At 63.0% G+C, this 57671-nt stretch carries 54 protein-coding genes (2 of these 54 cut by a window edge); 25 read left to right on the plus strand and 29 right to left on the minus strand.

The annotated features are described in order from the left end of the window. The 4 genes from NKJ15_RS06910 to mtnK all read right to left on the minus strand — a co-directional run. Positions 1–447 carry the 5' portion of a 2Fe-2S iron-sulfur cluster-binding protein gene (locus NKJ15_RS06910; protein WP_352681006.1) on the minus strand. 213 nt of this gene lie to the left of the window's left edge, so 447 of the gene's 660 nt are visible here — the first part of the coding sequence; it begins with the start codon at positions 445–447; its stop codon lies beyond the left edge, outside the window. Between the two features lie 130 nt (positions 448–577). After that, the gene (locus NKJ15_RS06915; protein WP_031211585.1) at positions 578–1462 is read right to left on the minus strand and encodes a helix-turn-helix domain-containing protein; all 885 of its coding nucleotides are present in this window, start codon (positions 1460–1462) and stop codon (positions 578–580) included. Positions 1463–1642: 180 nt separating this feature from the next. Beyond that, positions 1643–2737 (minus strand): S-methyl-5-thioribose-1-phosphate isomerase, encoded by a 1095-nt coding sequence (gene mtnA, locus NKJ15_RS06920; RefSeq protein ID WP_352542227.1) that lies wholly within the window; start codon positions 2735–2737, stop codon positions 1643–1645. After that, a complete protein-coding gene (mtnK, locus tag NKJ15_RS06925; protein WP_352814666.1) occupies positions 2734–4005 on the minus strand; it encodes an S-methyl-5-thioribose kinase in 1272 nt (423 codons plus the stop codon). The genes mtnA and mtnK overlap by 4 nt, the downstream gene beginning before the upstream one ends. A 135-nt stretch (positions 4006–4140) precedes the next feature. Here mtnK and NKJ15_RS06930 point away from each other — a divergent pair, with 135 nt between their 5' ends. The 6 genes from NKJ15_RS06930 (at position 4141) to NKJ15_RS06955 (ending at position 8952) form a co-directional block, all read left to right on the plus strand. Next, entirely contained in the window at positions 4141–5652 is a 1512-nt protein-coding gene (locus tag NKJ15_RS06930) for a sugar ABC transporter ATP-binding protein (RefSeq protein WP_352768535.1), read from the plus strand. Between the two features lie 83 nt (positions 5653–5735). Next, a complete protein-coding gene (locus NKJ15_RS06935) occupies positions 5736–6731 on the plus strand; it encodes an ABC transporter permease (RefSeq protein ID WP_352472281.1) in 996 nt (331 codons plus the stop codon). A 46-nt stretch (positions 6732–6777) separates the two neighbouring features. Further along, the gene (locus NKJ15_RS06940; RefSeq protein WP_352472282.1) at positions 6778–7833 is read left to right on the plus strand and encodes a substrate-binding domain-containing protein; all 1056 of its coding nucleotides are present in this window, start codon (positions 6778–6780) and stop codon (positions 7831–7833) included. 240 nt (positions 7834–8073) lie between these two features. Beyond that, positions 8074–8220, plus strand: coding sequence for a hypothetical protein (locus NKJ15_RS06945; RefSeq protein ID WP_352472319.1), 147 nt, complete (start codon positions 8074–8076; stop codon positions 8218–8220). A gap of 10 nt (positions 8221–8230) precedes the next feature. After that, positions 8231–8506 (plus strand): DUF4440 domain-containing protein, encoded by a 276-nt coding sequence (locus tag NKJ15_RS06950; protein ID WP_352768540.1) that lies wholly within the window; start codon positions 8231–8233, stop codon positions 8504–8506. Continuing rightward, positions 8503–8952 carry a GNAT family N-acetyltransferase gene (locus NKJ15_RS06955; RefSeq protein WP_352472283.1) on the plus strand — a complete coding sequence of 150 codons (450 nt, stop codon included), beginning with the start codon at positions 8503–8505 and terminating at the stop codon, positions 8950–8952. The genes NKJ15_RS06950 and NKJ15_RS06955 overlap by 4 nt, the downstream gene beginning before the upstream one ends. A gap of 18 nt (positions 8953–8970) precedes the next feature. Here the strand turns inward: NKJ15_RS06955 and NKJ15_RS06960 are convergent, their stop codons facing one another. From NKJ15_RS06960 to NKJ15_RS06975, 4 genes are all read right to left on the minus strand, one after another. After that, positions 8971–9243, minus strand: coding sequence for a type II toxin-antitoxin system YafQ family toxin (locus tag NKJ15_RS06960; protein WP_352502059.1), 273 nt, complete (start codon positions 9241–9243; stop codon positions 8971–8973). Between the two features lies 1 nt (position 9244). Further along, the gene (locus NKJ15_RS06965) at positions 9245–9502 is read right to left on the minus strand and encodes a type II toxin-antitoxin system RelB/DinJ family antitoxin (RefSeq protein WP_352472285.1); all 258 of its coding nucleotides are present in this window, start codon (positions 9500–9502) and stop codon (positions 9245–9247) included. Between the two features lie 72 nt (positions 9503–9574). Then, positions 9575–11629 carry a bifunctional aldolase/short-chain dehydrogenase gene (locus tag NKJ15_RS06970; RefSeq protein WP_352768544.1) on the minus strand — a complete coding sequence of 685 codons (2055 nt, stop codon included), beginning with the start codon at positions 11627–11629 and terminating at the stop codon, positions 9575–9577. A gap of 81 nt (positions 11630–11710) precedes the next feature. Then, positions 11711–12676, minus strand: coding sequence for a sugar-binding transcriptional regulator (locus NKJ15_RS06975; RefSeq protein WP_352612273.1), 966 nt, complete (start codon positions 12674–12676; stop codon positions 11711–11713). A gap of 146 nt (positions 12677–12822) precedes the next feature. Between NKJ15_RS06975 and NKJ15_RS06980 the strand changes: the two genes are divergently transcribed. The 6 genes from NKJ15_RS06980 (at position 12823) to NKJ15_RS07005 (ending at position 20530) form a co-directional block, all read left to right on the plus strand. Further along, complete coding sequence (locus tag NKJ15_RS06980; RefSeq protein ID WP_352612275.1) at positions 12823–13068, plus strand: type II toxin-antitoxin system ParD family antitoxin; 246 nt, start codon at positions 12823–12825, stop codon at positions 13066–13068. A 2-nt stretch (positions 13069–13070) separates the two neighbouring features. After that, entirely contained in the window at positions 13071–13400 is a 330-nt protein-coding gene (locus NKJ15_RS06985; protein ID WP_352814670.1) for a type II toxin-antitoxin system RelE/ParE family toxin, read from the plus strand. A 90-nt stretch (positions 13401–13490) separates the two neighbouring features. Next, entirely contained in the window at positions 13491–15131 is a 1641-nt protein-coding gene (locus NKJ15_RS06990; RefSeq protein WP_352814672.1) for an acyl-CoA synthetase, read from the plus strand. Between the two features lie 236 nt (positions 15132–15367). Continuing rightward, complete coding sequence (locus NKJ15_RS06995) at positions 15368–15976, plus strand: TetR/AcrR family transcriptional regulator (protein WP_352681212.1); 609 nt, start codon at positions 15368–15370, stop codon at positions 15974–15976. Between the two features lie 62 nt (positions 15977–16038). After that, positions 16039–17187 (plus strand): efflux RND transporter periplasmic adaptor subunit, encoded by a 1149-nt coding sequence (locus tag NKJ15_RS07000; protein ID WP_352768476.1) that lies wholly within the window; start codon positions 16039–16041, stop codon positions 17185–17187. Positions 17188–17395: 208 nt separating this feature from the next. After that, on the plus strand, positions 17396–20530 hold the full coding sequence (locus NKJ15_RS07005; protein WP_352472294.1) for an efflux RND transporter permease subunit: 3135 nt from the start codon (positions 17396–17398) through the stop codon (positions 20528–20530). Between the two features lie 58 nt (positions 20531–20588). On the opposite strand, the gene NKJ15_RS07010 is transcribed toward NKJ15_RS07005, so the two are convergent. Both NKJ15_RS07010 and NKJ15_RS07015 read right to left on the minus strand, forming a co-directional pair. Beyond that, positions 20589–21047, minus strand: coding sequence for a helix-turn-helix domain-containing protein (locus tag NKJ15_RS07010; protein WP_352455217.1), 459 nt, complete (start codon positions 21045–21047; stop codon positions 20589–20591). Next, positions 21040–21345 (minus strand): DUF4258 domain-containing protein, encoded by a 306-nt coding sequence (locus tag NKJ15_RS07015; RefSeq protein WP_352814751.1) that lies wholly within the window; start codon positions 21343–21345, stop codon positions 21040–21042. The genes NKJ15_RS07010 and NKJ15_RS07015 overlap by 8 nt, the downstream gene beginning before the upstream one ends. Before the next feature lie 241 nt (positions 21346–21586). On the opposite strand from NKJ15_RS07015, the gene NKJ15_RS07020 reads away from it, so the two are divergent. The 3 genes from NKJ15_RS07020 (at position 21587) to msuE (ending at position 25242) form a co-directional block, all read left to right on the plus strand. Further along, positions 21587–23080, plus strand: a complete 1494-nt coding sequence (locus tag NKJ15_RS07020) for an aldehyde dehydrogenase family protein (RefSeq protein WP_352814674.1) — start codon at positions 21587–21589, stop codon at positions 23078–23080. Positions 23081–23213: 133 nt separating this feature from the next. After that, positions 23214–24569, plus strand: a complete 1356-nt coding sequence (locus tag NKJ15_RS07025; RefSeq protein ID WP_352738537.1) for an LLM class flavin-dependent oxidoreductase — start codon at positions 23214–23216, stop codon at positions 24567–24569. Positions 24570–24681: 112 nt separating this feature from the next. After that, positions 24682–25242 carry an FMN reductase gene (msuE, locus tag NKJ15_RS07030; RefSeq protein WP_352455213.1) on the plus strand — a complete coding sequence of 187 codons (561 nt, stop codon included), beginning with the start codon at positions 24682–24684 and terminating at the stop codon, positions 25240–25242. Positions 25243–25388: 146 nt separating this feature from the next. Here msuE and NKJ15_RS07035 read toward each other — a convergent pair whose 3' ends face one another. From NKJ15_RS07035 to NKJ15_RS07110, 16 genes are all read right to left on the minus strand, one after another. Continuing rightward, positions 25389–27098 (minus strand): trimethylamine N-oxide permease, encoded by a 1710-nt coding sequence (locus NKJ15_RS07035; RefSeq protein WP_352542214.1) that lies wholly within the window; start codon positions 27096–27098, stop codon positions 25389–25391. Between the two features lie 273 nt (positions 27099–27371). Further along, positions 27372–29741: a trimethylamine N-oxide demethylase gene (locus NKJ15_RS07040; protein WP_352814676.1), complete on the minus strand. Its 2370-nt coding sequence runs from the start codon at positions 29739–29741 to the stop codon at positions 27372–27374. A 265-nt stretch (positions 29742–30006) separates the two neighbouring features. Next, the gene (locus NKJ15_RS07045; protein ID WP_352542212.1) at positions 30007–30636 is read right to left on the minus strand and encodes a sarcosine oxidase subunit gamma; all 630 of its coding nucleotides are present in this window, start codon (positions 30634–30636) and stop codon (positions 30007–30009) included. After that, entirely contained in the window at positions 30629–33610 is a 2982-nt protein-coding gene (locus tag NKJ15_RS07050; protein WP_352768554.1) for a sarcosine oxidase subunit alpha, read from the minus strand. The genes NKJ15_RS07045 and NKJ15_RS07050 overlap by 8 nt, the downstream gene beginning before the upstream one ends. Before the next feature lie 223 nt (positions 33611–33833). Then, on the minus strand, positions 33834–34109 hold the full coding sequence (locus tag NKJ15_RS07055; RefSeq protein ID WP_352542210.1) for a sarcosine oxidase subunit delta: 276 nt from the start codon (positions 34107–34109) through the stop codon (positions 33834–33836). A 17-nt stretch (positions 34110–34126) separates the two neighbouring features. Further along, on the minus strand, positions 34127–35380 hold the full coding sequence (locus NKJ15_RS07060) for a sarcosine oxidase subunit beta family protein (protein ID WP_352542209.1): 1254 nt from the start codon (positions 35378–35380) through the stop codon (positions 34127–34129). Between the two features lie 36 nt (positions 35381–35416). Further along, on the minus strand, positions 35417–36724 hold the full coding sequence (glnT, locus tag NKJ15_RS07065; RefSeq protein ID WP_023673983.1) for a type III glutamate--ammonia ligase: 1308 nt from the start codon (positions 36722–36724) through the stop codon (positions 35417–35419). A 33-nt stretch (positions 36725–36757) separates the two neighbouring features. After that, positions 36758–38086: an FMN-binding glutamate synthase family protein gene (locus NKJ15_RS07070; RefSeq protein ID WP_023673984.1), complete on the minus strand. Its 1329-nt coding sequence runs from the start codon at positions 38084–38086 to the stop codon at positions 36758–36760. 6 nt (positions 38087–38092) lie between these two features. After that, positions 38093–38827: a GltB/FmdC/FwdC-like GXGXG domain-containing protein gene (locus NKJ15_RS07075; protein ID WP_352453795.1), complete on the minus strand. Its 735-nt coding sequence runs from the start codon at positions 38825–38827 to the stop codon at positions 38093–38095. A 4-nt stretch (positions 38828–38831) separates the two neighbouring features. After that, the gene (locus NKJ15_RS07080) at positions 38832–39725 is read right to left on the minus strand and encodes a class II glutamine amidotransferase (RefSeq protein WP_352542208.1); all 894 of its coding nucleotides are present in this window, start codon (positions 39723–39725) and stop codon (positions 38832–38834) included. Between the two features lie 84 nt (positions 39726–39809). Beyond that, entirely contained in the window at positions 39810–40142 is a 333-nt protein-coding gene (locus NKJ15_RS07085; RefSeq protein ID WP_352814679.1) for a hypothetical protein, read from the minus strand. Continuing rightward, the gene (locus NKJ15_RS07090) at positions 40139–40819 is read right to left on the minus strand and encodes a hypothetical protein (protein WP_352542206.1); all 681 of its coding nucleotides are present in this window, start codon (positions 40817–40819) and stop codon (positions 40139–40141) included. Before NKJ15_RS07090 ends, NKJ15_RS07085 begins: the two co-directional genes overlap by 4 nt. Before the next feature lie 46 nt (positions 40820–40865). Beyond that, on the minus strand, positions 40866–42266 hold the full coding sequence (locus NKJ15_RS07095; protein ID WP_352472309.1) for an APC family permease: 1401 nt from the start codon (positions 42264–42266) through the stop codon (positions 40866–40868). A gap of 15 nt (positions 42267–42281) precedes the next feature. Next, positions 42282–42443, minus strand: coding sequence for a hypothetical protein (locus tag NKJ15_RS07100; protein ID WP_023673991.1), 162 nt, complete (start codon positions 42441–42443; stop codon positions 42282–42284). A gap of 15 nt (positions 42444–42458) precedes the next feature. Further along, the gene (locus tag NKJ15_RS07105; protein ID WP_023673992.1) at positions 42459–42836 is read right to left on the minus strand and encodes a hypothetical protein; all 378 of its coding nucleotides are present in this window, start codon (positions 42834–42836) and stop codon (positions 42459–42461) included. A gap of 11 nt (positions 42837–42847) precedes the next feature. Continuing rightward, a complete protein-coding gene (locus NKJ15_RS07110; RefSeq protein WP_352472310.1) occupies positions 42848–43135 on the minus strand; it encodes a hypothetical protein in 288 nt (95 codons plus the stop codon). Positions 43136–43421: 286 nt separating this feature from the next. Between NKJ15_RS07110 and NKJ15_RS07115 the strand changes: the two genes are divergently transcribed. The 4 genes from NKJ15_RS07115 to NKJ15_RS07130 are packed head-to-tail and all read left to right on the plus strand — an operon-like array spanning position 43422 to position 47178. Further along, on the plus strand, positions 43422–44555 hold the full coding sequence (locus tag NKJ15_RS07115) for an aminomethyl transferase family protein (protein ID WP_352814681.1): 1134 nt from the start codon (positions 43422–43424) through the stop codon (positions 44553–44555). Between the two features lie 14 nt (positions 44556–44569). Beyond that, complete coding sequence (locus NKJ15_RS07120; RefSeq protein WP_352542204.1) at positions 44570–45166, plus strand: dimethylamine monooxygenase subunit DmmA family protein; 597 nt, start codon at positions 44570–44572, stop codon at positions 45164–45166. Beyond that, a complete protein-coding gene (locus NKJ15_RS07125) occupies positions 45163–46128 on the plus strand; it encodes a PDR/VanB family oxidoreductase (RefSeq protein ID WP_352542203.1) in 966 nt (321 codons plus the stop codon). Before NKJ15_RS07120 ends, NKJ15_RS07125 begins: the two co-directional genes overlap by 4 nt. Positions 46129–46137: 9 nt before the next feature. After that, positions 46138–47178, plus strand: a complete 1041-nt coding sequence (locus NKJ15_RS07130; protein ID WP_352768563.1) for a heme-dependent oxidative N-demethylase family protein — start codon at positions 46138–46140, stop codon at positions 47176–47178. A gap of 467 nt (positions 47179–47645) precedes the next feature. Here the strand turns inward: NKJ15_RS07130 and NKJ15_RS07135 are convergent, their stop codons facing one another. Beyond that, complete coding sequence (locus tag NKJ15_RS07135; RefSeq protein ID WP_352473419.1) at positions 47646–48368, minus strand: helix-turn-helix domain-containing protein; 723 nt, start codon at positions 48366–48368, stop codon at positions 47646–47648. Positions 48369–48627: 259 nt separating this feature from the next. On the opposite strand from NKJ15_RS07135, the gene NKJ15_RS07140 reads away from it, so the two are divergent. Further along, the gene (locus NKJ15_RS07140) at positions 48628–49986 is read left to right on the plus strand and encodes a trimethylamine monooxygenase (RefSeq protein ID WP_352473418.1); all 1359 of its coding nucleotides are present in this window, start codon (positions 48628–48630) and stop codon (positions 49984–49986) included. A 25-nt stretch (positions 49987–50011) separates the two neighbouring features. On the opposite strand, the gene NKJ15_RS07145 is transcribed toward NKJ15_RS07140, so the two are convergent. After that, entirely contained in the window at positions 50012–51349 is a 1338-nt protein-coding gene (locus NKJ15_RS07145) for an aminotransferase-like domain-containing protein (RefSeq protein ID WP_352473417.1), read from the minus strand. 109 nt (positions 51350–51458) lie between these two features. On the opposite strand from NKJ15_RS07145, the gene NKJ15_RS07150 reads away from it, so the two are divergent. The 5 genes from NKJ15_RS07150 (at position 51459) to NKJ15_RS07170 (ending at position 56252) form a co-directional block, all read left to right on the plus strand. Beyond that, positions 51459–52433: a substrate-binding domain-containing protein gene (locus tag NKJ15_RS07150; protein ID WP_352473416.1), complete on the plus strand. Its 975-nt coding sequence runs from the start codon at positions 51459–51461 to the stop codon at positions 52431–52433. 72 nt (positions 52434–52505) lie between these two features. Next, on the plus strand, positions 52506–53336 hold the full coding sequence (locus NKJ15_RS07155; protein ID WP_502898545.1) for an ABC transporter substrate-binding protein: 831 nt from the start codon (positions 52506–52508) through the stop codon (positions 53334–53336). Between the two features lie 8 nt (positions 53337–53344). Then, positions 53345–54265, plus strand: a complete 921-nt coding sequence (locus NKJ15_RS07160; RefSeq protein ID WP_352473414.1) for an amino acid ABC transporter permease — start codon at positions 53345–53347, stop codon at positions 54263–54265. After that, entirely contained in the window at positions 54252–55025 is a 774-nt protein-coding gene (locus tag NKJ15_RS07165) for an amino acid ABC transporter ATP-binding protein (protein ID WP_023674014.1), read from the plus strand. Before NKJ15_RS07160 ends, NKJ15_RS07165 begins: the two co-directional genes overlap by 14 nt. Before the next feature lie 45 nt (positions 55026–55070). Continuing rightward, the gene (locus NKJ15_RS07170) at positions 55071–56252 is read left to right on the plus strand and encodes a M20 aminoacylase family protein (protein WP_352473412.1); all 1182 of its coding nucleotides are present in this window, start codon (positions 55071–55073) and stop codon (positions 56250–56252) included. 123 nt (positions 56253–56375) lie between these two features. Here the strand turns inward: NKJ15_RS07170 and NKJ15_RS07175 are convergent, their stop codons facing one another. Further along, on the minus strand, positions 56376–57671 hold the 3' portion of the coding sequence (locus tag NKJ15_RS07175; RefSeq protein ID WP_352814686.1) for an autotransporter outer membrane beta-barrel domain-containing protein. It continues 252 nt past the right edge of the window; only the last 1296 of its 1548 coding nucleotides appear in the window; its start codon lies off the right edge, out of view — the gene reads right to left on this strand; its stop codon occupies positions 56376–56378.

Genomic DNA, 57671 nt, shown 5'->3' on the forward strand with positions numbered 1-57671 from the left:
GCACTGGAAACCGTCGCGGGCGACGAAGGCGGCCTGGACCGGATGCAGCCGGTCACCCTCGGCAAGGCCCTCGACCGTGGTGATCTCGTCGCCTTCATGCATTGCGGCAAGCGTCAGGCAGGAATTGATCCGGCGCCCATCGACGAGCACCGTGCATGCGCCGCACTGGCCGTGGTCGCAGCCCTTCTTCGAGCCGGTGAGGCCGACATGGTTGCGCAGCGCGTCGAGCAGCGTCGTCCGCGGGTCGAGCTCGACGGCAAGATCCTTCGCGTTGATCCGTAACGACATCGTCATCGTCGGTAGCGGCGAGGACGATGCAGCCGCCGTGACGGTCTCGGCCGGCTCGGCGTCAACCGGTAGTCCGGTAGCCAGCAGCACCCCGGTCGCAACACCGCCTTCCAATACCATCCGACGCGTCGGCCCGCTCCTGTTGTCCGTTTTGGCCATGCATGATCTCCCAGCCGCAATGAGGCGCAGACGGCAACTTGACCCGAGAGAACCCTCGGGTTCTGTCACCCAACGACACTGGAGGTGGGAGTGCGGGCGGCGGCTTTCTTTCAAGAAACCGCCGGCACTATCAGGATTCTGGAGAAGAATTCACCCGATAGGCACGAGGCGTCATGCCCCTCAGACGTCGGAAGGTCGTGGTGAAGTGGCTCTGGCTTGAGAAGCCGAGCCGAAAGGCAATGACACCGATCGACAAACCCGTTTCGCGCAGTAGCGCCTCCGCTCGCCGCACCCGTTCCTCGATCACATAGGCGTAGGGTGCAAGGCCGGTCGTCGCCTTGAAGCGACGCGCAAAACTGTCGACGGCCATGCCCGCGGCGGCTGCCAGCTCACTTAGCGAAATGTCGGAATTCATATGCGCATCGATGTAATCCCGAACGCGACCAAGTGCCCGGCGGCTGAGACAGCCGTGACGTACAAACCGCGGTTGCTCCCGGCTCAGGTTGGCCACGCGGAGACTGACGAGGGCGACCAGATGCTCGACATAGGCAGTGTCTGGCTTGTGGCCGAGTGCCATCTCGTCACGAAGCGAACTCAAGAGCGTGGCGACGACCGCGTCTTTCTTGTTTACCAGTATAGGCAGGTTCCTCAGGCGTTCGCATCCGGGAAGCCCGATATCGGGATCGATCCACAGGGCTGAATAGGAGAGGTTTACATCGCGATAGAAGCCCTGTCGTTCCGCGCCTGCCGGGACGAAGGTGAGGGCTCCGGGACGGTCCATTCCGTCGTAAAGGGATCGTGCCTCGTGCCGGATGGATGTATGGGACGTGCCGCCTTCTTCGGTCAGCACGATCAGATGATGAGGGGCTGTCCAGCGGAGCTCCGCCTCCCGGCACGCCCACCGCCGGTTGTCGAAGACGATCGAGGAGCTGACCCATGACGCGGTTTGCAGGGGCTCCGACTTCTCGTCCTGGCTCCGAACCCGTCCGTCACCAAGCAACGGTCTGAATGACATCGCGGTATCCCGCTGGTTCACTCGCCGAGCCGTGGGCAGCCCGGCTTCGAGCGTTGGGCGCCGCCCCGCCGCTACGCATACGGCCGTCCATGTGGGACAGGCAACGGGCGTTTTTAACCGTGCCGTGTTCAAGAAATCGTGAGATCAGGCAAATCCGGAGCGCCCTCCCGGAAAAGCGGATCATCCGCGCTCGGGAAACATCGCCCTCAGACCTTCGCGCGAGGCCGTAGCGACACCGCGTTCGGTGATCAAGCCGGTGACCAGCCGCGCCGGCGTCACGTCGAAGGCCGGATTGGCCGCCGGCGTGGCTTCCGGGGATACGCGGACCTGGGCGATCTCGCCGGAAGCGGTCTTGCCCCAGACCAGTGAGACCTCGTCGGGCGAGCGCTGTTCGATCGGGATGTCGGCCAGCCCGTCGCCCACGGTCCAGTCGATCGTCGGCGACGGCAGCGCGACATAGAACGGCACGTCGTTGTCGGCGGCGGCCAGTGCCTTGAGATAGGTACCGATCTTGTTGCACACATCGCCGTCGGCGGTGGTCCTGTCGGTGCCGACGACGACCATGTCGATCTGGCCGCGCTGCATCAGATGGCCGCCGGCGTTGTCGACGATGAGCGTATGCGGCACGCCGTGGCCGGCCATCTCCCAGGCGGTCAATTGGGCACCCTGGTTGCGGGGTCGCGTTTCGTCGACATAGACATGGACTGGAATACCGGCTTCCGTCGCCAGATAGATCGGCGCGGTGGCGGTGCCGTAGTCGACGGTGGCCAGCCAGCCGGCATTGCAGTGGGTCAGGATATTGACTGGTTCGCCCGGCTGCTTGCGCGCCGCGATCGCCTTGATGATTTCGAGCCCATGGGCGCCGATGGCGCGGTTGAGGCCGACATCCTCGTCGGCGATCTCGCCGGCACGCCGATAGGCAGCCGCGGCACGTTCTGCCAGCGGAAGCGTCAGCAGGAAGCGCTGCATTTCGTTCAGCGCCCAGCGCAAATTGATCGCCGTCGGGCGCGTTTCGTGCAAGGTTGCCCAGACGGCGTCGAGTGCTGCATCCGACGGATCGTCGGCCATCTGCATGGCGACGCCATAGGCCGCGGTGACGCCGATCAGCGGCGCCCCGCGCACCCACATGTCGCGGATTGCCGTGGCGATGCCGGCGACGGTATCGATCTTTTCGATGCGGAAATCATGCGGCAGCCAGCGCTGGTCGATGATCTCCACCGAACGCCCGTCGTCACTCGGCCAGATGGTGCGGTAGTGGCGGTCGCCGACGTTCAAATCCTGCTCTCCCGTTCGATCAGCGCGGCCAACCGGTTGACCTCGTCGATGCTGTGGATCTGGCGCCGGTTGACGGCGAGGTGACGGCCGAATTTCAGCGCCTTTGCCTCACATCTGGCGCGCAGATCCGGATCGGCAATGGTCTCGAAATCGGCATTGTGGGCAAGGCCGAGAATTCGCCGGTGAACCTCGACGCCGGCGAAGCCGAGCAGATCGGTCCAGATCGACTGCAGCATGTGGTCGAGCGCCTGCTCGGCGCCAAGCCTGTCGCCCTGATCTTCGAACAGGCTCTTCTGGTAGAGCATGCCAGTACGCCCGGTTCGCCACAGATGCGAGAACTCGGCGCGAAACACCGACCATGTCTCGACCGTAACGCCGAGCAGATAGCCACGCATGGCGTCGCGGCTTCCGTCCTGTTCATGGCCACGCTGCGAGAAGAACGCCATCCAGAAATTGGCGAGCAGCATGCCGACGTCGAAGGCGATCGGCCCGTAGAAGGCGAATTCGGGGTCGATCATCCTCGTTTCGGTGTCGGTGACCATGATCGAGCCGGAATGCAGGTCGCCATGCAGCAGCGTCTCGGCATTGGCAGCGAAGATGTGCTTCATGCGCTGCGCCTCGACCTTGAGGTCGCGGTCGGCGCGCAGCTCGGCGACAATGCCGTCGAGCTGCGGGCTGGTGTGCCGGTTCATCTTGGCATCGAAATACGGATCCGAGAAAACCAGGTTCTCGGTGATGTCGCAGAGTTCGACATTGTCGGCGAACAGCGCCAGATCGGCCTTGCGGTCCTTGGTCGCCATATGCAGGTCGGAGCCGCGAAACAACGTGCGGGCCATGAACAAGCCGATGTCTGTCGCGATGTTGGGCAATTGCCGGCCTTCGATCAGCGCCCGCCGCAGGATAATGTGCGGCGACAGATACTCCATGATGATCAGCGCCTGGCCTTCGTCGAAGTGATAGATATCGGGCACCGAACCCGGCGCCCGCGCCTGTTGCCGCGTCAGCGCATGGTATTCGAAGAAGGAGCGTTTTAGCGGCAGCGGCCAGCTGTCGCCGACCAGCCGGACGTAGGGCAGGGCCTGCTTGACGACGGCCGCACCCTCAGCACCCTCGACGATGAACACCAGGTTCAGATTGCCGTCGCCGACTTCACGAACCTTCCACTGGCTCGTATCCTTGCCGATCTGCGAACACAGGGCCTCGTTGGCACCGAGACGGCCCGCCAGTGTCTCGACCGACAGTGCTTCGAACGGCGATTTCCCAGTCATCCTCACCTCCCGCTCATGTGCTCCGATGATAGCGGAGCCAACGCGGTCGGGCCAAGCTAGGAAGCCTGCTGGCAATTGTCAATCGTGTTGACAATTGCCGATATAGCCCATAGCGTCATGGTCAGGGAGGAGCGAATGGGCAATGATGCCGTGTTCCGCGTCGACGGCCTGAGGAAATCCTTTGGCCATATCGAGGTGCTTGGCGGCGTCTCGCTCGAATTGCGTGCCGGCGAAGTGACCGTGCTGATGGGCGCCAACGGCGCCGGCAAATCCACCCTCGTCAAGATCATCAGTGGTGTCTACGACCATGGCGGCGGCACGATGTCGCTTGCCGGTCACGTGTTCGACCCGAAAACGCCGGCGGAGGCGATCCGCGCCGGCGTCGTTACCGTCCACCAGAACATCAATGACGCTGTCGTCGCCGACCTCGACGTCGCCACCAACCTTACCCTCGACAGGTTGAGCGGCAGCGGCGTGCCGACCCTGTTCAATCCAGGCCGGGTGCGTCGCGAGGCAAAGGCGGTGGCCCACCGCATGGGACTGGCCATCGACCTCAAGGCCCGGATCAGCGATCTCTCTCTGGCCGACCGCCAGATGGTGGCGATCGCCCGCGCCATGGCGCATCGGCCGAAAGTGCTGATCCTCGACGAGCCGACCTCCTCGCTGTCCAGCGCCGAAGCCGACCGGCTATTCGCGCTGCTCGACCGGCTTCGCCAGCAAGGCGTGGCCATCCTCTACATCTCGCACCGTATGTCGGATATCAGACGGCTTGCCGATCGCATCATTTCGATGCGCGATGGGGTTATCTCAGGTATCTTCGACAAGAAGCCGCTGGATTACGAAGGTGCGGTCAACGCCATGCTCGGCCGCAAGATCCAGCTCGAGCGGATCGTCGCCAGGAATTCGGCCAAAGCAATTTTCACTGCCGACGCGCTGCGGATTGCTGAAGGCGCCAGGCCGATCTCGCTGACCCTCGGCGATGGCGAGGTCGTTGCCATCACCGGCCTTGTCGGTGTCGGCAAGACCGTGCTCGCCGAGACGCTGTTCGGCCTGCGCCAGCCGCTGGCCGGGACCATGGTGCTGAACGGGAAACCTTATGCTCCGGCATCGACCGGCGAAGCGATTGCCGCCGGTGTGTTTCTCGTCGCCAAGGACCGAGGCGAAAACGGCATCGTCGGCGACTTCAACATCCAGGAGAATATCAGCCTGCCGTTCCACAGCCGCATGTCGCGTCTCGGTGTTCTCAAACGCCGTATCGAACGCGCCATTGCCCGCCAGCAGATCCAGGAGCTCGGCATCGTCTGCCGCTCGGAGAGGGACGAGATGGCGTCGCTTTCCGGCGGCAATCAGCAGAAGGTGATGGTCGCCCGCTGGATGTCGCAGGCGGCAAGGCTTTTCATCCTCGACGAGCCCTTTCAGGGCGTCGACATTTCGGCTAGGCGCGACATCGCCGCCAAGCTGCGGGCCAGCGCCCACGGCCGCGCGACGCTGCTGTTCGTCACCGAACTCGACGAAGCCCTGGAGACGGCCGATCGCATCCTGGTGATGTCGGAGCAGACGATCGTCGGCGAGCACCGCAATACCGATGTCGATCTCGAGCGTCTGCTGGCCGAAGTGGCGGGCGGGCCGTTGCACAGCGCAGCCTGACGGCGGGATGACGATGAGAATTGGAATGGAGAGGGCATGAATTCGGGTTGGATAAAGACGGTGCCGGCGTGCGGGAGCGCTGAATGATCCTGCGCGACAATGCTATTCGCTACGGCTTCATCGTTCTGTTGTTCGGGCTGATCGGCTATTTCGCCGTCGCTGCCGATGGTTTCGTCTCGCCGCAAAGTGCTGTCTTCATCTTCCAGTCGGTCGCCATCACCGGCGTTCTGGCGCTCGGCGTCACCGCCACGCTGGTCGTCGGCGGCTTCGACCTGTCGATCGGCTCTGTCGCCACCAGCGCCATGATGGCGGCTGCCTATGTCATGGTGGTGCTGGGGCAGAACGCCGTCGTGGCGGTCGTCGTCTGTCTTGTGATCGGCGCCGTCGTCGGCCTGATCAATGGCTGGCTGATCGTCTATATGCGGGTTCCGGACCTTTTGGCGACGCTCGGCATGATGTTCCTGCTTGTCGGCCTGCAGCGCATCCCGACCGAAGGCCGTTCGATCGCCACCGGCATGACCATGCCCGACGGCTCGGTCGCCAACGGCAGCTTCGGCGCCGCGTTCCTGGCGCTTGGCCGCCATCGCTTCGATTTCTTCATCCCGAACCTCATTCCGGTGTCGGTCGTCGTTCTGCTCGTGCTGGCGGTGCTGATCTGGTTTTTTCTCGAATACACGCGTTTCGGGCGCATGATGTATGCGGTCGGCAGCAACGAACGCGCCGCAGAACTCGCCGGCGCGCCTGTCAAGGCATACAAAATCTGGGCCTACGTTATTTCGGGAGTTTTTGCCTCGATCGGCGGCATTTTGCTCGCTGCCCGGCTTGGACGCGGCGACATCGCCTCGGGTAATAATCTGTTGCTCGACGCGGTGGCTGCGGCACTCATCGGTTACGCGGTTCTCGGCGCCGCCAAGCCGAACGCCTTCGGCACGGCTGTCGGCGCGGTGTTTGTCGGCGTGCTGCTGCAAGGCCTGACGATGATGAACGCGCCTTACTACACGCAGGATTTCGTCAAGGGCGTGGTTCTCGTGGTCGCCCTTGTCTTTACCTTCGCCCTTTCCGGCAGGGGCAGGAGATAGGGTTCGACCGGGTCATATTTTGGGTTCAACAAGTGGAGGAAACGACGTGAACATCACAAGAAGGCTTTTGGGGAAGGCAGCGCTCGGGCTTGCCGGCGCAACATTGCTGATGCAGATGCCGGCAATAGCGCAGGACAGGCCGGCGCCGTTCGACAAGCCGGGTGCCGTCAAGATAGCGCTGGTCCGCTATCTCTCGACCGGCGACTTCTTCCAGGCCTACCTTTCCGGCGTCGAGGCGCAGGCCAAGGCGCTCGGTGTCGACCTGCGCGTGCTCGATAGCCGCCAGGACGCGGCGCTTCAGGCGGACATGGTCGACCAGGCTATCGCGCTCGGCGTCCAGGGCATCATCATCCAGCACGGACTGACGGAATCGATGAAGGACGCCGCCCAGCGTGCGGTCGACGCCGGCATCAAGGTTGTCGCCTTCGACGTCAATGTCGAAAACCCCAAGATCCCGCAGATCGAACAGTCCGACCGCGACCTCGCGCGCCTGGCGCTCGAACAGGCGGTCAAGGACAATGGCGAGAGCTGGAAGGCCGGCTATGTCTATGTCGCCGGCATCGCGCCGCTCGACCGCCGCAACGAGACCTGGGTCGAATTCAAGAAGAAATATTCGGGCATCAACGAAGCCGCCATGTTCGGCACGCTCGACAATCCGATCGCCAATTCGGTCGCCAACCAGGCCCGTTCGGTGCTATCGGCCCATCCCGACATCAAGGTGATGTTCGCGCCCTATGACGAATTCGCCAAGGGCGTGAAGATCGCGGTCGACGAGGCCGGGCTGAACAAGGACATCAAGATCTATTCGGCCGACATCTCGACCTCGGATATCGCCGCGATGCGCGAGCCGGACAGCGCCTGGGCGGCAACCGCCGCCACCAACCCGGCCGTCGTCGGCCAGGTCTCGGTGCGTGCGCTGGCGCAGCTCCTGGCCGGCGAGGATCCCGGCCACAACGTCATCGTGCCGCCGACGCTGATCACCCAGAAGGATCTGCTCGACAAGGACATCAAGAACATGGAGGACCTCTCGGCCAAGCTGCCGCAATTCGCCCATGCCGATGTCGCGATGCCGACCTGGATGCCGAACCCGAACGCGAAGTAGCGTTTCAAGCAAAAGGAAAGAGCGGACAAGGCTATAAGCCTTTGGCGGACATGTGGAACTAGACGCGTACTCGGAACCAAGAGCCGCCTGCTGCAGGGTGTTGCAGGCGGCTCTTCTTGTCTTGCCGAAGATGTTTTCACCGCGGGTTTGCCGGATTTAATTGTCGCCAGTTCCGATTTTGCAACGTTGCAAAAATCATGCGCGAAAGTATCGGTTTATCGGGAGTTTTGCGAAAGGCTGATGATGTCAGCGAATGAGATTGATGTTGAAGTCTTTAAGCAGATCGAACAGCAATTGCACTGGCCAGAGGTTCGTTCTTCCCGGGACGCCGTCTCCCCATTTTTGGGGGAAATTTCTTGGATTTTGGCAGTTCTGGCGGGTTTATGACAAAGCTGTAGTGATTGATTCTCTGTTCCAAGAAACGCACTCGGGCAGAGCCACTCTACCTGAAATCCGTGATTTCGCCGTCAAGCCCATCGCGGCGGATGCTGTCTTGGTTCTATATCGTAGTATCCGCCGATCAGATGGGGGGACGCCTGAGAGGAGGACTGTTCGGAGTTCGATCTGGAAGCTTTTTGATGGGCGATGGCAGATGCTCTTCCATCAAGGAACGATTGTTCCGTATGTGTCGTCAGTTTCGGATATTTGCGAACCTCGGAGAGGTAGCTTGTGAAGATTGAGGTTTTGACAGAGGCAACTCCGACCGTGACGGAAGCGATCTCCCAATTGGTGTCTCAACTATCAACGACGGCAGCCACCCCAACATTCGACAGCATCACTAGGGTCGTAAAATCGCCTGCTACTATTCTTCTCGTAGCCCGTTCGGAAGAGGGTGCCTACGTTGGCATGTTGACGCTCGTGCTCTTCGAAATCCCTACGGGGATCAGGGCTATAATTGAAGATGTCGTTGTTGACGCTGGTCATCGAGGTCAGGGCTTCGCGGAAGCCCTGACACGAGAAGCGCTGAGGCAGGCACAAGAGGCTGGCGCAAGAACAGTGGACTTAACTTCCCGCCCGTCGCGAAAGGCTGCCAACGCCTTATATCAGAAACTTGGTTTCGAGCGGCGGGAGAGCAACGTGTATCGCTTCTCGTTCCCTTTCCAGTCGCAGAATTCCTAAGTTTCGCGACAGCTTCGGCTATTCGTTGAACAGATCGGAATGGGAGCCGGTGCGAGCTAGCTGGAGTTCATCGCCGGCAACTCGGTAGATCAAGAGCCAGTCCGGTTCTATGTGAGCGTCACGAAAGCCTTTCCAATCGCCTTTCAGCGAGTGGTCCTTATAGCTCGCCGGTAGCTCATCTCCGGCGAGCAGGAGGCCTAGCAGTTCGCGCAACTTGCCAAGATCTTTGCCCCGCTTCTCCGCACGTTTCACGTCGCGACGGAATTGCCCAGAGCGAACGGGCGTCAGCACGTCACATTCCCAAATCCTTGAACAACTCATCGGCCGAGGCGAAAGGCTTGCCCTTGCCACGTTCCAATTCGGTCATGGCCTTTCGAGTCGTTGCGTTCGGCACTTTCACCGGGAAGGGAAATTCCTTGTCGGCGGCGACGCGGACCAGCAGCAGGCGAATGGCGTCGGAAACGGACAATCCCATTGCCGCCAAGGCCTCCGTTGCCTGATCCTTTGTCGCCGTATCGATCCGAGCGCGGACCACGGTATCCGTTGCCATGTTGTGACTCCTTAAGAGAGCCACAATGTAGCTACAAAATACCAATTACGCAAGTGTGATCCCCGATCGCGCCTACCTCAACGCCGCCGCGATGTTGCCGCCATCGACCGTCGTCACATCGGCGGTGGTCCGCTCGGCCAGCGCCTGATGCAGGAAGGCCTGGGCCACGTCTTCTGCCGTCACTTCCTGCCCGAGCAGGTTGCCCGACATGTACTCCTTCTCCGACACGCCGCGCGCGCCCGAGCGGCTGGCGATCATGGCGTCGGTCAACAGCCCCGAACGGATGCGGTCGGCGTTGACGGCATTGGAGCGGATGCCATGCGCGCCGTAGTCGAGGGCATATTGCCTGGACAAAAACAGCGTTGCCGCCTTGGGAATGCCATAGGCGCCGAATTTCGGCCCCGGATTGACCGCCTGCTTGGAGGTATTGAACAACAGCACGCCGCCGGTGCCCTGTTCCAGCATGATGCGCACGGCATTCTGCGCCGCCGACTGGTGGGCGAAGAAATTGAGTTCGAAACTCTTGCGCAAGGTGGCGTCGTCGAGCTCGCCGATCCGGCCCTCCCAGGCAGCACCGGCATTGGAGACGAGAATGTCGAGGCCGCCGTAGACGTCGACCGCTTTGTCGAAGGCGGCGCGCATCTGCACCGGATCGGTGATGTCGGCGCCAATGCCGATCGAATTGTTACCGGCCTTTTTTGCCGCCTCGGCAGCCCTTGACCCATCGAGATCGACGACGACGGCATGGGCACCGTTGTCGGCGAACAGCTTTGCCGTGGCAGCACCGATCGCGCCGGCGCCGCCGGTGACCAGCATCACCTGGCCGGTCAGCGGCTTCGGCTTGTTGGCGGCGAGCTTGGCCTGTTCCAGCGACCAGTATTCGAGCGGGAACAGGTCGGCTTTGGAGAGCGGGCGGAAATCGCCGACGGCTTCGGCGCCGCGTACCGCCTCGATCCACATTTCGCCGACGTCGGAGGCGATCTTCGCATCCTTGAGCGTGCGACCGTGGCCGAACATGCCGAGGCCGGGCACCAGCGTCAGCCGCGGCATCGGGTCGAGCATGGTGCGCTTCACGTCGTCGAGCGCATCATTGGTTTCGAAATAGGCGCGATAGTCCTTGGCGAATTTCTCGACATGCTGGCGGATGACGGATTTGTAGTCGCCGACCTTGTCCGCGTTGGGCGCCGGCAGTGCCATCGGTCCGGTCTTGATGCGGATCGACAGGTCGGGTGTCGACACGCCGCGTCCGGCATAGTCGGCAATTTTTGCCGAATTGGTGAAATCGACGATCGCATCCGAGGTGCGGAAATCGCTGATCATGCGGTCGAAGCGGCCTTCGCCGCGTGCCACCGCCGCTGCGCCGCGCAGCATCGGCGCAATCTCCGCGGGCTTCGCCAGCCTGGCCGGCAGTGCCACCTTTTCGGTGCGCGGCTTGCCGTTCCCAGCGATGAAATCCTCGGCGACGTTCACATAATGGATCATCCTGTCATAGGCCTGCCTGGCATCGTCGCCGAAGGTGAAGATGCCGTGCTTGTCGAGGATCAGGCCTTCGACCGTCGGATCGGCGTCGAATACATCGGCGGCCGCCTTGGCCAGATCGAAGCCCGGCATGATGTAAGGCACGAATCCCATTTTCTCGCCGAACACCTTCCGGCTCAGCGCCTCGCTGTCCTCCTGGTCGACGATGGCCAGGATCGCCGTCGAATGGGTGTGGTCGACGAATTTGTGCGGCAGGAAGGCGTGCAGCAGCGTCTCGACCGAAGGGTTGGGCGAGGACGGGTCGATGAGGTTCGCCCGCTGCAGCGCGACCATGTCCTCGTCGGAGAGCTTCTTGAGCGACCGCGCCTTCAACAGCGCGCCGAGCTTGACCGCCGGCAGGCCCTGCGGCTCGATGACGCCCATGTCCCAGCCGCTGCCCTTGACGCAGAGCACGTCCCATTCGTCGCCGACAAGGTCGGTGGCCTTGGTCTTGCACGATGTATTGCCGCCGCCATGGAGGACGAGCCGCGGCTCGCCGCCCAGCAGCCTGGTCGTATAGACGCGCAGCGCCAGGTCGCGGGCCACACCCTTCTTTGCATAGTCGGCGACCAGCTTCTCCGCCTCGCCGTCATTCCACAGGTTCTTCATGTCAGCTTCGTCCGATTTCTCTTTTGTTGTGAACAGGAATACCGCGACGCCTTGATGACAATGCGTCGGCGGCTCTAGGTATCAGGCGACCTCTTTTGCTGCTGCTCCGGCATGGTCGAGCAGCCGTCGCGCCATGCGCGCGCCTACGACCAGATGGGTGCAGAGCCCGCCGGCGATCGCCGCGACGAGCGGTTCGAACTTGCTGTCCTCCTGCACCACCACAAGGCGCTTTTCGATGCTGTGCAGCGATGACAGCTCTGCCGAAATCAGCCGGCGGTTGTAGCTGCAGTCGAGCGCCTGGCCTCGGGCGTCGATGATCTGCCCGGCAATGACGCCGGCCGCACCCGCCTTGCGCAATGCAGCCATTTCGCTCTCGGTCAGCGCGCCGCATTTGACCAGATGGCTGTCGGTGTCCACCGAGCCGACCGAATACAGCGCCAGGTCGCACTCACCGATGCCCGACAATTGCTCGCGGATCACCGGCTCGGCGCGCAGGCCGCGTGCCAGTTCTTCCGTCGTCAGAACCAGCGGCGCGTAGAAGTTCAGTCCCTTGGCGTTGAGCCGGCGCGCGATTTCCATGGTGCACTGGTCCGGCCGGTACGAATAGGGGGCGCCCAGATTGCCGCAGAGCTGCACCACGGTGACGTCCTGCAGATCGGCATAGGACATGATGTCGGCGATGGTGTAGATGGTCCGCCCCCAGGCGACGCCGATACGGTCGCCCTTCCTGACCAGCTCGAGAAAGACGCTTGCCGCCAGCACCGCGATGTCGGTCGAGGGGTCGGCGACATAGCCGTTTTCCGGCGCGATCCAGACCGCGTCGAGCTTCAGCGCGTCTTCCAGCTTGCGCGCCAGCACGTCGTCGGTGAAAAGCTGGGTCGAGGTCGAGATGTTGACGATGCCGGTCTCGCGCGCCTTGCGCAGATACATCGCCACCGAGGCACGGGAAATCTTGAGCTGGCTGGCCACCTGGTCCTGGCGCAGGCCGTGTGCATAGTAAAGCCAGGCGGCCTTGTGGATAAGCTGTTCTGCCGGTCGGATCGCCATGCCATCTCCTCGCTGACATTATTCACGGCTCTCGACAAAAGTCAAACCTTAGGCTGCGCACCTGATCCGACACCTGGCGTTCCGGATGTCAGTAATTGCGCATTTATTGTTATCTCGGTACAATAAACCGATCAGGAGGTCCGACAATGAACGTATCATTGGGAGAGCGTTGGGAAACCTTTGTTTCCAACATCGTCAAGTGCGGCCGCTACGGTTCTGCCAGCGAAGTCGTGCGCGAGGGCCTGCGCCTTGTCGAAGAGCGCGAGGAAAAGCTGAAGGCGCTCCGTGCCATGGTGGACAAGTCGTTTGCTGAAGGCGGCGAAGCCACCGAGCAGGATATTGACGCCGCCTTGGAAGCCAAGGCCAAGCAACTCGCAAGGGAAGGCTTTTAGGAGTGCCACGGCTGCGCATGCTGCCGTCGGCACAAGCAGATTTGGTCAATATCCTTGAATACCTCACTCGTGAAAGCGGCAGCCTGTTTATTGGCGGGCGTTTTGTGGATGCTCTGCGCCAGAAATGCCGTGATCTGGCGAGCTTGCCGGCGACGATTGGTCGTGCTCGTCCCGAACTCCGGCCGGACGTCCGAAGTTTCGCTTTCAGGGGATACGTGATTTTCTTCCGCTATAATGGCGACTTTTTCGAAGTGGCGAATATCGTGGAAGGGCATCGGGACATCGACGCTTTGTGGCCGGAGGGTGAGGGCGGGGAGGGGCGTCCCAAGTAATGGGCGAAGTGTCTGATGGCGGTGCACGAATCCAGTACGCGCTCAGGATCTGGTGGTAAGAAGGCTCGACCAGACATTGCGGAGGACGGGATGGGCAATCCCTACGAACAGGATCTCGACAGGAATCCGGCCAACCACCAGCCGCTGACGCCGCTCACCTATTTTGAGCGGGCGGCAAAAACCTTTCCCGACCAGACCGCCATCATCCATGGCCGCCAACGCACGACCTATCGCGATTTCTGTAAGCGCTCGCTGAGGCTTGCCTCGGCGCTGGCGAAGCGCGGTATCGGCAAGGGCGACACCGTCACCGTCATGCTGTCGAACACACCGCCGATGCTGGAAGCGCATTTCGGCGTGCCGATGACCAGGGCGGTGCTGCATTCGCTCAACACTCGCCTCGACGCCGCCGTCATTGCCTTCCAGCTCGATCACGCCGAAAGCAAGGTGCTGATCGTCGACCGCGAATTCGCCGGCGTGGTTCGGCAAGCGCTGACGCTGGCCAAGGTCAGGCCGCTGCTGATCGATTACGACGATCCCGACTATGCCGCCGATGCGCCCTATGCCAAGGGCGAGCGGATCGGCACGCTGGACTACGAGGCGTTTGTCGCCGACGGCGACGAGGATTTCGCCTGGTCGATGCCGGACGATGAATGGGATGCCATTTCGCTCAACTACACCTCCGGCACGACAGGCAATCCGAAGGGCGTCGTCTGTCACCACCGCGGCGCGGCACTGATGGCCTATGCCAACACCATCCATGCCGGGATGGGCAAGCACCCGGTCTATCTGTGGACGCTGCCGATGTTCCACTGCAACGGCTGGTGCTTTCCCTGGACGCTTGCCGTGCAGGCCGGCACGCATGTCTGCCTGCGCTGGGTGCGGCCGAAGCCGATCTACGACGCCATCGCCGATCACGGCGTCACCCATCTGTGCGGTGCACCCATCGTCATGTCGGTGCTGATCAACGCCTTGGACGAGGACAAGCGGCAATTCCCGCAGACCGTCACCTTCAACACCGCCGCGGCGCCGCCGCCTGAGGCGGTGCTGTCGGGCATGGCCGATGCGGGCTTTGCCGTCACCCATCTCTACGGCCTGACCGAAACCTATGGCCCGGCCGTCGTCAACGAATGGCATGGCGAGTGGGACCTGCTGGAGAAAGGGGCGAGGGCGGCGAAGAAGGCCAGGCAAGGCGTACGCTATGCCGCGCTCGAAGGCCTGACGGTGATGGACCCGCAGACGATGCAAGAGACGCCGGCCAACGGCGAGACGATCGGCGAGGTGATGTTCCGCGGCAACATCGTCATGAAAGGCTATCTCAAGAACCGCAAGGCGAGCGACGAGGCCTTTGCCGGCGGCTGGTTCCATTCGGGCGACCTCGGCGTCATGCACCCGGACGGGTACATCCAGCTCAAGGACCGTTCCAAGGACATCATCATCTCCGGCGGCGAAAACATCTCCTCGATCGAGGTCGAGGAGGCGCTGTACAAGCATCCCGCCGTCGCTTCTTGCGGCGTTGTCGCCCGATCCGACGACAAATGGGGCGAGGTGCCGGTCGCCTATGTCGAGCTGAAGCCGGGCAAGGCGGCGACCGAGGCGGAGGTAATCGAGCACTGCCGCGCGCTGCTCGCCCGCTTCAAGGTGCCGAAAGCGGTGATCTTCGCGGAAATCCCGAAGACTTCGACGGGCAAGATCCAGAAGTTCCGGCTGCGGGAGATGGCAAAGCAGCCTTAGGGCCTGATCCGAAAACGGAACCGATTTCGGAAAGCATCTTTTCAAGATCCTTCGCAAAAACACGGGGCGGCGTTGCAGGCGCGCCCGGCGGAAACCACATGCGTTTCATGGGCCAACTCCGTCCAGGGATGTCACCATTTGTCATCAGCAGCCAAAATCGTGCCTTGACAGGTGATGGTTTTCAATTTACGAGTGACGAAATTCTAAATTCGTCAGTCGTAAATTTGGCCAACGAGATGCTTGAAACCCTAGACACAGCCGCCGATTCCGCCCGCCAGGAAAATGTCACGCGCATCCTGGATTGCGCGGAGCGATTGTTTCGCCACTACGGCTACGGCAAGACCAACGTCGCCGACATAGCGCGCGAACTCGGCATGTCGACCGCCAACATCTACCGCTTCTTCGCCTCCAAGGTGGAAATCCATCAGGCGGTTTGCGGCCGTATGCTCGAGACCTGCTACCGGTTGAGCTACGAAGCCTGCCATGGTTCCGGCACCGCCAGCGAGAAGCTCCGCCGCTATGTGCATACGCACTATCAGTGGACGCTGGAAACCATGATCGACCAGGAGAAGGTGCACGAGATGGTCATCGTCGCCATCGAGCGCGACTGGCACGTCATCGAAAAGCACATCGACAGCATCCATGAACTGGTCGCGGAAGTGATCCGCGAGGGAATCGCTACCGGCGAGTTCATCGATCAGGATCCGGTGATCGCTTCCCGGTGTTTCGGCGCTGCCATTATCAGCCTCTCTCATCCGCAGATAATGGCCCAGTGCCTCGCCAAGAAGAACCGGGCGACGCCGGACGAGCTTACCGAGTTTGCCATCAGAGCCTTGAAGAAATGACCATTGCCGCCCGTCGGGCGGTGATGTCGGCAATTCATCTCCACAGTTCGGGAGTACGAAAAGTGTCTTTGTCCAAGTCCATCACCTACAGGCGACCGGCCGCCGGCCTGGCACTGATTGTCGTTGCCGCTCTCGGCCTCGCCGGCTGCTCGCAAGAGAAAGCCGAGGTCAAGGAGATCATCCGCCCGGTCAAGGTGGTCGAGATCGCCAAGGCGAGCGATACCCGTCAGCTTTCCTATTCCGGATCGGTGCGCGCCCGCACCGAGATGAATCTCGGCTTTCGCATCAACGGCAAGATCACCGAGCGCCTTGTCGACATCGGTGACCGCGTCAAGCCGGGTGACGTTCTCGCCCGCGTCGATCCCACCGACTACGAGCTCTCGGTGAGAAGCTCTCAGGCCAGCCTCGATGCTGCGGACCGTCAGGTCGAGACAGTCGAGCTTACGCGCAAGCGGGCCGAACAGCTCTACGCCAAGAATTTCGCGCCGAAGTCGCAGCTCGAGCAGGCGACGCTCGCCTATAATCAGGCGGTCGCCACGCGAGACTCCGCCCGCTCGCAGCTTGCCCAGGCACAGAACCAGGTCCGCTATACCGATCTCAAGGCGGACAAGAACGGCATCGTCACTGCCGTTGCCGCCGATGTCGGCCAGGTTGTCGGCTCCGGCACGCCGGTGGTGACCGTTGCCATCGACGGCGAGAAGGAAGTCCTGATCGCTGTTCCGGAAACTGATATTGCCGAATTCAAGCCGGGCAAGACCGTCAAGGCTGGCTTCTGGTCCGATGAGGCGCTGACGCTCGACGGCAAGGTCCGCGAAGTCGCCGGCAGCGCCGATCCGCAGTCGCGCACCTTTGCCGTTCGCGTCAGCCTGCCCAACGATCCTCGCGTGCTGCTAGGCATGACCGCCTCCATCGAAGCCGCGGTGGACAACCGGCAGCAGCTGGTGTCGATCCCGCTGGCCGCGTTGGCGCAGAAGGACAGCCAATCGATCGTCTGGACAGTCGACCGCAACGGCGGGACCGTCCATGCGCATCCGGTCAAGGTCGCCGCCTTCACCCCCGACGGCGTCAGCGTCGCCGATGGGCTGAAGCCGGGCGACGTCGTCGTCGCCGCCGGCACGCAGTTCATGACCGAGAATCTGAAAGTCAAGCTGACCGGTGATGCAGCGCAACAGTCGGCGTCGGCCGATGACGCTGCAAGGCGCTTGCGCTGACGGCCAGGCAATTCACGGTTTCCGGGCGGCAGGCGCCCCCGATTTTCGAGATCTCAGGTCGATGTAACCCCCACGTCGATCCTCGCGTCCCACCGCGATGTAGATCTCTCAACTCGGAAAGCCACGCCGCCCGGAAGCCCACATCGGAAGTTCCTTGGGCATGCGAAAGCGCGTGCTCTGTTGATCAAATTGAAACGGACTGACGCCGATGACCATCGACACCAATGAAAAGCGGTCTTTCAATCTTTCGCGCTGGGCAATCGGCCATCCGAGCATTGCCCGCTTCCTGTTCGGGCTGATCATCGTCGCCGGTGCACTCGGCCTGATGCGCATGGGCCAGAAGGAAGACCCCGATTTCACCTTCCGCGTCATGGTCGTCCAGGCGATCTGGCCAGGCTCCTCGATCAAGGAGATGGAGGACCAGGTGGTCAACAAGATCGAGCGCAAGCTGCAGGAAACGCCGCACCTCGATTTCGTCCGCTCCTACACCCGCGCCGGCAGCGCCATCATCACCTTGCAGGTCAAGGGCGACACCAATCCGGCGCAGGTCGCCGATGCTTTCTATCAGGTGCGCAAGAAGGTCGGCGATATCGCCAATGAGCTGCCGCAGGGGCTGCTCGGGCCTTACTTCAATGACGAATTCGGCGACACGTTCATCACCCTGCATTCGATCAGCGGCGACGGCTACAGCTATCCCGAGCTGAAGAAATTCGCCATCCAGGCGCGTGACATGCTGCTGACGACGCCCGGTGTCGAGAAGGCCGTGATCATCGGTGACCAGCCGGAAAAGCTCTACATCGACGTTTCATCCAAGGTGCTTGCCGAACGCGGCCTGACGTTGACCGACCTGCAGAATGCGATCCAAGGCCAGAACAATGTCGACCCGGCAGGTTCGGTCGACACCGGCCAGCGTTCGGTGCGCATTTCGGTTGAGGGCGATGTCACCAGGGCGGCCGACATCCGCGAGCTTCGCCTGCGCGCCGGCAACCAGGTGACGCGCCTCGGCGACATCGCCACCGTGACCTCCGGCCTCGAGGATCCGTACCAGCGCAAATACCGTTTCAACGGTCACGACAGCGTCCAGCTCGGCGTCGTAATGGCCAAGGGCTTCAACGTCACCGACGTCGGCAAGGACGTCGAAGCGACCTATAAGCGCTTCGAAGAGGCGCTGCCCTATGGCGTTTCGGTCGATCAGATTTCCGACCAGCCGCATGTCGTGAAGGAGGCTGTGAGCGAGTTCATGGAAGCGCTCGGCGAAGCGCTGCTGATCGTGCTTTTCGTATCGTTCCTGTCGATCGGCTGGCGCTCGGGCCTGGTGATCGCGATCGTCATTCCGCTGGTCCTGGCCGCCACGTTCGCCATCATGTACGAGCTCGGCATCGACCTGCAGCGCATTTCGCTCGGCGCGCTGATCATCGCCCTTGGCCTCCTGGTCGACGACGCGATGATCGTCGTCGAAATGATGGAGCGAAAGCTCGAGGAAGGCTTGGTCAAGGTCGAGGCGGCGAGCTTCGCCTATTCCTCGACCGCCTTCCCGATGCTGACCGGCACGCTGATCACCACGGCCGGCTTCATCCCCGTCGGTTTCGCGGCCTCGACCGCCGGCGAATATGTGCGCACCCTGTTTTACGTCGTCGGCATCGCGCTGGTCGTGTCCTGGTTCGCGGCGGTCTATTTCACGCCATGGCTCGGCCACATGATCCTGAAGCAGCGCAAGCACGCCGGCAACCATCACGATGTCTTCGACACGCGCTTCTACCGCCGTCTTCGCTCGACCGTTGCATGGGCGGTGCGCCACCGCATCATCGTCCTGGTGATGACGCTGATGACGTTTGCCACCAGCCTGTGGGCGTTCCAGTTCATCCCGCAGAATTTCTTCCCGCAATCGTCGCGCCCGGAAATCCTTGTCGACCTCTGGCTGCCGGAAGGCACCAGCATCAAGGAAGTCGAGACCCAGGCCAAGGCGCTCGAAGCCAGGATGATGGACGACAAGGACAAGCGCTTCATCGCCACCTATGTCGGCGAAGGCGCGCCGCGCTTCTTCCTGCCGCTCGACCAGCAGCTTCGCAACCCGAATTTCGCCCAGCTTCTGGTGATGGCCAATGACGAACCGGCCCGCGAGCGGCTGATTGTCAAGCTGCGCACCATCCTGGCCAATGATTTCCCATCGATCCGCGCCAAGGTCGACCGCCTGTTCCTTGGTCCGCCGACCGGCTGGCCGGTGCAGATGCGCGTCATGGGTCCGGATCGCCAGGAGGTGCGCCGCATCGCCGACGAGGTGAAGGCGAAGTTCCAGGCAAATCCGCTGCTCGGCGCCATCCACGACGACTGGCTGGAGCCGGTGCCGACGATGAAGCTGGTGATCGACCAGGATCGCGCCCGTGCGCTCGGCGTCACCTCGCAGCGCATCCGCCAGACGCTGCAGGCGGCCATGTCGGGAGCGCCGCTCGATGACTTCCGCGACGGCGAGGAGACGGTTTCGATCGTCGCCCGTGAGCCGGAGGCAAGCCGTCACCTGCTGTCGGCGGTCGACTCCGTCTACATCCCGACCGATTTCGGCGGCTCCGTGCCGCTGTCGCAGGTCGCCAAGGTGGTCCCGGTGCTGGAGCAAGGCGTCGAATGGCGGCGCGACCGCTTGCCGACCATCAGCGTACGCGCCACGCTTCCGGACGGCGTGCAGCCGAACGATGTCGCCATGAAGATGTACAGCGACATGCAGGGCCTGCGCGCCAGCCTCGCACCCGGCTACAAGATCGAGATCCAGGGCGGCGCCGAGGATGCGGCCGAAAGCCAGGCCTCGATTGCGGCGAAAGCGCCGATCATGCTGGCCGTCATCGTCGTGCTGCTGATGATCCAGCTGCAGCATTTCGGCAAGGCCATGCTGGTGCTGGCGACCGGTCCGCTCGGCATCATCGGCGCGGCGGCGGCACTTTTGATCAGCGGCGCGCCGTTCGGCTTCGTCGCCATCCTCGGTGTCATCGCCCTGCTCGGCATCATCATGCGCAACTCGATCATCCTGGTCGATCAGATCGACCAGGACATCGCCGCCGGCGTGGAGCGTTCCGAGGCCATCATCGGCTCGGCGGTGCGCCGGTTCCGGCCGATCGTGCTGACGGCGCTGACGGCGGTGCTGGCGCTGATCCCGATCTCGCGTGGCGTCTTCTGGGGGCCGCTCGCCTACGCCATGATGGGCGGCATTCTCGTCGCCACGGTGCTGACCATCCTTGTCCTGCCGGCAGCCTATGCGCTGTTCTTCGGCAGGGAGCCCAAGAAGGTGGTGGAGCAGCCGGCCGAGACGGAAGAAAAGAACGAAAGGCCGCAACTGGCCCTGGCGGCCGAATAGCGGTCGAGCGAACGTCTTCCATAGATAACCCCGCCGAGGCGGGGTTATCAGGGTCGGGTCAGGCCGCAATCAGTTCGTACGGCCGAGCATCGTTATTCATTTTCTGTATTTTGATCGGTTGCTCGTCCGCGGTAGGAACGCTCCGACGCGACAACTCATCGATTCCCGCGTCAACAGGCAGCCCCAGCTTTTCGATTGCCAAACGACGCACCAGGGCCTCAGCCGAGCTGTCAATGTCGATTTCGTTGCGCTCCCATCGGCCAATCGACTGCTTGTCACGGTGGACCATGGCGGCCAATTCAGCTTGGGTCAGACCCATTTCGGAGCGCAGGAAACGAAGCTCGTCCCCGCTCATGCCCTTGGCATGGCTTACGATCCCAAGCGCGATTACTTGATGCAGTTCATTCACAGCAGGAATCGTGATGATGTCGTCGCCATCGTCATCCACCTCAACGGCGATGCCTTCGATGTAAACGTTGAGCAGACCGCTTTCTGTGTAGTGGTGTGCGTTATTCATCAGCTTCAACTCCAATTATCGAGCCCGCTTTTCGCTCGAACTCATCGATCCACATAACCGAAATAACTTTGACGAGACATCCGTTCTTGGAAGGGATGATAACGACCCCGATGGATCGACTCCCGCTGTTCGGTGTCTTGCACTCCACGCGATAACGGAAATGACCCGGCCGGGTTGCGGGCACAGGTGGTTGGTACACATTTCCAAACTTGAGCGCATGCAGCACATCAGACATGATCAAGCCGCGTTCGGAAAGCCGATCCTGCGCATGCAGCTTGTACGAGATGTTTAGTTTCAGATTTCTCGATAGATCTTATTTCAATCGTCGCACGGCCGGCATCCCAAGGTTGCGTGATCGTCACAAATCCCCCTTCTATGGCATTCCTTCCGGTGCTTCATCTATCATGGTGATACCTACATAAGTGCTGAACGTCAATAAACAAGCGGCATGCCATTGACGCCCGTTGGGTGGTGACAAATTCGCTACCGAACACAGGACGACACCGCTATTAAGACTAGCGCGTGGTTGGAGGACAGTCATGACCATAGCTCAGACAAAGGCACCGCTGCGGCTGCCGATCGACGGGCGCCATCGCCGGATGTTCATCGGCGGCGGCTGGGTCGATGCCCGCTCCGGTCGGACCACGGAGAGCCGCAATCCCGCCACCGGCGCGGTCATCGCCACGGTGCCGCGCGCCGACCGCCAGGACATCGACTTGGCGGTGACTGCTGCGCGCAAGGCGTTCGAGGGCCCGTGGAGCCGGTTCAAGCCTTATGAGCGCCAGGTGCTGCTGCTGAGGATCGCCGACCTCTTCGAAAAGCACTGGGAAGAGATCAGCCGCTCCGACACCACCGACATGGGCATGCCGATCATACGCACCCGCGCCAATCGCAACCGGGTCATCGGCATGCTGCGCTACTATGCCGGCATGGCGACGGCGCTGCACGGCGAGACGATCGACAACTCGCTGCCCGGCGAAATCGTCTCTTTCACCCGCAAGGAGCCGGTCGGCGTCGTCGGCGCCATCATTCCCTGGAACGCGCCAACGGCGGCGTCGATCTGGAAGATCGGCCCGGCGCTGGCGACCGGCTGCACCATCGTGCTGAAACCATCGGAAGAGGCGCCGCTGACGCCGCTTTTGATCGCCGACATCATGAACGAGGCCGGCGTTCCGGAAGGCGTCGTCAACATCGTCACCGGCACCGGCACCGAGGCAGGTGCCGCACTCGCCGAGCATATGGGCGTCGACAAGATCGTCTTCACCGGCTCGACGGCGACCGGCCAGTCGATCGTGCGGGCCTCGGCCGGCAATCTCAAGCGCGTCTCGCTGGAGCTCGGCGGCAAGTCGCCGGTCATCGTCTGCGCCGATGCCGATCTCGACAAGGCGGTGCCGGTGGCGGCGATGTCGGTGTTCGCCAATTCCGGCCAGATCTGCATCGCCGGTTCGCGCCTTTTCGTCGAACGGCCCGTCCATGACGAGTTCGTCGAGCGGCTCGCGGCATACGCCAAGGGTCTCAGGGTCGGCGACAGCATCGACCCGGCGACCGAGATCGGTCCGCTCGTCTCCGAAAAGCAGCTGCAACGGGTCACCGGTTACCTCGAGGCCGGCACCGCGGAAGGGGCGAAACTCGTCACCGGAGGCACCCGGCTTGTGGAAGGCGCGCTTGGCGCCGGCAATTTCGTCGCGCCGACCGTCTTTGCCGGCGTCTCGGACGACATGAAGATCGCCCGTGAGGAGATCTTCGGGCCGGTAATTTCAGCCTTGCCGTTCGATACGCTGGACGAGGCAGTCGAGCGGGCCAACAACACGCCTTACGGCCTGGCTGCAGGGGTCTTCACCCAAAATCTCGCCACCGCCCACCAGCTGTCGCGCAAGATCCGCGCCGGCTCGGTCTGGGTCAATACCTATCACGCCATCGATCCGGCCGTGCCCTTCGGCGGCTACAAGATGAGCGGCTACGGCCGCGAGGGCGGCGCCGAGCACCTCGCCGAATATCTTAACACCAAGGGCGTGTTCATCAAGATCGATTGATCGGTCCGCCGCCCGCACAAAAAATGCTCCCCGACGCCGGTTTTGCAAAACAGAATTCCTTCCCATGGCCGCAAAGCCATCCCATGCTCGAGCAATTGGAGCGTTACGCTCGTCGTCATCGGTGCATTTTTCCATGGCAGAAAATCGACAATTGCGGCTTGGCGCTTTCATGCGGCCCGTCAGCCTTCATACCGGCGCCTGGCGCTACCCGGGCGCCTATCCCGACGCCAACTTCAATTTCGCGCATCTCAAGCACTTCGCGCAAAGGCTGGAAGCGGCAAAGTTCGACGCCTTCTTCATGGCCGACCACCTGGCCGTGCTCAACATGCCGATCGAGGCGCTGCGGCGCAGCCACACGGTCACGTCCTTCGAGCCGTTCACGCTGTTGTCGGCGCTTGCCGCCGTCACCGATCGTATCGGGCTGATCGCAACCGCCTCGACGACGTTCGACGCGCCGTACCACATCGCCCGTCGTTTCGCCTCTCTCGACCATATCAGCGGCGGGCGCGCCGGCTGGAATATCGTCACCACATCCAATCCCGACGCCGCGCTGAATTTCGGCCTCGACGAGCATGTCGAGCACGACGAGCGCTATCGCCGGGCGCGGGAGTTTTACGATGTCGTCACCGGCCTGTGGGACAGTTTTGTCGACGATGCCTTCATCCGCGACGCCGAAAGCGGGCTCTATTTCGATCCGGCGAAGCTGCATGTGCTCGACCATAAGGGCGAATATCTTTCGGTGCGGGGACCGCTCAATATCGCGCGGCCGGTGCAGGGCTGGCCGGTCATCGTGCAGGCCGGCGCGTCGGAGGCCGGACGGCAGCTCGCGGCGGAAACGGCCGAGGTGATCTTCGCCGCCCATGCCGATCTCGCCTCGGGGCAGCGCTTCTTTGCCGACGTCAAGAAACGTGCGCAAAAACTTGGCCGGTCGCGCGACGACATCAAGATCCTGCCCGGCGCCTTCGTCATTGTCGGCGAGACCGTCGAGGAGGCGCAGACGAAGCGGGCCAAGCTCGACAGCCTCGTCTACTACGAGAGCGGCGTCGCCTCGCTGTCGATCGCGCTCGGCCACGACGCGTCGCGGTTCGATCCGGATTCAGTCTTGCCCGAAATCCCGGAAAGCAACGCCAGCAAGAGCGGCCGCGAGCGCGTCATCGAACTGGCGCGCAAGGAAAACCTGACCGTCAGGCAGCTTGCGCAGCGGCTGGGCGGCTATTCCGGTCTTGCCTTCGTCGGCACTTCGAAAACCATCGCCGACGAGATGGAGGAATGGCTGGTCACCGAAGGCTCGGACGGGTTCAACGTCATGTTCCCCTATCTTCCCGCCGGATTGGATGATTTCGTCGAGAAAATCGTGCCCGAATTGCAGCGGCGCGGCATTTTCAGGAGCGAATACGAAGGATCGACCCTGCGCGAAAATCTTGGCCTGAAGCGGCCGCCAAACCGGTTCTTCCAACCTGAGACGGCAGCGATCCGCAAAGCTGGCTAGAACCGGTAATGATTTTAGACCGTGGCAAGCATCCGTTCTTTTCGTTCGGCCCGAATGTCCATAGGGTCAGCAGCGGGCTGGCAGCCCGAAATCATCGCGAGGGCTTTGCATCATGACCAATCCGGCCGTTGTCGGTTTCTCAGGCAATTTCACCCGGCCGTCCAAGACGCGCGGCTTCGTCGATCGTATCGTGAACGAGGTAGCCGGCAGATATGGCCTGGCCGCCAGCACGCATGACGTCGTCGACCTCGGCCCCAGCCTCGGTGGCGCCAAATGGGCGCGTGAACTGGATGCGCAAGCGGGCGATATCCTCAAGCGCGTCGTCGCGGCGGACGTGCTCGTCGTTGGCTCGCCCACCTACAAGGGCAGCTATACCGGCCTGTTCAAACACTTCTTCGATCTTGTCGACCCAACGGCGCTCAGGGGCAAGCCGGTGGTGCTGCTGGCGACCGGCGGCGGCGACCGGCATGCGCTGATCATCGAGCACCAGCTGAGACCGCTGTTCGGCTTCTTCGAGGCCTTTACGCTGCCGACCGCGATCTACGCTTCGGACAGGGATTTCATCGACGGCGTGCTTGCGTCCGAGACGATCCAGGCGCGCGTCGGACAGGTCCTCGAGGATATCGGTGCAGCGCTTGGCGGTCGCTCCCGCGCCGGCACCGCTGCCGAATAGCCCCTAAAAAGAAAAACCCGCCTCAGCGGCGGGTCTCGGGGCGAATCAGCACCATACCAAAATTATTAGCATAGCTGCCGGCACAAAGCAAGAACAAAATGCAGGAATCGAGCGCGCCTTGCGTGCCCGATCCCTCAACGCAGCCGTCAGATGACGAACAGCCAGTTGGCGAGCAGCATCACCACGACGCCGGCGACCAGCGTCAGATAGGGCAGCATCCCCGCCTTTTTCACCGCAAGGTCGGACGAGCTCATGCCGAGATCGGCCAGCATGTGGTCGGGGAATTTGCCCTTGTCCTGGATGTAGTGCCGGAAGCAGAACACCGGGATGATCAAGGCTGCCGTGATCAGCCCGGCCCACAATGCCATCGGGTTCCAGACCTTGGCGCCGGCGCCCATGAAGACCGCGTTGACGTAGGCAAAGATGGCGCCGAGGCCGAGCAGCCAGCTCGGCGCCCTCCATGGCCGCGCGATGTGGCCATTGTCGATGCGGTGGATCCAGCCGGCATTGAGGTTAAGGAAGTTGAAGATGATGTAGCCGCAATTCGACACGGCGAGGATGAAGAAGAAGCTTGTTGCGTCGGCCGAGGCGATGGCCAGCACGATCAGGTTGAAGATCAGGTCGGTCCACATCGCCCGCGTCGGGGCGCCGTGCTCGTTGACATGGCTGAGATAGCGCGGCAGCCAGCCGTCGACCGAGCCTTGATAGAGCGTGCGCGAGGAGCCGGCCATCGCCGTCATGATGCAGAGCACCAGCGCCAGGATCATCAGCATCACCAGCAGGCTGTGGATCAGCTGTCCGCCGCCGACCATACCGGCCAGCGCATCGGCAACGCCGGAGCCGTCGACGATCGGCGTCGCCAGCATGCCGTTCAAGCCGAGCACGCCCTGGAAGGTGAACGGCACCAGGATGAACAGCAGCATGCACAACAGGCCGGAATAGAAGATCGCCTTGAAGGTATCGGTGCCCGGGTTTTTGAACTCGGAGGTGTAGCAGACCGCGGTCTCGAAGCCGTAGGTCGACCACGCCGCGATGAACATGCCGCCGAGCACCAGCGTCCAGCCGGCGATGTTCCACGCGCCGGGCTCCGGCGCATAGGCTGCCGCGAGCGGCACCAGCGGCGAGAAGTTTGCCCAGTTGATCTGGCCGGTGACGATCGGCACCACGCCGACGATCAGCATCGGGATGATGACCAGCAGGCCGATATATTTCTGCACGTTGGCCGTGCCCAGGATGCCGCGATGCTGGATCGAGAAGATGATCAGCATCAGCACCGCGCCGATGAAGAAGGTGGCGTTGAAGGTGAAGGAAACCGGGCCAAGCGTGTGACCGTAGAGCGTCCAGTTACGGATCGCCGGCGTCGCCGCCGCGGTGACCGCGGTGATGGCGTCGGCGGCGCTGGTTCCGGCATGGGCCGCGATATAGGCGGCGACCTCCGGCGACGTGTCGGTGAACAGCGGCACCGGCGCCAGTGCGTTGAGGATATAGGCGGCGGCGATCGAGCAGCCGAGCGACAGCACCGGCGACCAGGCGAACCAGTTGCACCACACCGAAAGCGGCGCGATGAATTTCGAATAGCGCAGCCACGCGGTGGCGCCGTAGACCGAGGCGCCGCCGGATTTGTTCGGGAACAGCCCGGCGATCTCCGCATAGGTGAAGGACTGCAGGAAGCCCATGACCATGGATACGGCCCAGATCAGGAAGGCCAGTGTTCCGGTGGTGCCGGCGATGCCGCCGATCGAAAACAAGACAAGGGCCGGAACGCCGCTTGCCACCCAGAAGGCGCCGCGCCAATCGATGTTCCGGTGCAGCTGCCCTTCGGCAGGCGGCACCAAGGTGGTGACTATCGTGCTCATTTACGTGGATTCCCCATTTTTGATGTTCCCCATCGGCAACAGCCGCAATCTCGCGAGGCGTCATCGACGCTCACGTTGAACGGCCCCAGGCGTTTTCCGCTCAGTAGTATTTTTTTCTTAGCAGTGAAGATTGACCCAAGGCGCTTTCACGTCAAGTGGTTTGTGACGCTGTGCACATTGCGTTTGTGAAACAGTCGAGCTTCGCTGGCGCTGCCAACGGGTGCGGTCTTTCTCCCCTTGTTGTGGGAGAAGGGAAGAACCAGACAGCGTCGATCAGGAGCGCGGCCTGGTCTTTTGCGGGTCGTAATGGGCGAAGGCGACGACGCGCGCCGGCAGCCGCTTGCTGTGACCATCGAGCTTGCCGATTTCGACCTCGGTGCCGATCGCCGAATGCGTGACGTCGAGCCTGGCCAACGCGATGGTCTTGTTCAGCACCGGCGAGCGCATGCCCGAGGTGACGACGCCGATCTGGGCCCGGCCGACATGCACGCAGTCGCCGTGGCCGACCGCGATATTGGCGTCGACGTCGAGGCCGACCAGCTTCTTCTGCGGGTTTTCCTTGCGCCGGATCAGCGCCTCGCGGCCGATGAAATCGTCGCTCTTGGTCTTCAGCGCTACGGTGAAGCCGATGCCGGCCTCGAACGGATCCGTCTGGTCGGAAAACTCGTGAGCAGCAAAGATCAGCCCGGCCTCGATGCGCACCATATCGAGCGCCTGCAGCCCCATCGGCTTCAGGCCGTGCGGTTGGCCGGCCTGCCAGATCGCGTCGAACACCTTTTCGGCGTCGCGCGGATGGCACCAGATCTCGTAGCCGAGCTCGCCGGTGTAACCGGTGCGCGAGACAACGACCGGAATGCCGTTGCCGCCGCCGATGCGGGCGACGGCGAAACGGAACCATTCGAGTTCGTCGATCGACGGCTGCAGCGGCGAGGTCCAGATGATCTGCCGCAGGACGTCGCGGCTTTTCGGTCCCTGCACGGCAACATTGTGCATCTGGTCGGTCGAGGAGCGCACCAGCACGGTGAGGCCGAGTTTTTGCGCCGTTTCCCGCAGCCATTGGCCGGATAGATCGTCGCCGCCGACCCAGCGGAAATTATCCTTGCCGAGCCTGAGCAGCGTGCCGTCGTCGATCATGCCGCCATGCTCGTAGCACATGGCGGAATAGACGACCTGGCCGACGCCGAGCTTCTTGATGTCGCGGGTCAGCGTGTATTGCAGCAGCGCCTCGGAGTCCGGCCCGGTGACCTCGAACTTGCGCAGCGGCGACAGGTCCATGATCACGGCGTCCTGCCGGCAGGCCCAGTATTCATCGATCGGGCCTTGCTTGGCGAAGGAATTGGCGAGCCAATAGCCCTTGTACTCGACGAAGTTGCGGGTGTGCTTGGCAAAGCTCGAATGAAAGGCGGTCTCGCGGGTCATTTTCGGTTCCGAATCGGGCGTCATGCGTCTGGCGATCGCTCGCGAGAATTTGTGCTGGCCGGGATAGGTTCGCACATGGATGTCGGTCAGGTTCCAGCCATTGGCCGGCGTCGTATCGTCGGGGCAGGCGGACGAGACGCAGACGATGTCCGTGAGCGCCTTGAGTAGCACATAGTCGCCGGGCCGCGACCACGGCTCGTCCGACACCACGACGCCATGCGCGTCGATGGCCGTGTTGAAGAAGAAGTTGATCGCCATCCAGCCGGCGCGAGGCGTGACACCCTTGTCGGCCAGCGCGCGGTTGAAATTCTCCGAGCAGTTGGGATGGCCGGGATAACCGATGTCGTCGTAATATTTGGCCGCGCAGGCGAGCGCGAATGCATCGTGGCGGCCGCAAGTGTCCTGCACAACCTCGACCAGCGGCTCCATGTCCTGGTCGTAGTATTTTGAGTGCAGACCGGGCATCGGATAGCTCGAACCCATCAGCGTGCGCGTCGTCGTCACGTCGAGCGGATGATCGCGGCCCCTGTCCAGCTTGCGCGCCGAAAAGCACTGAAAGTCGGTGCATTGGCGCCCGTCGACATCGATGATCTGCAGATAGTCGCCCGCCTTGACGAAGTAGGCCTCCGCCGTCGCCGAATGGACGCGCAGGTCGAGCACGGGATCGGCCAGCGGGTCGGCAAGCCTGGATTTCGCTGCTGGGCGGATGGTGGCGCGGCGGACGATGACGCTAAGCGGCGTCGCCGTATCGTGGCCGTCGACCAGCATCGGCCCGCCGGGCGCGGCAATCAGCATCGACCCATCGCGGGCGACGGTAAAAGCCTGTTCGGTACCGGCAGGGGTGGCGCCGCCGAAAACGCGAACCGCCTTCGCCTGGTCGAGCTGCACCTGGCGCCGCTCGAGCCCCCGGCGCAAGGATGCGAGGCTGTCGTCGCCTTCGGCCAGCAGCGCCTTGATGCCGGCGGCATTGCTGTTCGATTTCTCGCCGAGAATGCCGGGATCGGTCGCGTCGCTGCTGTCCCATGCCAGCAGCTCGCAGGCCTGCCCGCCCTCGACATCGCGCACGGTGACAATGTCGCCGGCCTCGACCTCGATCAGCACCGCGCCATTGCCCTGAACCGTGTAGCGCTCCATCCCGGCCGGCAACGTAATCTGCCCTGGCCGCAGGATCACGCTCGGCCGGGGCGGTCCGGCGACGACGGCGGGGTAGGGCGACTGGCTCATCTCAACCTTGGTTTCGAGAAACAAGTTTGCCTGTGTGTGAAATTATTTTAGCGGGAAGAATAGCAGGGGGATCGGATTTGGCAAGGTGAAGGTGGCACAAGCTCCACCTTCTCCCCCTGTGGGAGAAGGTGTCGCCGAAGGCGACGGATGAGGGGTGTTCCAGGGAACGCCAGCCTCTCACTCCGCTGGAACACCCCTCATCCGTCTCGGCGCTGCGCGCCGATCCACCTTCTCCCACAAGGGGAGAAGGAAAGACGCGCCAAGGCTATGCCAACTCCTCGCTGTGGCTGATCTCGACGCCATACTCGGCGGCAGCGTCCAGCATCGTATGCGACAGGCTTTCCGCGAAGGTGGCGAACACCAGAAGATTGAACACCGCCTGTCCGTCCGGCCGGTCATTGCCGCGCCAGAGATTGATGCTGGTGTGATCGACCGAGGTCGCCGCAGCGGTGCCGGCCGGGAACGCCGCGGGGTGCAGGTCTAGTGACGACAGTTTGGCCAGCATCGCGCGCGCCTTTTCTCCGGAAACGCTGATCAGCGCGCGAGCATGCGACTGGTCGGACAACGAGGCGGATTGCGCAAACGTCTGGCTCAGCGGTTCGCTCGCGTGCTTGCCGCCATTGGACAGGACCAGGAACTGATCCGGTCCCGACCAGATCAGCGTAGCGTCGGGAGTTCGGGTCGCCTTGGGCGTTTCCGGGGCGGCAACGCCGAAGCGGGTTTCGGCGGCCTTCGCCAGTTCTGCCGCTTTGCCGCGCCGCGCCATCACCTGGATCAGGTCGAAATTGCGGATCTCGGTGAGCGATACGCCGGCCGCCGTGCCGCGCGCGCCATAGGCGCCGACAACGAGCGCTTTCTCCAGCGGACTGCGGGCAATCCAGGAAAACTCAGCCACGCTGGCGCCCTCCATCCGGATCGTAGAAGGCCGGGCTGCACAGCTCGACGTCGTAGTCTTCGCCGCGCAGCGGGTCATGCGCATGGACGATCTCGCCGATGCGCTCGCGGCCACGCTCAACAAGCGCCAGCCCGATCCACTGGTCGAGCATGGGCGAGAAGCAGACCGAAGTGACATAGCCCTGGTCGTTGCCGGGACCGGGCGTCTCGCCTTTCGGAATGATATGCGCGCCGGAGCGCAGGCGGCGCGTCTTGTCGACCGGCTTGATGCCGACGACGACCTGCCGGTCTGGGGCAATCAGCGCCTCGCGCCCGGCCATGACGCGGCCGATGAAATCTTTTTTGGTCGACATCATCTTGCCGAGGCCGAGGTCGGCGGCGGTCGTCGTGCCGTTCAGCTCCGGGCCGGCGACATGGCCCTTTTCGATGCGCATGACGCCGAGCGCCTCGGTACCGTAGGGCGTAACGCCGAACGGCTTGCCGGCCAGCATCAAATTGCGCACCAGCGCCTCGCCATAGCGGGCGGGAACCGAAATTTCGAACGCCATTTCGCCCGAAAACGAGATGCGGAACAGCCGCGCCTTGATGCCACCGCGAAGCGCGACTTCCCGCGCCCCCATGAAGGGAAAGCCCTCGTTCGACAAATCCTCCGCCGGATCGACGATTTCCCGAAGCAGGTCCCGGGTCTTCGGCCCGGCGATCGAGAACTGCGCCCATTGATCGGAGACGGATGTCAGCTGCACGTCGAATTCGGGGAACAGCACCTGCCGGCAGAATTCGAGATGCTGCATCACCAGCCCGGCCTTGGCGGTGGTGGTGGTCAGGAAATAGTGGTCCTCGGCCAGCCGCGACGTCGTGCCGTCGTCATAGACGATGCCGTCCTCGCGCAGCATCAGCCCGTAGCGGGCTTTGCCGACGGCGAGACTGGAGAAGGTGTTGATGTAGACGCGGTCGAGAAAGGCGCCGGCATCCGGGCCGTGCACGTCGACCTTGCCGAGCGTCGAGACATCGCAGAAGCCGACGCCGGAGCGCACCGCCTCGACCTCGCGGGTGACCGATTCCAGCCAGTCCTTTTCGCCGGCGCGCGGATACCATTGCGCGCGCTTCCACAGGCCGGTGTCGACGAACACCGCGCCCTGTTCGGCTGCCCAGTGATGCGACGGCGTCAGCCTCGTCGCATGGAAGTCTTCGTCGCGATGATGGCCGGCGAAGGCGCCGATGGCGACCGGCACATAGGGTGGGCGGTAGATCGTCGTGCCGGTTTCGGGGATCGATTTGCCGCTGATTGCCGCCATGATGGCGAGACCGGCGACGTTCGAGGTCTTGCCCTGGTCGGTGGCCATGCCGAGCGTCGTATAGCGCTTGAGATGCTCGACCGATTCGAAACCTTCGCGCTGCGCCAGCACGATGTCGGACGCGGTCACGTCATGCTGGTAATCGACGAAGGCTTTCCCTTTGCCGGCCACATACCAAAGCGGCGTCAGCGAAAACGCCTCCCTGTCGGCGACCGGCGATGTGCCGGCATTGCCGCCGCGTCCAGCACTCTGCGCTGCCGCAGCACCCGCGGCAAAGCCCTGGCGCAGGCAGTCGCCCAGCCCGAAGGCGCCGTTGGCGGCGCCGACGGCCATCATGCCGGGCGGCGCACCATCCGGCACGAAGGCTGCGATATCGTCCTGCCATTTCGGCCGGCCGCGATGATAGGAGGTCAGCCCGACCGCCGGATTCCAGCCGCCGGACACGGCAAGCCCGTCGGCTTCGACTTCCGCCCGTGCGCCGCCGGTCAGCGCCACCACGATTTTCCGGACCCCGTCCTTGCCGCCTTCGACCCCGCTGACCGAGCCGTTGAGCACGGCAAAGCCGCCCTTGGCGGCAAGCGCTCGATGCGCGGCGGAGACGTCCGGGCGCGCATCGACGACCGCCGCGATCTGCAAACCGGCGCCAAGCGCGGTCTCGACCGTGCGCCAGCCATCCTCATTGTTGGTGAACAGCGCGATCCTCCTGGCAGGGGTAACCGCGTAGCGCGCGACATAGGTCCGCATAGCCGAAGCCATCATCACGCCCGGCGTGTCGTTACCGGCAAAGACGATCGGTCGCTCGATGGCGCCGGCGGCGACGACGCAGCGCTTGGCCACGATCCGCCACAACCGCTGGCGCACCTGGTGCTCGGGCGGCGAGGGCAGGTGGTCGTTGACCCGCTCGATGGCGCCATAGGTGCCGCCATCATAGACGCCGAACAATGTCGTGCGGGTCATGATGCGGACATCGTGCAGTGCGGCGAGTTCGGCCAGCGTGCGCGTAATCCATTCGGCCGCCGGCGCGCCGTCGATCATGCCGCCGTCGGCGAGCAGACGGCCGCCAAGCGCAAAATCTTCCTCGCACAGGATGACGCGGGCGCCGCCGCGCCCGGCCGCCAGTGCCGCAGCCAGCCCGGCCGGGCCGGACCCGGCAATCAGCACGTCGCAATGCGCCCACGCCTTGTCGTAATGGTCGGGATCGGCGACGCCTGCAGCGCGGCCGAGGCCGGCGGCGCGGCGAATCGTTGGCTCGTAGATCGTTTCCCAGAATTTCGCCGGCCACATGAAGGTCTTGTAGTAGAAGCCGGCGACGAAGATCGGCGCGAACAGCTGGTTGACCGCCATCAGGTCGTGGCGCAGCGACGGCCAGCGGTTCTGGCTGGCGGCTTCGAGCCCGTCATAGAGTTCGGCCGTGGTCGCCTTGGTGTTCGGCTCGCGCCGCGCTCCGCTGCGCAGTTCGACCAGCGCGTTGGGCTCCTCCGAACCAGCGGTCAGGATGCCGCGCGGCCGATGGTATTTGAACGAGCGGCCGACCAGCTTGACGCCATTGGCGATCAGCGCCGAGGCCAGCGTGTCGCCTTGGAAGCCGGCAAAGCTCTTGCCGTCGAAGCGGAAGGCCAGCGGCGCGGCGCGATCGATGAGACCGCCTGATACGAGACGATAGGGCTGGCTGGAGGTCACGTTTGCTGGCCCTTAAGCAGGAGCGCCGCGCTGCCCCTCATCACCCTGCCGGGCACTTCTCCCCGTATAGGGACGGGGAGAAGGGGGCTGGCCGCAACCTCGGCGCCTTTCAGGGAACGTCGATGATTGGCGAAACAATCGATGGCGGCGCCCCTCTCCCCGTCTCTATACGGGGAGAGGAGGCCGGCAGGCAGGTGAGGGGCGGCGCTAACCTGGACAGAATTCATCTTGCAGCCTGCCTTGCACCAACGCCTGCAGCCGGTTCGACCGCCGAAATCTCGTGCGTCAGCGTGTTGCGGGCGACCTTCAGCCAGGCCCGGCAGCCGCCGCCATGGTACCAGTATTCGCTCATCGGCCCGGCGATGTTGTCGCGCAGATAGACGTAGTCGAAGACCTCGTCGTCGGTGGCGCCGGCCGCCGGACGCACCGGCTTGGCGTCGCCCAGATAGGTGAACTCCCCGAGTTCGCGTTCGCCGCAGAAGGGACAGACAATGCGCATGCTTCTTCAGCCAGCCTTTAATGCAGGTTCGGTTGGGCGCCTTGGCCCTTTTCGTCGATCATCGCACCTCGCCGGAAGCGGTCGAGACGAAAGCGGGCAGCCTCCTTGTGCGGCTCGTCGCGCGCCAGCAGATGGGCAAAGACCAGGCCGGAGCCGGGCGTCGCCTTGAAGCCGCCATAGCACCAGCCGGCGTTGAGATAGAGCCCGTTGACCGGTGTTTTGTCGATGATCGGCGAGCCGTCCATCGACATGTCCATGATGCCGCCCCACTGACGCAGCAGCCGTATCCGGCCGATCATCGGCATCAGCGCCATTCCGCCCTCGCACACGTCTTCCATGACAGGCAGATTGCCGCGCTGGGCATAGGAATTGTAACCGTCTATGTCGCCGCCGAAGACCAGGCCGCCCTTGTCGGACTGGCTGACGTAGAAATGCCCGGCGCCGAACGTCATGACGTTGGGGATCAGCGGCTTGATCGCCTCGGAGACGAAGGCCTGCAGCACATGGCTTTCGATCGGCAGCCGCATGCCGGCCATCGCCGCGACGCGCGACGAGGAGCCGGCGACCGCCATGCCGACCTTGGCCGCGCCGATCCTGCCGCGGCTCGTCTCGACGCCGGTCACCTTGCCGCTGCCATCGCGGACAAAACCGGTCACCTCGCAGTTCTGGATGATGTCGACGCCGAGCGCGCTCGCCGCATGCGCATAGCCCCAGACCACGGCGTCGTGCCGCGCCGTGCCGCCGCGCCGCTGCAAAAGCCCGCCCTGCACCGGGAAACGTGCGTTGTCGAAGTTCAGGAACGGCATCATCTTCCTGACCGCCGTCAGATCGAGCAGTTCGGCATCGATGCCGTTGATGCGCATGGTGTTGCCGCGCCGCGCATAGGCATCGCGCTGCGCGTCGGAATGGTAGAGGTTGATGACACCGCGCTGGCTGACCATGGTGTTGTAGTTGAGGTCCTGCTCCATCCGCTCCCACAGCTTCATCGACAGCTCGTAGAAGCCGGTATTGCCGGGCAGCCCGTAATTGGAGCGGATGATGGTTGTGTTGCGGCCGGCATTGCCGGAGCCGATCCAGCCTTTTTCCAGCACGGCGACATTCCTGATGCCGTATTCGCTGGCGAGGAACCATGCCGTCGCCAGGCCATGGCCGCCGCCGCCGATGATCACCACGTCGTAGTGGCTCTTCGGGCTGGCGTCGCGCCAGGTGCGCTGCCAGTTCTTATGGCCGGAAAATGCCGCCCGGGCGAGGGAGAAGATCGAGTATTTCATGAACCTGTTTCGCGCCGGGCGTGCAACAATTCCGGATCAGATGTCGAGCGTGTGGTCGCGCTCCCACTGGGTGAAGTGGGAAGCATAGGAATTCCATTCCTGCTGCTTGAGCTTTAGATAGGCCGACGAGAATTCCTCACCCAGCGCCGCCTTGAGCGATTTGTCGTTGTCAAACTCGCGCAACGCGTCGAGCAGGTTGAGCGGCAGCTTCGGCGCGCCCTCGACCGTATGGCCGAACTGGTACATGTCGATATCGTAGCGCCGGCCGGGGTCGGCCTTCGAGCGGACGCCGTCAAGGCCGGCGGCGATGATCACCGCCTGCAGCAGATACGGGTTTGCCGCGCCGTCCGGCAGGCGCAGCTCGAAGCGGCCGGGGCCGGGCACGCGCACCATGTGGGTGCGGTTGTTGCCGGTCCAGGTCACCGTGTTCGGCGCCCAGGTGGCGCCGGAGATGGTGCGCGGTGCGTTGATGCGCTTGTAGGAATTGACCGTCGGGTTGGTGATGGCGGCAAGCGCGGACGCATGTTTCATAATGCCGCCGAGGAAATTCCTGCCCTTGGCCGACAGGCCGAGCTCCATCGCATTGTCGGCAAAGACATTGGTCTTGCCGTCTTTGTCCCACACCGAGATATGCGCATGGCAGCCATTGCCGGTCAGGCCCTGGAAGGGTTTAGGCATGAAGGTTGCGCGCAGGCCGTGCTTTTCGGCGACCGATTTCACCATGAATTTGAAGAAGGAATGCTTGTCGGCGGTCGCCAGCGCATCATCGAAGGCCCAGTTCATCTCGAACTGGCCGTTGGCGTCCTCGTGGTCGTTCTGGTAGGCGCCCCAGCCGAGCGCCAGCATGTGGTCGCAGATCTCGGCGATCACGTCGTAGCGGCGCATCACCGCCTGCTGGTCGTAGCAGGGCTTCGACGCCGTGTCATATTCGTCGGAAATCGTCTTGCCATCCGGCGAGATCAGGAAGAATTCGGCCTCGACGCCGGTCTTGATGTGCATGCCGTCGCCAGCAGCCTCCGCGATCAACCGCTTCAGCGTGTTGCGCGGCGCCTGCTCGACCGATTTGTCGTCCATGATGCAGTTGGCGGCGACCCAGGCGACCTCCGGTTTCCAAGGCAACTGGATCACCGAGGCCGGATCCGGCACCGCCAGCATGTCGGGATGCGCCGGCGTCAGATCGAGCCAGGTGGCAAAGCCGGCAAAGCCGGCACCGTCCCGCTGCATGTCGGCGATCGCCTGCGCCGGCACCAGCTTGGCGCGTTGTCCACCGAACAGGTCGGTGTAGGATATCATGAAATATTTGACGCCCTTTTCCTTGGCGAAGGCGGCGAGATCGTTCCCCATTATAGTTCCTCGCTTACTGGCATTTGGTTTGTCTTAGAAGCCGTTCTTGCCCGGTATCCAGTTGGTGCCGGCCAGCGGCACGCCGGCCATGGCGGCGGCTTCGATCGTCAAGGCCACAAGATCCTCGGGCTCGAGATTGTGCAGGCTGTTTTTGCCGCAGGCGCGGGCGATTGTCTGAGCCTCAAGTGTCATCACCTTAAGATAATTCGCCAGCCGTCGGCCGGCCGCGATCGGATCGACCCGTTTCATTAGCTCGGGATCCTGCGTGGTGATGCCGGCCGGGTCGCGACCCTCATGCCAGTCGTCATAGGCGCCGGCGGTGGTGCCGAGCTCGTTGTATTCCGCCTCCCAGCGCGGGTCGTTGTCGCCGAGCGCGACAAGCGCTGCCGTGCCGATCGACACCGCATCGACGCCGAGCGCCAGCGCCTTGGCGACGTCGGCGCCGTTGCGGATACCGCCGGAGACGATCAGCTGCACCTTGCGGTGCATGCCGAGGTCCTGCAGCGCCTGCACGGCCGGCCTGATGCAGGCAAGCGTAGGCTGGCCGACATTTTCAATGAACACTTCCTGGGTCGCCGCAGTGCCGCCCTGCATGCCGTCGACGACGACGACATCGGCGCCCGATTTCACCGCAAGCGCGGTGTCGTAATAGGGCCGCGCGCCGCCGACCTTGACGTAGATCGGCTTTTCCCAGTCGGTGATCTCGCGCAGTTCGAGGATCTTGATCTCGAGGTCGTCCGGCCCGGTCCAGTCGGGGTGGCGCGAGGCCGAGCGCTGGTCGATGCCTTTCGGCAGCGTGCGCATTTCGGCGACACGGTCGGAGATCTTCTGGCCGAGCAGCATGCCGCCGCCGCCTGGCTTGGCGCCCTGGCCGACGACCACTTCGATCGCGTCGGCGCGGCGCAGGTCGCGCGGGTTCATGCCGTAGCGTGACGGCAGATACTGGTAGACCAGCGTCTTCGAATGGCCGCGCTCTTCCTCGGTCATGCCGCCGTCGCCGGTCGTCGTCGAGGTGCCGGACAGCGTCGCGCCGCGGCCAAGCGCTTCCTTCGCCGGGCCGGACAGCGAGCCGAAGCTCATGCCGGCAATAGTGATCGGGATTTTCAGTTCGATCGGTTTTTTCGCATAGCGCGAGCCGAGCACGACGCTGGTGTCGCAGCGCTCGCGATAGCCTTCGAGCGGGTAGCGCGAGATCGAGGCACCGAGGAACAGAAGGTCGTCGAAATGCGGCAGCTTGCGCTTAGCGCCGGCGCCGCGGATGTCATAGATGCCGGTCGCCGCGGCGCGGCGGATCTCGGAAAGCGTGTAGTCGTCGAAGGTCGCGGATTTGCGCGGCGTCGTCGGCGGGTTGCGATAGGTCATTGAGCCTCAATACGCGTCGGCGTTGTCGATATTGAAATTGTAGAGGGTACGAGCCGAGCCATAACGCTTGAACTCCGCCGCCTTGACGCCGGTCACACCGGCGCGGTCGAGCAAGCCTTGCAGCAATTCGAGATGCTCGGGCCGCATCTCCTTGGCGATGCAGTCGGCGCCGAGGCTTTCGACCTTGCCGCGCACGAAAAGCCGCGCCTCGTAGATGGAATCGCCGAGCGCATCGCCGGCGTCGCCCAGCACCACGAGGTTGCCGGACTGCGCCATGAAGGCCGACATGTGGCCGATATTACCATGGACGACGATGTCGATGCCTTTCATCGAGATGCCGCAGCGCGACGACGCGTTGCCTTCGATGACGAGCAACCCGCCCCGGCCGGTGGCGCCGGCATACTGGCTGGCATCGCCTTTGACGACGATCTGGCCGGACATCATGTTCTCGCCGACGCCGGGCCCGGCCGAGCCATGCACGGTGATGGTGCCGCCGTCGTTCATGCCGCCGCAATAATAGCCGACGCTGCCGCGCACATCGATGGCGACCGGCTGGTCGACGCCGACGGCGACCGAATGGCTGCCTCGCGGGTGGAGCACCTCCCAGGCGGTCTCGTTCGAACCGGGCGCCAGATCGTGCAGCGCTTGGTTGAGCTCGCGCAGCGACATTTCGGCCAGATCGAAGACCCGTGATGCATGGCCCGGCTCGCGAGCCGCCTTGGAGAGGTTAATTGCCGGCATTGGTTCAATGCTCCCAAAAATAGACGGTTGCGGGCTCGGGTTCCCAGACCTTCGCATTGTCTATGCCGGGCAGTTTGGTGAGCGCACGATATTCCGAGCCGAAGGCGACATACTGGTCGGTTTCGGCCATTACGGCGGGCTTGCAGGCGATCGGGTCGCGCACCACGCCGAAGCCGTTCTTGGTGCCGACGACGAAGGTGAAAAACCCGTCGAGATCACTCAGCGTGCCTTCCAGCGCCTCGCCGAGGTTCTTGCCATGCGCCATCTGCGAGGAGAGATAGGCGGCAGCGACCTCGGTGTCGTTCTCGGTCTCGAATGTCATGCCTTCGCGGATCAGCTCGCGGCGGACATTGTTGTGGTTGGACAGCGAGCCATTATGGACCAGGCACTGGTCGGCGCCGGTCGAGAACGGATGCGCGCCCATCGTCGTCACCGCCGATTCGGTCGCCATGCGGGTATGGCCGATGCCGTGCGTGCCGGTCATCTCGCGGACGCCGAAACGGTCGACGACCGCTTCGGGCAAGCCGACTTCCTTGTAGATTTCGACGACGTCGCCGGCGCCCATGATGCGGATGTCGGGGCGCAGCGCCTGGATCGTCTCGCGTGCTTCGTCGATCTTGGCAGGCGTCGTCCGGACCACGGCATGCGTCGACTTCGCAGCAATGCTCACCGGCGCGCCGATTGCCTTGGCGAGTTCGGCGTCGAGGCTGCGGAAATCGCGCTCCGGCTTGGCCGACTGGATGGTGATCTTGGCTTCATTGGAGGGCGCGCCATAGATGGCGATGCCGGCGCTGTCGGGACCGCGATCGCTGAGCGAGATCAGCATCTCCGACAGCATCGCGCCAAGCTGGGGCTCGAGCGACTTGTCCTTCAAAAACAGTCCGACGATTCCGCACATGTCAGCCTCCGCGAGTTTGTTCCCTCCGAGATGTATCGAATGAGTCCCGGGAATTCAATTGGTATGAAAAAAATTTTCCTGTCGTTATATATCGGCTGAGGCGCCGCCGGCCGCACTATCGCTGCGCTGGCCGCCATTGTGAACCCATTTGGCATAGCGGATGCGGGCGATCTTGTAGGCATCCAGGATCGACAGGGCATAGATCAGGAAGCCGCCGGCATGGCGTCCGACGAAGCTGGCGTCGGGCGGCGCGATCTTGGCGGTGACCCAGGCGAGGATCACCATGAAGAACAGGAATTGTAGGCCGCGCACCGGCACGCCGAGCACGACATGCCCGCTCGCCGGCAAAACGATCGCAGCGCCCAGAACCAGATAGGGGCTCGGTGGTGTGGGGGAGGTGGTGATCTGGCTGGTCATGCCGCTTGCCGTTCGCTTTGATTGATGGCATCGCGCAGCGCCGAAGCCGACGACAGCAGCCTCTCGATCAGCACCGGATCGAGCCTGACCGTGCCGAATTCGGCTTGCCGGAATACGCCGTAGCGCGCCCGCTCGGCCTCGGCCAGCAGCCAGACGATGCGCACGCCGTTCGGCGTGATCAGCAATTCCTTGGCGCGCTCCTCGGCAAAGACATCGAGGTGGCCGGCGATGATGGCTTCGGGGAAGCGCACGCCCTTGCGGTCGCTCCGCAGCACCGCCTCGGCCGGAAACCCCGCCGCCTTCGGCAGCGGGTGGACGAGATGATCGAAATTGGAAAAAGTCGTCGGCGATCCCGGCCGCATCATCATATCGAAAGTGCCTGGTATCGCGACCTTTTCGGTGATCGAAACGCTAAGCCAGCGCGCCGGCAGCTTCCTGATCGCCAGCGTGTCGACGATGGTCCGCACCTGCACCCGCCGGCCGTTCCACGAGCCGGCGAAGGTGACGACGCCGGCAGTGCCGTCCGAGACGTTGGCCGCGTCGGGGACGACGACGCGGACGCCGGCTTCGTCGGCGGCAAGCCCGGTCGAAGCCTTGGCGCGGCTGGCCCGCGCAAGCCAGGCTATATGGAGGACGAGAGCCAGGGCAACCGCCCCGGCGAGCAATGCTGAGATCACCTAACGCACCTCGTCACGCAAATGCCCGCCCAGACCGGGCGCGCCGTCAGTAGCCCTGCGGCTTCGGCCACGGCATGGTGAACTGGGCGCCACGGCGCACGAATTTGTAGCGGTAGAAGTGGAACCACAGCGAGATCAGGAAGTAGAAGGCGACCATGGCGATCAGCTGCGAGCCGAAGCCGAGGAAGATCGCAAAGAAGGTGACGACGCAAAGGCAGAACAAGACGATCGCCGGCAGCGGATGGAACGGATGGGTGTAGCCGCGGCGGATCGAGCCGAGCGGCCACTTTTTCCTGAACATGATGATGTTGATGCTCATGAAAGTGTATTGCAGCACGCCCGACAGGATCGAGAAGGTGATCGCCTGGTTGAGGTCGGCGATGAAGGCGAAGGCGAGCGCGATCGGCAGCAGAAACAGGATCGAGCGATAGGGCGTGCGGTATTTCGGATGCACCGCCGAGAACCAGGTCGGCAGATAGCGGTCGCGGCCGAGCGAAAACCAGGCGCGCGCGGCGTCGTTGATGCAGCCATTGGCGGAGGCGAGCGCGGCAAGCAGCGTCGCGATGAACAACAGGTTCTCCAGCAGCGCACTGCCGGTCAGTTTGCCTGCATCCCACAGCGGATAATAGGTGATGCCGAGATATTCCCAGGGCATCATCGAGGCGCAGACATACCAGGTCATGGCGGCGGCGATCAGAAGCGTGATCATACCGGCCATCGTGCCGTAGGGCAGCGAGCGCGCCGGCGAGCGCACTTCCTCGGCGGCCTGCGTGGTGCCCTCGATGCCGAGATAATACCAGATGCCGAACTGGAAGGCGGCGATGACGCCGATCCAGCCGTAGGGCAGGGCGTTGCCCGGGGTCACCAACTCGTTGAGCTTGAGCACGGCGCCTTGCGTCCACGGGCTGACCGAGAAGAACAGGATGACGATCGAGACATAGGCGATGGCGGTGATGACGAAGTTGACGTTGAGCGTCATCAGCACGCCGCGATAGTTCAGCCATGCCAGCACGACGATTGTCGCGGCGATGAAGGAATTGTGGTTGAGGCCCTCGACGCCGGCCTTGGCGACGATGGTGTCGCCGAGCAGGATCGCGTCCGACACTTCGAGCATGGTGTAGGCAAAGACCAGGAACAGCGCGACGTTGAAGGCCATCAGCGGCCCGACAATGTGCTTGGCCTGCGCATATTGGCCGCCGGCGGCGGCAACCGTCGAGGTAACTTCGGAATCGATCATCGCGACCGAGGTGTAGAGCAGGCCGACGATCCAGCAGACGATCAGCGCCGCCAGCGCGCCGCCCTTGTCCGCCGCGAAATTCCAGCCGGTGAATTCGCCGACCAGAACGATGCCGACGCCGAGCGCCCATACATGGGCGGGGCCAAGCACCCTGAGCAGTGAAACCCTGTCGCCCTGCACTTGCACCGCTGGTTCAGCCGTGATCGTCATCGCTCAATCCCCCACTCAGATCCGGTGTTTTTCGGACACGGCTTCAAGTTCGCCTTCCCTGGACGAGGTCAGCATCTCTTCGGAATAGGTCGTGTCGATCTTGAACCAGTCGTAGAGCATCCACAGCGCGAGCACGATCGAGATGCCCCAGCATGCGTAAGAGAGTGCCACCCACATGACGATGCTTCCTATCTATTTGTCGCCGAACTTTTCGTCGATGACGTCGCGGTATTCGCGGTCCGATGCGCGGAACAGAAAGATGAAATAGCCGATCAGCACCGCCGCCATGATGATCAGCGTCGGCCAGTCGATGATGTAGTGGAACCGGTTCTGGATGATGTCGTGCGCGGTTTCCGGCGTGTAGCCGAGCTTTTCCCAGATCGAGGCCATGGTCGGGTTCTGGCCGAGCGCTTCCCACGTCTTGGCGTCGAGCGCGTCGATGGATTTTGCCGCCCCTGCCAGACCTAGTTTCAGCGGCAGCCACAGCGCAACGAAAATCGCGACCACGACGACGGCGATATCGAAAACCTGTCCGGCCTTGCTCTGTTCGGGCGGTGTATAGCGGGCCATGCGTCTCCCCCTCAGGACTTGCGGTTGCGGTAGGCGTCGGCGTTCTTGATGTCGAGGCCGTAGATGAAGTCCTTGTCTTCCTTGTAGTGGTTGACCATCGCCAGGATGGCGGCCGTGTTGAAGATCAGCACCGCGGCGGCGGCGACCGCGACGACGAGCTTGATGCCGGCGTCGGGGACGTATGGCCATGTCATGAACAGGACAAAGAGGATCGTCGCCCACAGGCAGACGATCAGGAGCACGGATCCACGCACGTCGGAACGGTACAACGCTTCCACGCGCTGTTGCAGGTCGGACATCGGCTTTCCCCTTTTTCAACGCCGGTCCAGATTGGCCGGTCATTGCCCTCTTTCAAGAGAGTGAAATTTTTTTCATAAAATCCGGCCGAATTGTGGAATTGTCAAGACGATTTTACGCGACGTTAACCGTTTGTTTGGGCGCGCCGGATTTGCCTGACAATGAAATTATTTGCTTACGGGTATTGCAGGCTCCCGGCGTTTGCGATCAATATTCAAGCCAACGCTCCCGCCTGTGTGCAGGGAGCAGGGGAAAGCAAAAAAGTTTCTTTCGAACGGAGGACAGCGGATGACGGCATCCTGGAGATTTTCGACGCTTGCGGACCGCCATCGCGCGCTCGGCTCGAAGCTCGAGGACTGGAGCGGCATGGGCACCGCCTGGACCTACGACAAGGACACCGACGAAGAGTATATCGCCATCCGCACCAAGGCCGGCCTGATGGACGTGTCCGGCTTGAAGAAGGTCCACATCACCGGGCCGCACGCCTCGCACCTGATCGACCTGGCGACGACGCGCGACGTCGAAAAGATCTATCCCGGCAAGTCGGCCTATGCCTGCATGCTCAACGAGGCCGGCAAGTTCACCGACGACTGCATCCTCTACCGCACCGGCCCGAATTCCTGGATGGTCGTGCATGGCTCGGGCACCGGCCATGAAGAGTTGCAGCGCGCTTCCGTCGGTCGCGACGTGTCGCTGCGCTTCGACGACAATCTGCACGATCTTTCGCTGCAAGGCCCGACCGCCGTCGATTATCTGGCAAAGCATGTGCCCGGCATTCGCGACCTCAATTATTTCCACCACATGCAGACCCAGTTGTTCGGCTTTCCGGTGATGATCTCGCGCACCGGCTACACCGGCGAGCGCGGCTACGAGATCTTCTGCCGTGGCCAGGACGCCGGAACGATCTGGGACAGGATCCTCGACGAGGGCAAGAGTGCCGGCATCATCCCGTGCCGCTTCACCACGCTCGACATGCTGCGCGTCGAGAGCTACCTGCTGTTTTACCCCTACGACAATTCGCAGAAATACCCGTTCGAGAACGAAGGCCCCGGCGACACACTGTGGGAGCTTGGTCTCGACTTCACCGTCAGCCCCGGCAAGACGGGCTTTCGCGGTGCCGAGGAGCACTACCGCCTCAAGGGCAAGGAGCGCTTCAAGATCTTCGGCGTGCTGCTCGAAGGCAAGGAGCCGGCCGACGAGGGCGCGCCGGTCTATCGCGACGGCAAAAAGGTCGGCGTGGTGACCTGCGCCATGTATTCGCCGCTGGTCAAAAAATCGATGGGCATTGCCCGACTCGACGTCGACTGCGCGGTGCAGGGCACCAGGCTCGAGATCCGCAACAAGAGCGGCACCATCAGCGCAACCGCCGAGCCGCTTCCTTTCGATGATCCGAAGAAGACCAAGCGCACGGCGAAAGGCTGAGGCATACTGCGGGTATGGCAGCGAAAAGCATCATCAGTCGCCCGGTCTATGGGACCCTGTCTCCGCAGCCTGGCAAGCATCATCTTTTCATAGCGGATGCAGAGGGAGCGCTGGCGATTGCCGATCTGGCCGCCAAGGCACCGGCGGATTTCTTCGGTGGCGCCCACATCATCTTCATTCCCGGCCGCGACGGCAAATACGCCGATGCGCTCGAAGCCCTGAAGCCGGCACAGTTCTACCTCGGCCATTCCTTTGCCAGCGCCCTGCCGCGGCTGAAGCAGACGCTGGCCAACGCGCATATGGGACTCAGGCTCTATCTTGCCGGCACCGAGGGGCTGATCGGCCAGGCCATGCAGGCGGCGCTGGAAGCCGGCATCGACCACACCTCGGTTCAGACCGAGCATCGCGGCTCGCTGGCGCGCCGCATGCAGTGCGTCCACTGCAAGGGCATCACCGAGAACGTGACGACGCAGCCGGCAACCTGTTCGCATTGCGGCCTCTTGCTTCTGGTGCGCGATCACTATTCGCGGCGCCTCGCCGCCTTCCAGGGCGTCTGCATCAACGCCGAGGACCGCAGCGAAATTCCTCCGATCGAGGAGGTCTTTCGATGAGCACCGGCACCACCAAACTCGATGTCGTCGTCAGCGATGTCGTCCCGGTCAACGAGCTGGTGACGCGCTTTCATTTCCGCCGGCGCGACGGCGAGCTTTTGCCGACCTTCTCCGGCGGCGCCCATGTCGTCGTCGAGATGCGCGATGGCGAACGCACCAGGCTCAATCCCTATTCGCTAATGGGCTCGCCGCTCGACACCAGCGAATACACCATCTCGGTGCGCCGCGACGACGCCGGCCGCGGCGGCTCGCTGTTCATGCACAGGCAGGTCAGGCCGGGCACGGAGATGGTGGTCAGCTACCCCGTCAACCTGTTCTCGCTCGATCTGCGCGCCAGGAAGCATCTGATGCTGGCCGGTGGCATCGGCATCACCCCGTTCATGGCGCAGACCGCGCAGCTGGCGGCGGAAGGCGGCAATTTCGAATTGCACTACACCTGCCGCACCGCCTCGCTCGGCACCTATGCCGACCTGCTGAGAGAGCGCTACGATCGCCGGGTCAGGCTCTATCACGATGACCGCGACGAGCGCGTCGATCTCGACCGGCTGCTGTCGTCGCAGCCGCTCGGCACGCATCTCTATGTCTGCGGCCCGTCCGGCATGATCGACTGGGTGCGCGATCGCGCGGCTGCCTTAGGCTGGCCTGCCGAGACCGTGCATTTCGAGCATTTCGCGGCACCGCAGCCCGGCGCGCCCTTCGACGTGACGCTGGCGCTCAGCGGCAAGATCATCCGTGTCGACGAGCAGCAGAGCCTGCTCGAGGCGATCGAGGCGGCCGGGGTCGATCCGCCCTATCTCTGCCGCGGCGGCGTCTGCGGCCAGTGCGAGACCAACGTCATTTCGCATGACGGCAAATTCATCCACAACGACCACTGGCTGAGCGAGGAAGACCACCGTTCGGGCTGCAAGATCATGCCCTGCGTCTCGCGCTTCGAGGGCAGGTCGCTGGTGCTGGAAAGATAGGAGGCGAGCTTGGGCATCACCTTTCGTAAGGAAACCTTCCGCGACGACTTCACGTTCAGGAACAGCCCCGAGCACATCAGGCGGTTCCCGTTCCCGTTCCATGAAGACAGCTACATGTATGCCGTCAACATCGAGCCGCATGTCGTCGGGCCGAAGGGCAGCGTGCTGGACAATTTGATCGACGTCGACGAGCACTATGTCGCCGAGATGCAGGACCGCGCTTTGGTGCTGGCCGAGGATCCGCTGCGCTGCCAGTCGCTGCCGCACATGACGCTGGCCGGCTGGGATCTGCTCGAGCTTTTGATGGAGCAGCAGGCGCTGGGCTATCCCGAGCATTTCACGCTGACGCGCCATGGCGACCGCTGGCGCTGGATCAACCGGCCGCTCGGCATCGACGACAGCTTCACATTCGGCGACGTCTCGACGCTGCCCTATGGGCCGATGGAATACATCACCCGCCAGAGCCAGGGCGATTTCTGCATTCTCGACCAGCGCGACGGCAATCTGTGGATGGATGCCGGCATGGTCACCACCCAGGCCGACTGGTCGCTCGATTTCGACATCGGCATGAACTTCTTCGAATGGCACGCGCCGGTGCCGCTGGCGCATGAGAAGGGCATCTTCGTCCGGGCGCTGAAATTCCTCACCAACATCCAGCAGGGCAAGCCGGCGCGCCGGCTGAACTGGACGATGACAATCAATCCTCGCCTCGATACCAGCCCGGAAAATTATCACAAATGGGGTCCGGACCGGACCACGGTGACGCCCAAAAACGTCGGCGACAAGGTCCATCTGCGCGTCGAGCTGCAGAGCTTCTGGCGGCTGCCGCGCTCGAATGCGATCGTCTTCCCGATCCGCTGCTACCTGATCAAGATGGACGAGCTGGTGACGCAGCCGAAATGGGCAAGGCGCCTGCACCGCGTCATCCGCGACCTTCCCGACGAACTCGCCAACTACAAAGGCCTGACGCGCTACCGCGCGACGCTGGTCGAATGGCTGTCGAAGCTGGATGACGGCAGTGCGACATCGCCGGGGTTCGGGCCGGATTGAGGTTCTGTTTGCGAGGTTCGCGCTGCCCGTCAAGCTGCCAATCTCCCCCCAAGGGGGGGAGATGCCCGGCAGGGCAGAGGGGGGCGCCGTAGAGCGCCGGCCTTTAGCCCCCTTGCGACCAATCGAGGACGAGCTTGCCCTGCAGTTCAACGTAGCAGCGCGTGGAGGTTACGGCATGGATCCTAGGGTCTCCGCTACGTCGCTTCGCTCCTGCTCCGCCCTAGGATGACGAAGTGAGGGACGCTTCAGCTAACCTCGAAACTTGCGAATTGCCGTCGGCCACCACCCTCTAAGCCGCGATGCAACTGCCAATGTCCGACATCCGCGATTAGCCTTGGACCCCACGCCTTCGTCATCCTAGGGCGAAGCAGGAGCGAAGCGACGTAGCGGAGACCCTAGGATCCATGCCGTTACCGTGGCCGTGGAGTGCAGCGATCCAGGATTGCTTGCGCGCCCTCATCTCCGGCTCACCCCGCGCTGCTCTGCGGATAACAGATGATCGACAAATACCGCATCGGCAGGACGCTCAGCACTTCCGGTCCGTGCGGCGCATCGGCGTCGAAGAACAGGCTGTCGCCAGGCCTCATCGGGTAGAGATTGCTGCCGTGCCGGTAAACCACCTCGCCCTCGAGCATATAGAGGAATTCCATGCCTTCATGCTGGAAGGTCGGGAACACGTCGGAATCCTCGGTCAGCGTGATCAGATAGGGTTCGACGACGACGCCGCTGGTGTTGGAGCCGATATGGCCGAGCAGATTGTACTGGTGGCCGGCGCGCGTGCCGCGGCGTTCGACGTCGAGGCCTTCGCCGGCCTTGACGAAGACGGCACTGCGCTCTTCCTCGAAGCGGCGGAAGAAGGCGGTGACGGGAACGCCGAGCGCCCGCGACAGCGCCTGCAACGTGGTCAGCGATGGCGAGGTGATGCCGTTCTCGATCTTCGACAGCATGCCAAGCGAAATGTCGGTGGCGGCAGCCAGATCGGCGACGGTGATGCCGAGCTTCTTGCGGAAGGCCCGCACCTCGCGGCCGATCGCGACCTCCAGGACTTTTTCGCGGGTGTCGCGAATGGCGTGCGGGTTCTGGGTGAGCGGCGCGCGTATCTTGCGCGGATCGATTGCAGCGACCGACGGCTTGGCCTTGGCGGCGACGACGGCCGCAGCGGGCTTTAGACTGGATGCTTTTTTCGCCATGTTGCCACCCCGGACCTTGCCGATTCATTTCACTCACGGTGAACATATTCGGTGCCGATACAGAAGCGCAACTGCCACGGCAAGCCACCCGTGTCGAATTGCGCAATGTCTGGATTTCGCCCGAGCTACTGCGTCGCTTGGAAATCCAGCTGGGCGAAACGCGGTTTCGCGACAAGCCCTGTTGACAGCATCGAAGGGGCAATTACTGTCCTGTCAGTGAAATTTGTTTCGTTAGGGAAATGAGATCGGGAGGCCCGCAATGAAAGATCGTGTTGCCGTCATCGGAGCCGGGCCGTCCGGCATGGCTCAGCTCAGGGCCTTCAAGTCGGCTGCCGACAAGGGCGCCGACATTCCCGAGATCGTCTGCTTCGAAAAGCAGTCCGACTGGGGCGGCCTGTGGAACTACACCTGGCGCACCGGCCTCGACGAGCACGGCGACCCGGTGCACGGCTCGATGTACCGTTACCTCTGGTCGAACGGCCCGAAGGAATGCCTCGAATTCGCCGACTACACCTTCGAGGAGCATTTCGGCCGGCCGATCGGCTCCTATCCGCCGCGCGCCGTGCTGTGGGACTACATCAAGGGCCGCGTCGAAAAATCCGGCGTTCGCCAATGGGTGCGCTTCAACAGCCCGGTGCGCATGGTCACCTTCTCCGAAACGACAAAAAAATTCACCGTCACCGCGCATGACCGCACCAGCGACGTCACCTACTCGGAAGAGTTCGACCATGTCGTCGTCGCCTCGGGCCATTTCTCCGTGCCCAACGTTCCCTATTTCGAGGGCTTTTCGACCTTCAACGGCCGTATCCTGCACAGCCACGATTTCCGCGACGCCATGGAATTCAAGGGCAAGGACATTTTGATAATCGGCCGCTCCTATTCAGCCGAGGACATCGGCTCGCAATGCTACAAATACGGCGCCAGATCGATCACCTCCAGCTACCGCTCGAAGCCGATGGGCTTCAAATGGCCGGAGAACTGGAAGGAAGTGCCGCTTCTGCAGAAGGTCGTCGGCAAGACGGCGCATTTCAAGGACGGCAGCACCAAAGACGTCGACGCCATCATCCTGTGCACCGGCTACCTCCATTCCTTCCCGTTCCTCACCGAGGATTTGAAGCTGAAGACCGCCAACCGCATGTGGCCGGACGGGCTCTACGAGGGCGTCGTCTGGGAGAAAAACCCGAAGCTGTCCTATATCGGCATGCAGGACCAGTTCTACACCTTCAACATGTTCGACGCGCAGGCCTGGTTCGCCCGCGACGTCATCATGGGCCGCATCAATCTGCCCTCGGCCGAAGCCATGGCCGAGCACGGCCGGAAATGGCGGGCACGCGAGGAAACGCTTGAAGACGCCGAGCAGATGATCTGGTTCCAGGGCGACTACACCAGGGAGCTGATGGAGCAGACCGACTATCCCGGCTTCGATGTCGAGGCTGTCAATCAGACCTTCATGGAGTGGGAGCACCACAAGGCGCAAGACATTATGGGCTTCCGCGACCATGCCTACCGCTCGCTGATGACCGGCACGATGGCGCCGCTGCATCATACGCCCTGGCTGCAGGCGATGGACGATTCGATGGAAAGCTATCTCGAGATGAAGGGCGTGGCGGCGGAGTAGCAGTCCGAACGGCGATTGACTTGCCTCAGACAACTTCCCGCGCCGGGTCGGCCGCCAGCGCCAGGGAATTTGCGACGTGCTCGAGGTGCTCCTCGTCCAGAATGCTGGTCGCGACTCGGACAGCGTTCGTTTTTCCGGTCGAAAACTTCGCCCCGGCATGGACCGCGATGCCGTGGGCGGCCAGCGTGACCATCGCGTAAGGTTCCGAAGCAACCGGAATGAGGACGCTGAGACCGTGTCCGGCGTTGATATCGACATTGCGTTTGGCCAGTTCGCCGGCGAGCCGTTCGCGACGGCCGCGGTATACCTCCTTCGCCTGCTCCACCAGGGCGGCCGTGGCCGGGTCGTGCAGCAGCCAGGCGGTGGCGGCCTGCAGGATGCGGCTGGTCCATCCCGAGCTGAAGCTGCGGTAGGACTGGATCTGCTCGACGATCGTCGCCGATCCGGACAGCACGGCGAGCCGCAAATCCGGGCCGTGGGTCTTGGAATAAGACAGGATATGGACGACGCGATCGGGAAAACGCCGGCCAAGCGAAATGCGCGGCGCCGAGGCAATATCGCCGACGCCGTCATCTTCGACAATCAGCACGTCGGTGCCGGCGAGCAGGTCGCCGATGACTTCCAGCCGCGCCGACGACATGCAGGCGCCGGTCACCGAATGGACGCGCGGCTGGAACAGGAACGCGACGGGCCGCTGCCGCAGAGCGTTGGCAAGTGCATCCGGCAAGGGACCGTCGCTGTCGCAGTCTACCGGGATGATCGGCACATCGAGATCCTCGAGGATGTCGAGCAGGCGAAGCGCCGTCGGGTTCTCGATGGCCACCGGCGCTCCCGGCGGGACCAGCGCATGCAGCAAGGTGTAGATGGCGTTGTAACCGCCATTGGTGGCCAGGAACGCGCCGGGATCGTACGGCCATGACGGGCGCACTGCCGCCTCCAGCTCGGGCAGGATGCGCACCCGCTCGTAGCTGTTGAGCTTTTCGGCGCGCGCACCATGCGCCAGCGCGATGTCGAGCGGCGCCAAGAGCATCACATCGGGCTCCGCGATCGCCAGGTTCAGAACATCCTGTCCGTAATTGCCACCGCTCATGTGGCGCTCGGGCCGGGCGGCAAAGCGGTTGCCCATGATCCAGGTGCCGTTGCGTCCGCGGCCGCCGATGATCTTGTAGCGCCGCAACTCGCTCCACGCCTGCGAGACCGTCGCCGGGCTGACGCCAAGCACATAGGCCAGATCGCGCACCGGCGGAAGCTTTGCGCCGACAGGCAGCGCGCCGCTTCTGATCAGCGCACTGGTCTCGCGTGCGATGCCGCGCATCGTGCGGTCGCCAAGGCGCTCGGCGAACCATCCTGCATCGAAATCCATCGGCACCCGCAACCGTTAAAGCTAATGTTCAATAACATAATAACATTTGATCGGCCAAAAATAAACATTTACCAATCGCCGGTCAAACATAGTCTTGAAGTTCATGCCGATGCCCGTCTCCATCACTATAGCCACCCGCGATTGGGACTATCTCACCCCTTTGGTGCTGGGTGACGTCACTTCGAGCCGCTTGTCGGTGAAGGTTGACCGCGTCGCCACGCTCATTCCGGATCTCGGCACCGATCCGAACTACGATGCGGCGGAGGTCTCATTCAGCCGTTATGTGTCGGCCATGGCTTCCGGCAGGGATACGGTGGTTGGAATACCGTGCTTCATCATGCGCGGCTTTCGCCATCGCTGCATCATAACGGTCGAGGCCAGCCCGCTGGAACGGCTTTCCGACCTTGCCGGCAAACGCATCGGCGTGACCGGCTGGCGCGATTCCGGCAACACATGGACGCGCGCGGCACTTCGCCGGGCAGGCGTCGGCGTCGAGGATGCCTATTGGTTCGCCGGCAGGCTGACATCGGAGCACCCGATCGCCGACCGCCTCGACGGATTCGGCAGGCCGGGGCGCATCGAAGCAGCACCAGGTGAGCGCCCGATGATGGAGCTGCTGTCGCAAGGCGAGCTCGACGCCGTTTTCACGCCCTTCATGCCGGACGGCTTTTTCGGCCCGGCTTCCGGCTTCCGGCAAGTGCTGCGCGATTTTCGCGCGGCCGAACGCGCCTATTTCGCCGACGCCGGTTATGTCCCGGGCATGCATGTGGTCGCCGTCAAGGCGGCAGTGGCCAGGGAGCACCCCTGGCTGCCGCAGGAACTCGCCAGGCTGATCGACGAAAGCCAGCGCGTCTGGACGGGAAAGCGCCGAAAATATGCCGATACCTCGCCCTGGATCCTCGAGGAGCTGCTTCATGCGGGGCGCGACCTGCCTGCCTCCTGGAACGCCAGCGGCCTGCCGGCCAACCGGCGCATGATCGAGGATTTCGTCACCGAGCTCCATGCCCAGGGCATTCTGGCGGAACCGATTTCCGCCGAAGCCTTGTTTCCTTTCGAGGCCAGATCGCGGGCCACCGCAGCCTGACAACGTACAACGAAGAACACGAAGGAGAATGCCATGAGGACAATCAGCTTCATATTCGCCTCGCTCGTCACCATGCTGGCGCAGGCCAGCTTTGCCCAGGATATCCAGAAGCAATCGGTGAACGAGGATTTGCGGGCCCGGCTGCCGGAAGAGATCCGCACGGCGGGAAAGATCACAGCCGTCAACAACGGCTCGTTCCCGCCCTATGAGATCGTCACCGGCACCGAACTGTCGGGGGCGACCAGGGACATTTCCGACGCCATCGGCCAGCTGCTCGGTGTCGAGATCGATCATGCCTCGGTCGCCGGCCTGCCGGCTTTGCTGAGCGGCATCAATGCCGGCCGTTATCAGTTCGCGATGGGGCCTGTCGGCGACTATCCCGACCGGCAGAAATCCAACGACTTCATCGATTGGGTGCGCGAATACGTCGTCTTCGCCGTCGAGAAGGGCAACCCGCAAGGCATCACCTCGCTCGACACCGCGTGCGGCAAGCGCATCGCCGTCATGTCGGGTGGCTCGGCCGAGAAGGTCATCAAGCAGCAGGCGCAGAAATGCACCGAAGGCGACAAGCCGGCCGTCGAGGTGCAATCCTTCACCGACCAGCCGAGCTCGATACTGGCCGTCCGGTCGAAACGCTCCGACGCATTCTTCTCCTCGCAGGCGCCGCTGACCTATTTCGTCGAGCAGGCGAAGGGCCAGCTGGAACTCGCCGGGGTCGGCCAGGCCAACGGCTTCAAGGACATCTACCAAGGCGCCGTCGTCAAGAAGGGTTCGCCGCTGGGCGGCGTGCTGCTCGATGCCTTCAAGATCCTGATGAAGAACGGCACCTACGCCGCGGTCATGAAGAAGTGGGGTCTCGAGAAGAACATGATCGATGCGCCAGGCATCAACCAGGGCCAGTAGAGGCTGCCATGACCGATGCCACCGCTGCCTACGCGGCCGGGCTGCCGCGACGTCCCGACGACGCGCTGCGCGACGTCAAACAAGCCCACCGGCCGTTTCCGCTCGTCCGGCTGGCGCTCTGGGCGTTCACCGTCGCCGTGGCAGCCGGCTTCGCCTATATCGTTGCAGTCAACCCGAATTTCGGCTGGCCGGTGGTCGCCCAGTATTTCTTCGATCCGACGGTCATGCAGGGGCTTTCGGTGACGCTCGGCCTGACGGTCGTGGCAATGATCCTGGGCATCGTGCTCGGCCTGCTGCTCGCCATCGCGCGCATGTCGAGCGACAGGCTGGCATCCCTTCTCTCCGGCCTGTTCATCTGGTTCTTCCGGGGAACGCCGCTGCTGGTGCAATTGATCCTGTGGTACAACCTTTCGACGCTGTTTCCGCGCATTTCCATCGGCTTCGCCAGCTGGAACACCAACGACCTGATCACGCCGTTGACCGCCGCCGTTCTTGGTCTAGCGCTGAACGAGGCCGCCTACATGGCCGAGATCATCCGTGGCGGGCTGCTGTCGGTGGACAAGGGACAGGCCGAAACGGCTGAAGCCTTCGGCATGACCCGCGCCCGGTCCTTGCGGCGCATCATCATCCCGCAGGCGATGCGGTCGATCGTGCCGCCGACCGGCAATCAGCTGATCAGCATGATCAAGGCGACGTCGCTTGTCAGCGTCATCGCCATGGCCGACCTGCTCTACTCGGTGCAGTCGATCTACAACCGCACCTTCGAAATCATTCCGCTGCTGATGGTTGCAGTGCTGTGGTACCTGCTGATCACCTCGGTCCTCAATGTCGCGCAAGGCGCGATCGAACGCCACTACAGCCGCGGCGACCGCGGCGCGCGCGAGAAGACGGCGACCGCCACCCTGGAGGCCGCCAATGAGCGCGCATGACACGCCTCTGGTCCGGGCGCGCAACGTTCACAAGGCCTTCGGCCCGCTCGAAGTGCTGAAGGGCATTGATCTGGACGTCGCGCCTGGCGAGGTGGTGGTCATTCTCGGACCGTCCGGCTCCGGAAAGTCGACCTTCCTGCGATGCATCAATCATCTCGAGGCGATCGACCAGGGGTCGATCGAGGTGGACGGCGAGCAGATCGGTTACCGGTTGCACGACGGCCGCCTCGACAAGCTTTCCGACCGCGCGATCGCCGCTCAGCGGCGCAAGATCGGCATGGTGTTCCAGCAGTTCAATCTCTATCCGCACATGACGACCCTGCAGAACGTCATCGAGGCTCCGGTCGGCGTTCACCGGGAGAACCGCAAGGAGGCGATCGGCTACGCCCGCGAACTGCTGACCCGTGTCGGTCTTGCCGACAAGATCGACGCCTATCCGCGCCAGCTTTCAGGCGGCCAGCAGCAGCGCGTCGCCATCGCGCGTGCGCTCGCCATCCGCCCGAAATTGATGCTCTTCGACGAGCCGACCTCGGCGCTCGATCCGGAGCTGGTCGGCGAGGTGCTCGCCACCATGCGCGACCTCGCCAGGCAGGGCTTGACCATGATCGTGGTCACGCATGAGATCGGCTTCGCCCGCGAAGCGGCGGATCGGGTGGTGTTCATGGACGACGGTAATGTGATCGAGGCCGGGCCTCCGGACGAGGTTCTCGCCAAACCCAGACACCCGCGCACGCGGGCTTTCTTGAGCCGTTTCATCTAAAAGCAAAGCCGGCGCGGCACCTGCTCGGCCGGCAAAGGACCTTCCATGCCAAAGACCTCCAACCAGTTCGCCGATATTTCCGACTTCGCCGACAAGGCCGCCGAGCTTGCAGCGGCCCGCCAGCACCTGCACGCGCATCCCGAGCTTTCATTCCAGGAGCACGAAACGGCTGCATACGTTGCCGAACGGCTCGAAAGCTGGGGCTATGAGGTGACGCGAAATGTCGGCGGGCTCGGCGTCGTCGGTCGCCTGCGCCAGGGCAGCGGCCGCAGCATCGCCATCCGTGCCGACATGGACGCCCTGCCGATCACCGAAGCTACCAATCTCCCTTATGCCAGCCAGGCCAGCGGCAAGATGCACGCCTGCGGTCATGACGGCCACACTACGATGCTGCTCGGCGCCGCCGAATACCTGGCGCGCACACGGCATTTCAACGGCACGGTGAACCTTATTTTCCAGCCGGCCGAAGAAGCCGGCAAGGGAAGCGGGGCGCAGGCGATGATCGCCGACGGCCTGTTCGAGCGCTTTCCCTGCGATGCGATATTCGGGCTGCACAACCACCCGGGCGCGCCGACGGGTTCGTTCCTGATGCGCGCCGGGCCGCTGATGGCGGCGAGCGATACCGTCACCATCAGGATCGCCGGGCGTGGCGGCCACGCCTCGCGTCCGCACCTGACGGTCGACCCGATCGTCGCTGCCGCCAACATCGTCATGACCCTGCAGACGGTTGTGTCGCGCAACGTCAACCCGATCGAGACCGCTGTCGTCACCGTCGGCACGATTCACGGAGGCACGGCCTCCAACGTCATTCCGGAACACGCCGAAATCACGTTGAGCGTCCGCTCCTTCTCCGCCGAGATCCGCGACAGGCTCGAGCAGCGTATTCGCAATATCGCAGCACTTGTGGCGCAGGCGCATGGCGCAACGGTCGAGATCGAGTACGAGCGCGGCTACCCGGTGGTGGTCAATTCCGAGCGCGAGACGTCCTTTGCGACAGACATCGCTGTCGAACTCGTCGGTCAGGACAAGGTGTCCGTCTGCCCGTTGATCCCCGGTAGCGAAGACTTTTCTTATTTCCTCGAACACAAACCCGGTTGCTTCCTGCGCCTCGGAAACGGCGAGGATTCAGCCATCCTGCACAGCTCGAAATATGATTTCAACGACGGCAATCTGACCGTCGGCGCAGCGCTCTGGGCTCGTTTGACCGAGAGATTCCTGGCCGCTTGATCCATACTTGCGGCTTGGATTGTCGATCGGCCGGTCGAGCATTATTGGGGCGACCGGCCGCGCGACGATGCTCAACGAATTCTCACGCATTCCCCCTCTTCGAATGCGATAAGGGCTTCGCTTTCAGACAAACAAAAAGTCACCCGTCGTCAGCGGGCTTGTAAAGTTTGCGAGAGTAACTTGATCGACTCCTGCGGTAACGATGGTGTCGGTTCCACTTTGCGCAATTGTGAGATCATCGAACGATTGCACGCCCTCCACGCCACTAAATACAATGGTGTCGTCTTGGGTCTGGCTGAAATCGTAGATGGTGTTTTGGGTTCCGACCTTCATTGAACCATCGTCCTTGAATATGAATTGATCTCTGCCGCCCTGAGCCAGTTCGCTCAGTTGCCCGTCACCCCACATGTCGTTGACGACGGTGCAGCCGGGTGCCGCGCTCCCAGCGTACAGAGTATCGTTTCCGCCCAGAGCCGAACCGGACATTTGCAGAGCGTCGCCGCACAGGAAGTTGCGGACCTGGCCGCTTTCGCTGTTGTGGCCCCCGGTAAGAATGTCGTTGCCGCCCGCGGCGGACCCGGACATAGCGAATGTGTCGCCATACAACTCGCTTTGAACATCAGGACCAGAGCTCTTATTGCCGCCGGTTAGGATATCATTGCCGCCCACAGCATTGCCGGCCATCGCGCCAGCGTCGCCATAGGCGAAATTATGGGTGCCTTGCAGCACGGCCACGTCATCGCCCCCGCTAGCAGAGTCGGACATGATGCCGGCCGCGTCACCATAGAAACTTATCACGAACCCACCCACGCTCGTGAAGGTGTCGTCGCCGCCCTTAGCAAAGTCGGACATATGTAGGCTCGCGTCGCCAAAGAAGGTTTTGGTCTGAATCGTGCCACCAAAGTCTGTGTAATGGTCGTCGCCACCCTGAGCATGGCCAGACATGCTGCGACCGGCATCACCGTAGAAAATAGTGTTGGCGTCACTAGCGCCATTGAAAGTGTCGTTGCCGCCCTTGCTGTAGTCCGACATATCGCCGCTGGTGTCCCCGTAGAAGGCGTTGCTGGAGTCGCTCCTGGCCGTGAAACGGTCGTCGCCACCTTGAGCATGGCCAGACATGTTGTTCCCGGCGTCGCCAAAGAAAATGTTGACGGCCACGCTGGTGCCCTCGAAGGTGTCATTGCCACCCTTGCTGTGGTCGGACATATCGACGCCGGCGTCACCGTAGAAAGTGTTGAAGGAGTTGGGAAAGGCCGTGAAACGGTCGTCGCCGCCCTGAGCATGGCCGGTCATGTTGCCGCCGGCGTCGCCGAAGAAAATGTTGCTGGCTTGCGCGGCGCCCGTGAAAGTGTCGTTGCCGCCCTTGCTGTGGTCCGACATATCGTCGCCCGCGTCACCGTAAGCAGTGGTGGTGGAGGA

Source organism: Mesorhizobium sp. M0207 (genome assembly GCF_040321995.1).
Lineage (GTDB): Bacteria > Pseudomonadota > Alphaproteobacteria > Rhizobiales > Rhizobiaceae > Mesorhizobium.

What these genes read in the sequence shown, in the direction of transcription:
- NKJ15_RS07140 (WP_352473418.1), top strand. Translation starts at nt 48,628, where the DNA reads ATGAAAGATCGTGTTGCCGTCATCGGAGCCGGGCCGTCCGGCATGGCT.
- NKJ15_RS07100 (WP_023673991.1), bottom strand. Translation starts at nt 42,443, where the DNA reads ATGTGGGTGGCACTCTCTTACGCATGCTGGGGCATCTCGATCGTGCTC.
- NKJ15_RS07135 (WP_352473419.1), bottom strand. Translation starts at nt 48,368, where the DNA reads ATGGCGAAAAAAGCATCCAGTCTAAAGCCCGCTGCGGCCGTCGTCGCC.
- NKJ15_RS06980 (WP_352612275.1), top strand. Translation starts at nt 12,823, where the DNA reads ATGAACGTATCATTGGGAGAGCGTTGGGAAACCTTTGTTTCCAACATC.
- NKJ15_RS07145 (WP_352473417.1), bottom strand. Translation starts at nt 51,349, where the DNA reads ATGGATTTCGATGCAGGATGGTTCGCCGAGCGCCTTGGCGACCGCACG.
- NKJ15_RS07035 (WP_352542214.1), bottom strand. Translation starts at nt 27,098, where the DNA reads ATGAGCACGATAGTCACCACCTTGGTGCCGCCTGCCGAAGGGCAGCTG.
- NKJ15_RS06970 (WP_352768544.1), bottom strand. Translation starts at nt 11,629, where the DNA reads ATGAAGAACCTGTGGAATGACGGCGAGGCGGAGAAGCTGGTCGCCGAC.
- NKJ15_RS06995 (WP_352681212.1), top strand. Translation starts at nt 15,368, where the DNA reads ATGCTTGAAACCCTAGACACAGCCGCCGATTCCGCCCGCCAGGAAAAT.
- NKJ15_RS07120 (WP_352542204.1), top strand. Translation starts at nt 44,570, where the DNA reads ATGGCAGCGAAAAGCATCATCAGTCGCCCGGTCTATGGGACCCTGTCT.
- NKJ15_RS07080 (WP_352542208.1), bottom strand. Translation starts at nt 39,725, where the DNA reads ATGTGCGGAATCGTCGGACTGTTTTTGAAGGACAAGTCGCTCGAGCCC.
- NKJ15_RS07115 (WP_352814681.1), top strand. Translation starts at nt 43,422, where the DNA reads ATGACGGCATCCTGGAGATTTTCGACGCTTGCGGACCGCCATCGCGCG.
- NKJ15_RS06965 (WP_352472285.1), bottom strand. Translation starts at nt 9,502, where the DNA reads ATGGCAACGGATACCGTGGTCCGCGCTCGGATCGATACGGCGACAAAG.
- NKJ15_RS07150 (WP_352473416.1), top strand. Translation starts at nt 51,459, where the DNA reads ATGCCCGTCTCCATCACTATAGCCACCCGCGATTGGGACTATCTCACC.
- NKJ15_RS07010 (WP_352455217.1), bottom strand. Translation starts at nt 21,047, where the DNA reads ATGAATAACGCACACCACTACACAGAAAGCGGTCTGCTCAACGTTTAC.
- glnT (WP_023673983.1), bottom strand. Translation starts at nt 36,724, where the DNA reads ATGGGGAACGATCTCGCCGCCTTCGCCAAGGAAAAGGGCGTCAAATAT.
- NKJ15_RS07160 (WP_352473414.1), top strand. Translation starts at nt 53,345, where the DNA reads ATGACCGATGCCACCGCTGCCTACGCGGCCGGGCTGCCGCGACGTCCC.
- NKJ15_RS07060 (WP_352542209.1), bottom strand. Translation starts at nt 35,380, where the DNA reads ATGAAATACTCGATCTTCTCCCTCGCCCGGGCGGCATTTTCCGGCCAT.
- mtnK (WP_352814666.1), bottom strand. Translation starts at nt 4,005, where the DNA reads ATGACTGGGAAATCGCCGTTCGAAGCACTGTCGGTCGAGACACTGGCG.
- NKJ15_RS07170 (WP_352473412.1), top strand. Translation starts at nt 55,071, where the DNA reads ATGCCAAAGACCTCCAACCAGTTCGCCGATATTTCCGACTTCGCCGAC.
- NKJ15_RS06935 (WP_352472281.1), top strand. Translation starts at nt 5,736, where the DNA reads ATGATCCTGCGCGACAATGCTATTCGCTACGGCTTCATCGTTCTGTTG.
- NKJ15_RS07095 (WP_352472309.1), bottom strand. Translation starts at nt 42,266, where the DNA reads ATGACGATCACGGCTGAACCAGCGGTGCAAGTGCAGGGCGACAGGGTT.
- NKJ15_RS07020 (WP_352814674.1), top strand. Translation starts at nt 21,587, where the DNA reads ATGACCATAGCTCAGACAAAGGCACCGCTGCGGCTGCCGATCGACGGG.
- msuE (WP_352455213.1), top strand. Translation starts at nt 24,682, where the DNA reads ATGACCAATCCGGCCGTTGTCGGTTTCTCAGGCAATTTCACCCGGCCG.
- NKJ15_RS07025 (WP_352738537.1), top strand. Translation starts at nt 23,214, where the DNA reads ATGGCAGAAAATCGACAATTGCGGCTTGGCGCTTTCATGCGGCCCGTC.
- NKJ15_RS07040 (WP_352814676.1), bottom strand. Translation starts at nt 29,741, where the DNA reads ATGAGCCAGTCGCCCTACCCCGCCGTCGTCGCCGGACCGCCCCGGCCG.
- NKJ15_RS07165 (WP_023674014.1), top strand. Translation starts at nt 54,252, where the DNA reads ATGAGCGCGCATGACACGCCTCTGGTCCGGGCGCGCAACGTTCACAAG.
- NKJ15_RS06915 (WP_031211585.1), bottom strand. Translation starts at nt 1,462, where the DNA reads ATGTCATTCAGACCGTTGCTTGGTGACGGACGGGTTCGGAGCCAGGAC.
- NKJ15_RS07005 (WP_352472294.1), top strand. Translation starts at nt 17,396, where the DNA reads ATGACCATCGACACCAATGAAAAGCGGTCTTTCAATCTTTCGCGCTGG.
- NKJ15_RS07125 (WP_352542203.1), top strand. Translation starts at nt 45,163, where the DNA reads ATGAGCACCGGCACCACCAAACTCGATGTCGTCGTCAGCGATGTCGTC.
- NKJ15_RS06975 (WP_352612273.1), bottom strand. Translation starts at nt 12,676, where the DNA reads ATGGCGATCCGACCGGCAGAACAGCTTATCCACAAGGCCGCCTGGCTT.
- NKJ15_RS07110 (WP_352472310.1), bottom strand. Translation starts at nt 43,135, where the DNA reads ATGTCCGACCTGCAACAGCGCGTGGAAGCGTTGTACCGTTCCGACGTG.
- NKJ15_RS07070 (WP_023673984.1), bottom strand. Translation starts at nt 38,086, where the DNA reads ATGACCTATCGCAACCCGCCGACGACGCCGCGCAAATCCGCGACCTTC.
- NKJ15_RS07055 (WP_352542210.1), bottom strand. Translation starts at nt 34,109, where the DNA reads ATGCGCATTGTCTGTCCCTTCTGCGGCGAACGCGAACTCGGGGAGTTC.
- NKJ15_RS07155 (WP_502898545.1), top strand. Translation starts at nt 52,506, where the DNA reads ATGCTGGCGCAGGCCAGCTTTGCCCAGGATATCCAGAAGCAATCGGTG.
- NKJ15_RS07085 (WP_352814679.1), bottom strand. Translation starts at nt 40,142, where the DNA reads ATGACCAGCCAGATCACCACCTCCCCCACACCACCGAGCCCCTATCTG.
- NKJ15_RS06990 (WP_352814672.1), top strand. Translation starts at nt 13,491, where the DNA reads ATGGGCAATCCCTACGAACAGGATCTCGACAGGAATCCGGCCAACCAC.
- NKJ15_RS07075 (WP_352453795.1), bottom strand. Translation starts at nt 38,827, where the DNA reads ATGCCGGCAATTAACCTCTCCAAGGCGGCTCGCGAGCCGGGCCATGCA.
- NKJ15_RS06930 (WP_352768535.1), top strand. Translation starts at nt 4,141, where the DNA reads ATGGGCAATGATGCCGTGTTCCGCGTCGACGGCCTGAGGAAATCCTTT.
- NKJ15_RS06945 (WP_352472319.1), top strand. Translation starts at nt 8,074, where the DNA reads ATGATGTCAGCGAATGAGATTGATGTTGAAGTCTTTAAGCAGATCGAA.
- NKJ15_RS07105 (WP_023673992.1), bottom strand. Translation starts at nt 42,836, where the DNA reads ATGGCCCGCTATACACCGCCCGAACAGAGCAAGGCCGGACAGGTTTTC.